Source organism: Kaistella sp. 97-N-M2, from assembly GCF_021513235.1.
Taxonomy (GTDB): domain Bacteria; phylum Bacteroidota; class Bacteroidia; order Flavobacteriales; family Weeksellaceae; genus Kaistella.
In genome coordinates this window covers 2,536,641-2,594,311 of sequence record NZ_CP090976.1, presented here as the reverse complement: position 1 = coordinate 2,594,311, position 57,671 = coordinate 2,536,641, and the positions used below count along the sequence as shown (strand labels likewise).

55 protein-coding genes and 1 pseudogene (1 of these 56 only partly in view) are annotated in these 57,671 nt (G+C 39.0%); 24 read left to right on the top strand and 32 right to left on the bottom strand.

Features of this window, described 5'->3' with window-relative positions; all coding sequences use genetic code 11:
• Positions 1-3,233 carry the 5' portion of a BREX-1 system adenine-specific DNA-methyltransferase PglX gene (locus L0B70_RS12120; protein ID WP_235142032.1) on the bottom strand. The gene continues 487 nt to the left of window position 1, outside the view, so the window shows 3,233 of its 3,720 coding nt (coding positions 1-3,233); it begins with the start codon at positions 3,231-3,233; the stop codon falls past the left edge of the window.
• 11 nt (positions 3,234-3,244) lie between these two features.
• On the bottom strand, positions 3,245-6,709 hold the full coding sequence (locus L0B70_RS12115; protein ID WP_235142031.1) for a helicase-related protein: 3,465 nt from the start codon (positions 6,707-6,709) through the stop codon (positions 3,245-3,247).
• Positions 6,710-7,630: 921 nt separating this feature from the next.
• Here L0B70_RS12115 and L0B70_RS12110 point away from each other — a divergent pair.
• Complete coding sequence (locus L0B70_RS12110; RefSeq protein WP_311195389.1) at positions 7,631-8,272, top strand: DUF6266 family protein; 642 nt, start codon at positions 7,631-7,633, stop codon at positions 8,270-8,272.
• Positions 8,273-8,349: 77 nt separating this feature from the next.
• On the opposite strand, the gene L0B70_RS12105 is transcribed toward L0B70_RS12110, so the two are convergent.
• The 8 genes from L0B70_RS12105 to L0B70_RS12070 form a co-directional block, all read right to left on the bottom strand.
• Entirely contained in the window at positions 8,350-8,601 is a 252-nt protein-coding gene (locus L0B70_RS12105; RefSeq protein WP_235142030.1) for a helix-turn-helix domain-containing protein, read from the bottom strand.
• A 530-nt stretch (positions 8,602-9,131) separates the two neighbouring features.
• Positions 9,132-11,864, bottom strand: coding sequence for a DNA ligase D (gene ligD / locus L0B70_RS12100; RefSeq protein ID WP_235142029.1), 2,733 nt, complete (start codon positions 11,862-11,864; stop codon positions 9,132-9,134).
• Positions 11,865-12,169: 305 nt separating this feature from the next.
• Positions 12,170-12,427 (bottom strand): hypothetical protein, encoded by a 258-nt coding sequence (locus L0B70_RS12095; RefSeq protein WP_235142028.1) that lies wholly within the window; start codon positions 12,425-12,427, stop codon positions 12,170-12,172.
• Positions 12,428-12,457: 30 nt separating this feature from the next.
• On the bottom strand, positions 12,458-12,925 hold the full coding sequence (locus L0B70_RS12090) for a DinB family protein (protein WP_235142027.1): 468 nt from the start codon (positions 12,923-12,925) through the stop codon (positions 12,458-12,460).
• A gap of 68 nt (positions 12,926-12,993) precedes the next feature.
• A complete protein-coding gene (locus L0B70_RS12085; protein ID WP_235142026.1) occupies positions 12,994-13,440 on the bottom strand; it encodes an SRPBCC family protein in 447 nt (148 codons plus the stop codon).
• 44 nt (positions 13,441-13,484) lie between these two features.
• Complete coding sequence (locus L0B70_RS12080; protein ID WP_235142025.1) at positions 13,485-14,012, bottom strand: DinB family protein; 528 nt, start codon at positions 14,010-14,012, stop codon at positions 13,485-13,487.
• Entirely contained in the window at positions 14,009-14,455 is a 447-nt protein-coding gene (locus L0B70_RS12075) for an SRPBCC domain-containing protein (RefSeq protein WP_235142024.1), read from the bottom strand. The genes L0B70_RS12080 and L0B70_RS12075 overlap by 4 nt, the downstream gene beginning before the upstream one ends.
• Positions 14,456-14,525: 70 nt before the next feature.
• Positions 14,526-15,104, bottom strand: a complete 579-nt coding sequence (locus L0B70_RS12070) for a Crp/Fnr family transcriptional regulator (RefSeq protein WP_235142023.1) — start codon at positions 15,102-15,104, stop codon at positions 14,526-14,528.
• A gap of 55 nt (positions 15,105-15,159) precedes the next feature.
• Between L0B70_RS12070 and L0B70_RS13425 the strand changes: the two genes are divergently transcribed.
• Positions 15,160-15,294, top strand: coding sequence for a hypothetical protein (locus L0B70_RS13425; RefSeq protein WP_260089157.1), 135 nt, complete (start codon positions 15,160-15,162; stop codon positions 15,292-15,294).
• A gap of 332 nt (positions 15,295-15,626) precedes the next feature.
• On the opposite strand, the gene L0B70_RS12065 is transcribed toward L0B70_RS13425, so the two are convergent.
• The 7 genes from L0B70_RS12065 to L0B70_RS12035 all read right to left on the bottom strand — a co-directional run bounded on the left by L0B70_RS12065 (position 15,627) and on the right by L0B70_RS12035 (position 21,515).
• On the bottom strand, positions 15,627-16,292 hold the full coding sequence (locus L0B70_RS12065; RefSeq protein WP_235142022.1) for a response regulator: 666 nt from the start codon (positions 16,290-16,292) through the stop codon (positions 15,627-15,629).
• Positions 16,293-17,975 carry a hypothetical protein gene (locus tag L0B70_RS12060; protein ID WP_235142021.1) on the bottom strand — a complete coding sequence of 561 codons (1,683 nt, stop codon included), beginning with the start codon at positions 17,973-17,975 and terminating at the stop codon, positions 16,293-16,295.
• A 414-nt stretch (positions 17,976-18,389) separates the two neighbouring features.
• Positions 18,390-18,965: a hypothetical protein gene (locus L0B70_RS12055; protein ID WP_235142020.1), complete on the bottom strand. Its 576-nt coding sequence runs from the start codon at positions 18,963-18,965 to the stop codon at positions 18,390-18,392.
• 131 nt (positions 18,966-19,096) lie between these two features.
• A complete protein-coding gene (locus L0B70_RS12050) occupies positions 19,097-19,654 on the bottom strand; it encodes a hypothetical protein (protein WP_235142019.1) in 558 nt (185 codons plus the stop codon).
• A gap of 159 nt (positions 19,655-19,813) precedes the next feature.
• Positions 19,814-20,239, bottom strand: coding sequence for a hypothetical protein (locus tag L0B70_RS12045; RefSeq protein ID WP_235142018.1), 426 nt, complete (start codon positions 20,237-20,239; stop codon positions 19,814-19,816).
• Positions 20,240-20,395: 156 nt separating this feature from the next.
• Positions 20,396-20,779, bottom strand: coding sequence for a hypothetical protein (locus L0B70_RS12040; RefSeq protein ID WP_235142017.1), 384 nt, complete (start codon positions 20,777-20,779; stop codon positions 20,396-20,398).
• A complete protein-coding gene (locus L0B70_RS12035; protein WP_235142016.1) occupies positions 20,754-21,515 on the bottom strand; it encodes a hypothetical protein in 762 nt (253 codons plus the stop codon). The genes L0B70_RS12040 and L0B70_RS12035 overlap by 26 nt, the downstream gene beginning before the upstream one ends.
• Positions 21,516-21,777: 262 nt before the next feature.
• Here L0B70_RS12035 and L0B70_RS12030 point away from each other — a divergent pair, with 262 nt between their 5' ends.
• From L0B70_RS12030 to uraH, 3 genes and pseudogenes are all read left to right on the top strand, one after another.
• Entirely contained in the window at positions 21,778-22,347 is a 570-nt protein-coding gene (locus L0B70_RS12030; RefSeq protein ID WP_235142015.1) for a Crp/Fnr family transcriptional regulator, read from the top strand.
• A 60-nt stretch (positions 22,348-22,407) separates the two neighbouring features.
• Positions 22,408-22,929 (top strand): annotated as a pseudogene (locus L0B70_RS12025) (GlcG/HbpS family heme-binding protein).
• 39 nt (positions 22,930-22,968) lie between these two features.
• Complete coding sequence (gene uraH / locus L0B70_RS12020) at positions 22,969-23,379, top strand: hydroxyisourate hydrolase (protein ID WP_235142014.1); 411 nt, start codon at positions 22,969-22,971, stop codon at positions 23,377-23,379.
• Between the two features lie 226 nt (positions 23,380-23,605).
• Here the strand turns inward: uraH and L0B70_RS12015 are convergent, their stop codons facing one another.
• The 8 genes from L0B70_RS12015 to mnmE all read right to left on the bottom strand — a co-directional run bounded on the left by L0B70_RS12015 (position 23,606) and on the right by mnmE (position 30,334).
• Positions 23,606-24,085 (bottom strand): SgcJ/EcaC family oxidoreductase, encoded by a 480-nt coding sequence (locus L0B70_RS12015; protein ID WP_235142013.1) that lies wholly within the window; start codon positions 24,083-24,085, stop codon positions 23,606-23,608.
• Positions 24,086-24,229: 144 nt separating this feature from the next.
• Positions 24,230-25,090, bottom strand: coding sequence for a phosphotransferase (locus tag L0B70_RS12010; protein ID WP_235142012.1), 861 nt, complete (start codon positions 25,088-25,090; stop codon positions 24,230-24,232).
• Positions 25,091-25,408: 318 nt separating this feature from the next.
• A complete protein-coding gene (locus L0B70_RS12005; protein ID WP_235142011.1) occupies positions 25,409-26,074 on the bottom strand; it encodes an ABC transporter substrate-binding protein in 666 nt (221 codons plus the stop codon).
• Positions 26,075-26,090: 16 nt separating this feature from the next.
• Positions 26,091-26,396, bottom strand: a complete 306-nt coding sequence (locus L0B70_RS12000) for a hypothetical protein (protein WP_235142010.1) — start codon at positions 26,394-26,396, stop codon at positions 26,091-26,093.
• A gap of 126 nt (positions 26,397-26,522) precedes the next feature.
• Positions 26,523-26,741 carry a DUF4287 domain-containing protein gene (locus L0B70_RS11995; protein ID WP_235142009.1) on the bottom strand — a complete coding sequence of 73 codons (219 nt, stop codon included), beginning with the start codon at positions 26,739-26,741 and terminating at the stop codon, positions 26,523-26,525.
• Positions 26,742-26,957: 216 nt separating this feature from the next.
• Entirely contained in the window at positions 26,958-27,368 is a 411-nt protein-coding gene (locus tag L0B70_RS11990) for a hypothetical protein (protein WP_235142008.1), read from the bottom strand.
• A gap of 104 nt (positions 27,369-27,472) precedes the next feature.
• Positions 27,473-28,372, bottom strand: coding sequence for an alpha/beta fold hydrolase (locus tag L0B70_RS11985; protein ID WP_235142007.1), 900 nt, complete (start codon positions 28,370-28,372; stop codon positions 27,473-27,475).
• Positions 28,373-28,786: 414 nt separating this feature from the next.
• A complete protein-coding gene (gene mnmE, locus L0B70_RS11980; RefSeq protein ID WP_235142006.1) occupies positions 28,787-30,334 on the bottom strand; it encodes a tRNA uridine-5-carboxymethylaminomethyl(34) synthesis GTPase MnmE in 1,548 nt (515 codons plus the stop codon).
• 274 nt (positions 30,335-30,608) lie between these two features.
• Between mnmE and L0B70_RS11975 the strand changes: the two genes are divergently transcribed.
• The 5 genes from L0B70_RS11975 to L0B70_RS11955 all read left to right on the top strand — a co-directional run bounded on the left by L0B70_RS11975 (position 30,609) and on the right by L0B70_RS11955 (position 35,160).
• Positions 30,609-31,997, top strand: coding sequence for an McrB family protein (locus tag L0B70_RS11975; protein WP_235142005.1), 1,389 nt, complete (start codon positions 30,609-30,611; stop codon positions 31,995-31,997).
• Positions 31,994-32,995 (top strand): hypothetical protein, encoded by a 1,002-nt coding sequence (locus L0B70_RS11970; RefSeq protein ID WP_235142004.1) that lies wholly within the window; start codon positions 31,994-31,996, stop codon positions 32,993-32,995. Before L0B70_RS11975 ends, L0B70_RS11970 begins: the two co-directional genes overlap by 4 nt.
• Positions 32,996-33,046: 51 nt before the next feature.
• A complete protein-coding gene (locus L0B70_RS11965; protein WP_235142003.1) occupies positions 33,047-33,367 on the top strand; it encodes a hypothetical protein in 321 nt (106 codons plus the stop codon).
• Between the two features lie 10 nt (positions 33,368-33,377).
• Positions 33,378-34,352 (top strand): NAD(P)H-quinone oxidoreductase, encoded by a 975-nt coding sequence (locus L0B70_RS11960; protein WP_235142002.1) that lies wholly within the window; start codon positions 33,378-33,380, stop codon positions 34,350-34,352.
• Positions 34,353-34,602: 250 nt separating this feature from the next.
• On the top strand, positions 34,603-35,160 hold the full coding sequence (locus tag L0B70_RS11955; RefSeq protein WP_235142001.1) for a MepB family protein: 558 nt from the start codon (positions 34,603-34,605) through the stop codon (positions 35,158-35,160).
• Between the two features lie 90 nt (positions 35,161-35,250).
• Here the strand turns inward: L0B70_RS11955 and L0B70_RS11950 are convergent, their stop codons facing one another.
• Positions 35,251-36,396, bottom strand: coding sequence for an alpha/beta hydrolase (locus L0B70_RS11950; RefSeq protein WP_235142000.1), 1,146 nt, complete (start codon positions 36,394-36,396; stop codon positions 35,251-35,253).
• Between the two features lie 132 nt (positions 36,397-36,528).
• Between L0B70_RS11950 and L0B70_RS11945 the strand changes: the two genes are divergently transcribed.
• From L0B70_RS11945 to L0B70_RS11920, 6 genes are all read left to right on the top strand, one after another.
• On the top strand, positions 36,529-37,512 hold the full coding sequence (locus tag L0B70_RS11945) for a dipeptidase (protein WP_235141999.1): 984 nt from the start codon (positions 36,529-36,531) through the stop codon (positions 37,510-37,512).
• A 481-nt stretch (positions 37,513-37,993) separates the two neighbouring features.
• Positions 37,994-38,725 carry a hypothetical protein gene (locus tag L0B70_RS11940; protein ID WP_235141998.1) on the top strand — a complete coding sequence of 244 codons (732 nt, stop codon included), beginning with the start codon at positions 37,994-37,996 and terminating at the stop codon, positions 38,723-38,725.
• Between the two features lie 34 nt (positions 38,726-38,759).
• Positions 38,760-39,794 carry a sensor histidine kinase gene (locus tag L0B70_RS11935; protein WP_235141997.1) on the top strand — a complete coding sequence of 345 codons (1,035 nt, stop codon included), beginning with the start codon at positions 38,760-38,762 and terminating at the stop codon, positions 39,792-39,794.
• On the top strand, positions 39,791-40,003 hold the full coding sequence (locus tag L0B70_RS11930) for a response regulator (protein WP_235141996.1): 213 nt from the start codon (positions 39,791-39,793) through the stop codon (positions 40,001-40,003). The genes L0B70_RS11935 and L0B70_RS11930 overlap by 4 nt, the downstream gene beginning before the upstream one ends.
• 170 nt (positions 40,004-40,173) lie before the next feature.
• Complete coding sequence (locus L0B70_RS11925) at positions 40,174-40,539, top strand: LytTR family DNA-binding domain-containing protein (protein WP_235141995.1); 366 nt, start codon at positions 40,174-40,176, stop codon at positions 40,537-40,539.
• 49 nt (positions 40,540-40,588) lie between these two features.
• A complete protein-coding gene (locus L0B70_RS11920; protein ID WP_235141994.1) occupies positions 40,589-41,083 on the top strand; it encodes a nucleoside deaminase in 495 nt (164 codons plus the stop codon).
• Between the two features lie 239 nt (positions 41,084-41,322).
• Here the strand turns inward: L0B70_RS11920 and L0B70_RS11915 are convergent, their stop codons facing one another.
• Complete coding sequence (locus tag L0B70_RS11915; protein WP_235141993.1) at positions 41,323-43,095, bottom strand: aminopeptidase P family protein; 1,773 nt, start codon at positions 43,093-43,095, stop codon at positions 41,323-41,325.
• Between the two features lie 238 nt (positions 43,096-43,333).
• Here L0B70_RS11915 and L0B70_RS11910 point away from each other — a divergent pair, with 238 nt between their 5' ends.
• Complete coding sequence (locus L0B70_RS11910) at positions 43,334-44,569, top strand: outer membrane beta-barrel protein (protein ID WP_235141992.1); 1,236 nt, start codon at positions 43,334-43,336, stop codon at positions 44,567-44,569.
• Between the two features lie 321 nt (positions 44,570-44,890).
• Here the strand turns inward: L0B70_RS11910 and L0B70_RS11905 are convergent, their stop codons facing one another.
• On the bottom strand, positions 44,891-46,201 hold the full coding sequence (locus tag L0B70_RS11905; protein WP_235141991.1) for a tetratricopeptide repeat protein: 1,311 nt from the start codon (positions 46,199-46,201) through the stop codon (positions 44,891-44,893).
• 108 nt (positions 46,202-46,309) lie between these two features.
• On the bottom strand, positions 46,310-48,973 hold the full coding sequence (gene gyrA / locus L0B70_RS11900) for a DNA gyrase subunit A (RefSeq protein WP_235141990.1): 2,664 nt from the start codon (positions 48,971-48,973) through the stop codon (positions 46,310-46,312).
• 150 nt (positions 48,974-49,123) lie between these two features.
• Here gyrA and L0B70_RS11895 point away from each other — a divergent pair, with 150 nt between their 5' ends.
• Positions 49,124-49,438 (top strand): DUF4286 family protein, encoded by a 315-nt coding sequence (locus tag L0B70_RS11895; protein ID WP_235141989.1) that lies wholly within the window; start codon positions 49,124-49,126, stop codon positions 49,436-49,438.
• Positions 49,439-49,442: 4 nt separating this feature from the next.
• On the opposite strand, the gene L0B70_RS11890 is transcribed toward L0B70_RS11895, so the two are convergent.
• Positions 49,443-50,477, bottom strand: coding sequence for an acyl-CoA reductase (locus tag L0B70_RS11890; protein ID WP_235141988.1), 1,035 nt, complete (start codon positions 50,475-50,477; stop codon positions 49,443-49,445).
• A 59-nt stretch (positions 50,478-50,536) separates the two neighbouring features.
• On the opposite strand from L0B70_RS11890, the gene L0B70_RS11885 reads away from it, so the two are divergent.
• From L0B70_RS11885 to L0B70_RS11860, 6 genes are all read left to right on the top strand, one after another.
• The gene (locus tag L0B70_RS11885) at positions 50,537-50,887 is read left to right on the top strand and encodes a 4Fe-4S dicluster domain-containing protein (protein ID WP_235141987.1); all 351 of its coding nucleotides are present in this window, start codon (positions 50,537-50,539) and stop codon (positions 50,885-50,887) included.
• Positions 50,888-50,986: 99 nt separating this feature from the next.
• Positions 50,987-52,051, top strand: a complete 1,065-nt coding sequence (gene serC, locus L0B70_RS11880) for a 3-phosphoserine/phosphohydroxythreonine transaminase (RefSeq protein ID WP_235141986.1) — start codon at positions 50,987-50,989, stop codon at positions 52,049-52,051.
• 42 nt (positions 52,052-52,093) lie between these two features.
• Positions 52,094-53,053: a D-2-hydroxyacid dehydrogenase gene (locus tag L0B70_RS11875; RefSeq protein WP_235141985.1), complete on the top strand. Its 960-nt coding sequence runs from the start codon at positions 52,094-52,096 to the stop codon at positions 53,051-53,053.
• Between the two features lie 7 nt (positions 53,054-53,060).
• Positions 53,061-54,305: a DUF1015 domain-containing protein gene (locus tag L0B70_RS11870; protein WP_235141984.1), complete on the top strand. Its 1,245-nt coding sequence runs from the start codon at positions 53,061-53,063 to the stop codon at positions 54,303-54,305.
• A 93-nt stretch (positions 54,306-54,398) separates the two neighbouring features.
• Positions 54,399-55,763 carry a M20/M25/M40 family metallo-hydrolase gene (locus L0B70_RS11865; protein ID WP_235141983.1) on the top strand — a complete coding sequence of 455 codons (1,365 nt, stop codon included), beginning with the start codon at positions 54,399-54,401 and terminating at the stop codon, positions 55,761-55,763.
• Complete coding sequence (locus L0B70_RS11860; RefSeq protein WP_235141982.1) at positions 55,763-56,116, top strand: diacylglycerol kinase family protein; 354 nt, start codon at positions 55,763-55,765, stop codon at positions 56,114-56,116. Before L0B70_RS11865 ends, L0B70_RS11860 begins: the two co-directional genes overlap by 1 nt.
• On the opposite strand, the gene L0B70_RS11855 is transcribed toward L0B70_RS11860, so the two are convergent.
• Positions 56,113-56,880: a patatin-like phospholipase family protein gene (locus L0B70_RS11855; RefSeq protein WP_235141981.1), complete on the bottom strand. Its 768-nt coding sequence runs from the start codon at positions 56,878-56,880 to the stop codon at positions 56,113-56,115. The genes L0B70_RS11860 and L0B70_RS11855 overlap by 4 nt on opposite strands.
• 4 nt (positions 56,881-56,884) lie before the next feature.
• Complete coding sequence (locus L0B70_RS11850; RefSeq protein ID WP_235141980.1) at positions 56,885-57,586, bottom strand: VIT family protein; 702 nt, start codon at positions 57,584-57,586, stop codon at positions 56,885-56,887.
• Positions 57,587-57,671 lie beyond the last annotated feature (85 nt).

Genomic DNA, 57,671 nt, shown 5'->3' with positions numbered 1-57,671 from the left:
TTTAAAAAATATAAGTCTTTATTTCTATGATAATGTTCATCAACTGCTTTTTTAGACCAATCAATATAATATTCTATTGGCACAAAATAGTTAGGTAACCAACCACCACCACTATCAGAACTTCCTCCTTTATTAAATGGAATAACAAAATCATTTCCATCAACACCCTCTAACTGTTCTTTTAAATTCAAACTATTTATTGCCGAATTACTTCGTATTTTATTTTTATCTACAATTTCATAAGTAGTTCTAATTACTGGAACATTTGCACTCGCTCTATAAACATAATTTATTTTACTGTCCATTCCTTTACCAACTTTTTCAACAAAACCCAACTTCACCACTTCCGCTTTTTTACCATTTAATTCTATAATTCTGGCGCGCACTTTTTCTTGTCCTATTTGCTTTTCTATGGATTTTGGCACATTGCTTTTGTCATTGCCATCGTTCATTAACCTAAAAAGTTTTGGGGTAGCCACAAAAAAAGGCAAATTGCTGTTGGTTTTTATTAAACTTTGAGGATAAAAATAAATACCAAATTCTGTTGTGCTAATATTTTGGTTCAAGGCAAAATCTGTCCCGCGTGTCTGCGCCAAAATTTCCATAAAATGGTCGTAATTGTCGTGTATAGAAATATTGGTGAGATCTGCCATTAAGCAAACGTGGTCGGTAATTGCAGATTTCAAAGGCAATTTTTCCACCAAAATAATGGCGGTGTTTACCGTTGCCCTAAAAGTATCGGGATGCACTCGCAACATTTTGTGCACTTTGTGGCTCATCAGATGTTTTCGCAGGTTATAATGACTTTTAATAGTCATAAAAGTATCGCTAATAATGTAAGCCAAAACGCCGCCCTCTTTCAAAGGTGTTTGGTGGTGGTCGCCAGAATTTATAAATCTTGCAACAAAAGCACCGTAAGGATCTTTACTCACAATATTTAGGTTTTGTCGCACTTCTTCTTCTATTTTAAAACCACCGTAAGGCGGATTTCCCATCACACAATCAAAACCGCCGTGATCTACAATTTCTGGAAAGAAAAAATCAAGATTAAAGAACGGCGCGGCAATTGTCCCATGTTCAAGCCAATCTTTAAGCAAGGCTTTATTTCGGACAGATGCTTCTTTACCAGTAACTTTAGTAGCAAAATCTGGGAAAGCAGAATCTAAAATATCTACAATCTCATTACCTATTCTTTCTTTTTCTTCTTTGGTATTTGCAGGTTGGTAATAATTGTTTCTTGCCAATTTTAAATCTTTAATGGCTTGTGCGCTAAAAAGGTCTGGCTTAACATTTTTTAGGGAATCCGCACAAATTATTTTGGTTTCTATGTTTGGCATTGGTGTAATTTCTGCGCCATCTGTTTGGTCTATTAACAATGAAATAAAAAACCGCAATTTGGTAATTTGCACCGCCATCGGTTGGATGTCGATACCATAAATACTATCGCGAATAATGCCTAATTTTCTGCCATAATCATCTAAATGTTGGGTAAGGATTTTTTCAAATTCTTGCTTTTGTGGCGCATCTACTTTTTTTAATTTCAATTTCACCCAAACTTTATTATCGGGATCTACCAATTTTAAAATATCCGTCATTCTATGCAAAGCCACCAAAGGAAAAGCACCAGAACCGCACGCAGGATCGAGAAATTTGTACTGATCTAAAGCATCTACAATGGCATTATTAAAATCTTTTTCCCTGCTCACATTTCCGTAATACACCAAGTCTGAAACTTGATCTTTAATGTTTGATAGAGATTTAGCGTTTTGGTCTAAATAATTACACAAATAAATATTCAGACTATCATTCACCATTTCGTGAATGATCTTTCTTGGCGTGTAGTAACTTCCCGTGAGATTTCTAATACTTTTTTTGGTACTTTCTTCTAAATTGGGATCTAATTCTGCCAAGAGATTTTCAAAAACTAAACCGAGCATTTCGGGATCTAAAGCGATGTCTTCTTCAAAAGGTGTGTTTTCAGCTAGTGTAAATTTATATTCAGATAGAATTTCATTTAGACCTTTGTGATGGACATTTTGCAGAGTTTCCTGTGCATTTTTTCCTTTTCCTTTAGACTGCTGTTGCAATTCGTCTTTACCGTAAAAAAGATAATTGGGAATTTTTATAACGCTGTCTTCAATCGTATCTTTGGCATTATCCTCTGGCAATTGATCGAAAATTCCACCATTGAGATAAGGAATATTCATCAGCGCAGAAAAATCAAAATCTATTGGAAGGTATTTTTTGTATTTAAATTTGCTTTTGTCTTTATCTTTCACATTTAATGCAAAAAAGAAAATATTTTGCAGAATACCTCGGTAATAGGAATTGCTGATAAGAAAATTGGGCGATTCACTATCAAAAGTAATTGGGAAATAATTGCCTTTCCAATCCTTCAGTTCTAATAATTCTTTGCTGATCAAGCCTTTTTCTTTGATGAACCAGCAGAAGATAGTTCGTGAAAGTAATCTTACCAAAAAGTTTTTTACATTTTCCTTTTCATCAACAAAATCAGGTTTGTAAGGAAGAACAATATGACTGGCGGCATAATAGAACCAACTTTGCAAATCTCTATAAAACTGATCGTTCAAAGATTGAACGGTAAATTGCTTTTGCCAGTATTTATAAAGTTCACCGAAGGTTTCTACATTACTGCTAATTTTCAGTCCCGCACTATTTTTATCACCAAAGATAATTTTCAGATGTGCTGCTTTTGTGTTTTCAATAGAAATATCTTTCAGCATCGTAACTTTTCCTGCCTTTTCGCCGTCTTTAGATTTTAGTTTAAATTGCAGCCTTTCCGCATTTGCCAAAGCAATGTAATCTCCATATTGAAAGAGAACGGTAACAGGTGTAGAATCAAAAGAACGGTTCAGCGCTCTTGTAATTTCCGCCAATTGCGATCTAGATGGAAGAAGCGCATTGATTCTATCATTAAGTTTTACCCCAATTATTAATAATCCCGGATAATCTGACGGAATTTTGGCGATTTGTTCTAAAGATAATTTTTCTTCAGTTATATTTTCAAAGGCTTCATCATCCACCAATCCCAAAATATAAATTTCATCTATCAATAAATGCGCTGGATTTACGGTGCTATAAATTGCACCCAGAACATCAGTGGGTTTATAAATTTGATCTTCTGCACCTTTTAAAGGGATTTTTAATTCTGAAAATAATTGTACGCCAGATTGATAAAAATCTTCTTTATCAAAAAATTGAAGTGAACTCATAATTTTAGTTTTTAGTTTACAGTTAACCAAGCAATTAAATCCCAATTTTCATGCTTGTATTTCTCACTGATTTTTTCATTACTTCTCATCGCAGACATTGCCTCTTTTTTACCTTTTTTCAATTTTTCTAGAAAGGAAATACTTTCTTTACCTGCAGTTTTAGATTGTGTTCCATCTGCATTTATTTCTGTTTCTGTAGTTTGGTTTTCAAACCATTTTGCCAAGGCATCGCTGTATTTTCTGACTTCGGCTTTATCGCCGATATCTAATTTTTTACAGCCATATCTTTCCTCATCCTTCACCGCATTAAGATATTGGAGAATCTCCTTATCATTTAATAACAGTTCGGCACCATCTTCATCGATATGAATCAATCGTAAACTTTTGTAGGGCAACTTGTCTTTTGGATTTTTTGGGGGCGAACCTAAAAGAGAAATGAGTCCTCTTCCATCTTTCAAAATGTCTAAAGATTGATGCTTTACACCTGAAAATATAGCATTCGGTAAATTTTCATAATGTTCGCGTCTTTCATTTAATTCTGAAGCGAGATCCTGGCGAAAGGTTTCCAAAGAAAGATCATCAAAGCCAAATGATTTTTCTCCATCCAGATCATCTACACTGTTTTGCATCTGTTCCAGCATTCTGTCTGTGTGACGGGTTTCCAATTCTTCGTCAATGCTCATGTCAGCATAATGATCTGTAAAATCTTTGATATCTTCTGAACCCATTAGTTTCATGGCCATCATCCGTTTTTCGATACGGCTTTGAAGATTGAGATACTCATTTAAATTTTCTGCAGGCCAGAAGTTTACGGTAAAAATCTCTTTGTTTGGCGAACCCAATCTATCAATTCTACCAACTCTTTGAATGGTTCTCACAGGATTCCAATGGATGTCATAATTGATGACCATATCACAATCCTGCAAATTTTGTCCTTCGCTTAAGGTGTCTGTAGCAATTAAAATGTCAATAGGATTTTTCAACTGATCTGCTACCTGATCATCTATTCCAGAAACCCATTTTTTCCATTCTTTAAATTGCTTGTCTAAAGATTTGCTTTCCGGTTGAAAATGATCCCATTTTCTCTCCATAAACAACTTTGTAAATGGCGCAAAACGTTCGAGTACAGGTTCGAATCTTTTAATAATTTCATCCTCTCCATTAATTTTTGCTCCTGCGCCAGAAACCATTGCAACATTTTTAAAACCGCGGTGATTGAGATGTTTGTATAAATAATTTGCTGTATCCGTATATGAAGTAAAGATTAAAACTTTTGGATTGCCGCCATTATTTTTGGAATCTCTTTTAGTTTCAATTACAGAAATTAAATTTTCTAATTTGGTGTCGGCACTATTTTTTTTATTTTCCGTTCCCAGTTCATCTTCAATCGATTCAGAGAAAACTTTCATTCCCTCAGCCATTTTATTCATGGCTTTAATGTCCCGTTTTAAATCTCTTTCGAACATTTCTAAATTCCCGGATTTAAAGATTTCTGTAATACTAATTTCTCTTTTTCCTAAAGTTAAATCTTCAAAATCCTCTTCATCAAAATCATTCAACTTAAATCCTTCCGCTAATTTTTCATCTTTATTAATTTTAAATAATTCCACTTTATTTAAAGCGTTTTGATGGTGATTTAAAATTTTACTAACGGTAGACTCAAATGAAAACCACGAAGATTCTAATCTTTTCAGCAAAAGAATGTACATCATTTTTACCAAAAACATGTCACGCTGCACCTCGTCCTCTAAAATATCAACCTCTCTATTGCCTTTATTAATTTTTTTAGTCCGAATTTCTTTTTCTTTTGCAGTCATCGTATATCGGATGGGTTGGTAACCACAAAGCATAGGTGGGAAAAGTTTAAGTAAATCTTCAAGATTGTCAACATCTTCCATCACCTTTGGCGTCACGTATCTATTGTCAGGTCTATGTTTTTGTGGAAAAAACAGATCGTTTTGTTGACCGACGATCATTTTCCTGGTTCTTGCGACGAGCAAAGCATCTGTTAACCGGAAAAAAGAATCGTCCATTTTGGAAACTAGTTCTTTCACAGGACTTTTATCTTTTTTCTGCCAGTCATTAAAATGTCGTGAAGCGGTACTGAATAAACCGTGTAGATTTTTCACATCCAAAGATTCGTCAAAAGCATCGTTAACATCTTTTGAAATTAGTTTTACCTGGTTCCGCACATCTTTGAAGGAATTATTGATAGGCGTTGCAGAAAGCAGCAGCACTTTAATATCTTCATTTTTTTTGATCATTTCTTCTAGTAAATAAATAAACCGATTAGATTTATCATTCCGAAGATTATGGCTTTCGTCGATTACAAATAATTTTGGTTTTTTATTATCAAAGTTTGTGTTACGTCTTTCTTTTAGGTATTCATCCTTACCCATTAAAGTTTCTACTAAATCTGTATGATAGCGGATATAATATTCTAATTCATCTCTTTCAAATCGGGAATCTTGATCTTTCTTATATTTTCGCCAGTTATTTTCTAATTTTTTTGGACAAAACAAAACAATTTCTCGCCCGGCATTTTGATAGTATTTCATTACAGCTAAAGCAGACCATGTTTTACCTAAACCTACTGCGTCCGCTAAAATAGCCCCATCATACTTATCTAATTTTTTAATTAAACTGATAGCACCTTTTTTCTGGAATTCATAGAGTGATTGATAAATTTCTGTGTTTTCTAATCTTCCAATTTTCTTCGCGAATTCAGGATTATCAATATCTATCAAAATATCCTGTGAAAAAAGTTCGAAAAGGATTTTATAGTAGATATCCTTTGGTACGTAATCTTGAAATAATTTTGAAATCTCTTCAATTAAATATTGCTTAAAAGGAATTTTACTTTCCTTTCCGCCGACATTGATAATAATTTTTTCATCAAACGCTTTTTTGTTACTCCACAAATCTTTAAACCAAATTTCTAAATCTTTAAACTGTCTGTCAAAACCTGAATTCGCAACATTAAGTTCTATATTATGAGAATCTTTTAAACCAATTCCAGCTTCCGTAAGATTTGAACTTCCTGTAACATAAAAATCTTTTTGCGGATCTTCATCGTCACCCTTAAACAAATAGAGTTTAGCATGACAAAAATTTGGTTCTAAAGTTTTAACTGAAACGTTGTCTAATTTTAAAAAATCTACCGCTTCCATTGCCAACTTCTTTAATGATAAAGCCTTCTCAATACTCAAATCTGCATTTAATAAATCCAAAGATTTAACAAGATTTGAATCGCGTTGTGTGATATCTCCTAAAATAAATTTGTAATCTTTTATCTTCTGTCTGGAAAATTTTGAGAAATAGACCAATGCGCCTATTGTAAAATAACCAGTAACTATTGAAAAATCTCCTTCAGAAGTGTACTTTTCTATCCAGTGATGAACTTTTTTATCGGTTGAATGGTTGTCTATGAGCATGTTAAAGTTTTGTGGGTATTGTTTAGAAATACTTAATTGCAAAAGTTTTGATCACAATTTAGAAGAGCAAACTTTTCGGTCAGTTGCATTCTTTAAACTATCTCGTAAACAATTGTTATTGAATCAAAAATAATCAAAAAAATGCAATTTTTTGTAATGAAGATATATTATTTTGTTCTCCGTGAAGTGGCGAATTTTTCTTAGTCCAAATCATTTTAATAATATTAAAAAGACTACGAATGCTACTAATTTAAAGGGATTTTTAGGAAGGAGAAAAATAAAAGTTCTATTGGAGATTTCTATAGTAATTACTTCCAGGAATTAAGGATCTTTCTTGAAATTCCGAAAGAAATGTGATTTATTTATGTAATTATTATTTTGTACTGGTCGGATTCAAATAGGAACTCAAAATTGTTATTATCCGCCTGTTTTACGAGCACTTTGAGAAAAAAAGATATAGTAATATATTGTCGAAATAATTTACGTGCTAATAACAATATGGTACAAAATGCTTAGACTTGTTAGGATAATTCTCAAGCAATCTTTTAAGATCACATACTCCTTCCTCCCACCCTCCTTCCCGCCTCCTTCCCAAAAACGCCCTCTTTCCGAAACATTCCGCAACCATACGGCAACAACGCCGAAACAAATCCCTTTTTCCCAAAAGACTTCGGCTGACATAAAGTGCTATTCGAAGACATTTTAACCTTTTGAATGAAAGGAAAAGATCACCGGGGACAAAGAAGGACTTTTCTTGAAATAAGGCGACAGACCAAGCAAAAAGAAGCAAAACCACGACAAGCCGTGAAGCTTCGTGTCTTTAACAGAAAGCGGAAGAAATCCAGGGAAAATAAAAGAGAATAAGGGTAAGTTGAGGTAAGTTTAAGTCATTGTATTTCAAATACTTGCATCTGATAATTTCTCAGATTATATTTGTTTCAATAATTTCAAATAGTTAAAATTATGGGTACAATTAAAAAAGGAATCCTCGGAGGATTCAGCGGAACCGTAGGTACGGTAGTAGGCGCCAACTGGCGCGGAATGGACGTTATCAGAAGCCGTCCGAAATCATCAGGTGGCAGTCCCACGGAGTTGCAACTCGTGCAGCGCGCGAAGTTTGCCCTGGCGATCAAGTTTCAGAACTCACTGCGCTCCATGCAGAGCCGCCTCTACGGTGAAAATGCGGGCGTGAAGTCGAGAGTCAATCTCGCAGCGAGTTATCTGCTGCGCGAGGTGGTGGACTACGTGAATGACGAGGCCATCCTGCGGATGGACAAAGTGATTGTAACGAAAGGGGTGGTGACGGGCTTTCAGAATCTCGCCGTCACAGGCGCTGTGGCCCAAACCCTGAACTTCACCTGGACGGATAACAGCAGCCAGATTCTGGCAAAAGCTACGGACATTTTCTGTACGGCAGTTTATGAGGAGGAATCGGCGGAGTTTGCGATCACGGAAGGTCCCGAAACACGAATTGAGGGAACCGCTGCTGTAGTTTTGCCGGAAACCTGGGCGGGTAAGACGGTACACGTATATGCGTTTTTCCAGACAGCGGAACAGAACGAAGCGTGCAACTCAGTTTACCTGGGAACGGTGGTGGTGCAGTAAGAAGCGGAAAACCACCCGGACACAAAAGACCGCAGAAATTACAGATTCTGCGGTTTTTTGTTTTTAAAGACCTTGCTCTAGTCCTCATTTTCACCTTCCATCAAGTCGTCTACTTTGTGCGCAAGATAGTAGATTTTGCCACCCAGTTTTTTAAAGGGAACGCGTTTCTCATCGCGCCAGCGCTGCAGGGTTCGGGAAGTCACTTTAAACAGCCGCATCATATCGGCATTGTCGTAATACTTTTCTTCCAGCTCTTGTCGTCGCGCTGCCCCTTTAAACGGATGTGTTCTAAAGGAAGGCCGGTTTTCTTTTCTTTTTCTTTCGTCCATATTCGAAATACTCTAATTCAAAATAACTGCAAACTGCGATAACATTGGAAATGTAATTATCTTCGGAAGCACATTATTTTCAGTAAATTAAACCCGAATTCAACACCTAAAAAATGTCCTTGTGCAGCACAATTAAATGTAAAAATAGGGAGAAAGATTGGGAACATCAGGGTCAACATACTAAAAGACAGTATCTTAAGCCTAAAAGTTTTCCACAAAGACACACAACGCGCGATAACAGTGACTTTCAGAGAAAAAAGGAAGGATTAAGGCAAAATGTCCCGAAATACGTTAAACAATTTTATTTATTACATTGATTTCCAGTTATATATACTTAAACACAGGAAACCAACGTGACAGGAAGAATACAAAAAAAGGTCGCCAATCTTGTGGAGGGCACCGTATATTTTCAGGCAGAAAAACGAAATTGGTCGGTTCGCTTCGACTCTAACATAGGACTCCCAAAGTAAAAACCGCACGTCCTAGACCCGCGCGGCATTATAGCATTTTTGTAGAAAGAATACGGTTTTTTAAATATCCTCCCCGGAAAACTTTTTAATCACCTTCTTTAAATCAATGCCTTTCCCGAGGACGGGTTTGAAAATATCGCCCTCGCTTTCAAGGCGTTCCAGAGCGTTGTGAATAGTGAAATCGCTCATCTTCAGGCCTTTCTTTACTTCGTCCCAGTGAAGCGGCATGGATACCGTGGCTCCGGGTTTCGGGCGCAGCGAATACGCCGCGGCGACGGTGGCATGCGGACGGTTTTGAAGAAAATCCAGGTAGATTTTTCCGCCGCGGTTTTTAATAATACGCTCGATGCTCGTGGTTTTGGGCAATTCTCTTTGGACGAGTGTCACAATCACGCGCGCAAACTCCTTCGACTGTTCGTAGGTGTATTTGTTCCCCAACGGAATGTAAATGTGCAGACCTGTAGATCCGCTGGTTTTGCAGAAGGAAGGCACGCCCATGCTGTCCAGCACGTTTTTCGTAACGAGCGCGGCTTCGATGACATCATCAAATGGATTTTGGTCGGGATCGAGATCGATAATACAGAACGTCGGATGATTAGGCTTCTTCACGGTGCTGCTCCAGGGGTTCATTTCGATGCAGCCGAGATTGGCCATATACAACAACGTGGCTTCATCCTTCCCAACGAGATATTTGCGGTTTCGCTTGTCGCTGTCGCTTTTGTAGAGATAGGTTTTCACCCAGTCGGGGGCTTTTCCGGTGACATCCTTGTAGTAAAATCCTTCGCCTTCGATGCCGTCGGGAAAGCGGTTCATGCTTTGCGGCCGGTCTTTTAAGTAAGGCAAAATATAAGGTGCCACCTGATAATAATAATTGATTAGATCGCGCTTTGTGAGCTGCTCCGCGGGCCAGAAGATCTTGTTGAGGTTCGTAAACTTAAGTTCGTGTTTCGTGACTTTCCGAACCTGCGTTTTATCTTTTGGATTCAGTAAAGTTTTCCGCCCAGCTTTTGCGCGCGATTTTACGAGGGGTTTATCATCGGACAGCACTTCTTCCACAGGAAGTTCTTTTTCCAGAACAACTTTCTTGGCGCTCTTATCGGTCCGCATACCCTGAAAGGAAGGGTGACGCATAATTCCGTCGGAGGTGAGTTCCGTAAAACTGACTTCACACAGCAGTTTCGGCTTGAGCCAGGTTACGGTGGCGTGCGGCGGATCCGGACGGAACCGCGACGGTTTGTTGACGTCGGGCTCCGCAGAAAAAGGCGGTTTATCGGTTACGAGCGGTTCAAACATTTTCATCATCTCCTTCTGGTCTTTCGCATTAAAACCGGTGCCGACTTTTCCTGTATAAATTAGGTCCTTGCCCTCATAAACACCGAGCAGAAGGCTGCTGAACCGTTTGCTGGTGCCTTCATTTTTGGTGTAACCGCCAATAACAACTTCCTGGCGTTTGGTGGCTTTAATTTTGAGCCACTCTTTTGTACGGTTTTTAACGTGATAGGTGCTGTCTTTCCGTTTGGCCATAATGCCTTCAAGGTCCATTTTTTTGGCGGCTTTCAAAAATTCAATTCCGGACGTATCAAAGACCTGGCTGAGCATGATGGAATTGCTTTCGGGAAGAATATGTTCCAGTACGGCTTTTCTTTCCAGCAGCGTTAATGCTTTCAGGTCGTAACCCTCATACCAAAGCACATCGAAAACGTAATACACGAGATCACCGTCTGCTTCGCTGCGCCAGTTCTGGAGGCCGCCGAAATCGGCTTTTCCGCTTGTGCCCACCACGACCACTTCCCCATCGAGAATGGCGTTGAGCTTCATTTTTGTTAAGGTATTATAAACGGAATAAAATTTCTCATTAAAGCTTTTGTTGTTGCGCGATTTCATGGAGACTGCGCCCTCATTCATAAAAGCCACGGCGCGGTAACCGTCCCATTTCACTTCGTAAATCCAGTCCGGATCGTCGAAAGGTTCATTCACCAGGGTTGCGAGCATCGGTTCGACGCTGTCGTAAAATTTCTGGCGCGGACATTTTTTTAAAAGTTTCCGGATATCTGTTTTTGATGTGGTGCTTTCTGCTTTGGCGGTTTTGTTTTTAATTTCTTTGCTTACTTTTTCCGAAGATTTCGCCGCCGATTTTTTCGGTGTTTTTTCTGAACCTTTATCCGTGTTTTTTTTAGCGGCTTTTTTATCTTTTTTCTGACCGTAGACTTCATCGGGTGCTGCCTCCATCTCGGCGATGGTTTTGTGGGAAATCACCGATTCGTCCTGAGAAGTTACATCTTTCGTCGTCGCAAATTCGTCGTCGAGTTTCATGAGAAGCCAGCCGTTTTCGCCGCGCCCGTGAACTTTAACCAGGGCAAATTCGCCTTTCAGTTTTTCGCCGTTCATGCGGAATTTCAGTTTGCCGGCATGAAGCTGATGCAACAGATCCTTTTCCTTCTTTTTCCTGTCCTTGGAAACCGGTTCTGCGGGTTCATAAGTTCCTTCGTCCCATACGATGACGGTGCCGCCGCCGTACTGCCCTTTCGGAATGATGCCTTCAAAGGTGCGGTAATCATAGGGGTGATCTTCCACCATCATGGCGAGGCGCTTTACATCGGGATCGAGAGAAGGACCTTTCGGAACGGCCCAGCTTTTCAGCACGCCGTCCATTTCGAGACGAAAATCATAATGCAAGTGAGACGCATCGTGTTTTTGAACGACAAAGCGCAAGTCTTTTCCGGAGGGTTTGCCACCAAAAGGTTCTGGTGTTTTGTCCGTGGATCGTTTTTCGCGGTATTTTTCTAAAGCCATAATGCAGTTTTTTTTTAGTGTTATGGATGAAGTAAAGGAAACAATAAATTTCCTGAAAAATCGTAAGAAATGTACTGCGGAATTTACAAAAATCACGCCGTTTGAGTGTGATTTTGATCTGAGGGGAATTTAAGAAAGATTTAGAAAAGAGCGTGAACAGCGCCCCTAGAAAAATGACTGTACCCCTGTAATCAAAAAGACATCCGTACTTCGGACATCTTGAACTGGTATTAAAATTTAGGAGGAAATAAATCTGGGAAAAGCCTTTTTTAAGGTGCCTGTTATTTGGTGAGAAAGGAGAACATTTAGGTGTTAAAAGAATCCTGCAAATCGGCGAACAGTGGCACATCTTCCAGTTCCGCTATATCAAAACCGAGGTTGTTTACAAGATTTTTGACCGTTTCCTTATCTACAGTTCCCTGCGGATTTTCTACGCGCAAGATTTTGTCGCAATCGCTCAGGTCCAGGCTGATCATGTACTCGGGAAATTCAGTGCGCAGCGTTTCCAGCACCGACTTTGCATGCTTTTTTTTGGTGATATTGGTGCTGTAGACTTCGATCATTTCTGTTGTGTTAAGGTCGTTTTGCGGTGGCTAAGGTGTCGGTTCAACGAATTTTGAAAGCAAAACGATCTGACCCAAATGGTAAGCGTCGTGCTGAAGAAGGCCTTGAATATGTTCGTAATACGTCATGCCATTGGGCGGATAAATGCTCTGAAAATTATCCTCATCAAAGGTTTGCAGGAAACGGAGCCAGTCCGTCTGCGTCTGCTGAAAAGCTTCCACCGTTTGGAGCCAGGCCTCCGGAGAAGAATCCGCAAGAGGTTCGATGTAATTATTTGCCGGCGTGGTGATTATTTTGCCCTGAAGTCTTTGAAGCACATTTTCGCGCCACCTGATCATGTGGATTACTATTTCCCAGATGGAATTACAAGCGGGAAGCGCTTTCGCAGCGGCCTGTTCCGCGGAGAGTTTACACAGCGTGCCCACGACCGTCACATCAATCCAGGGCGCACCGTCATAAAGATCTTCAAAAAGATGCGCTATTCTTTTGTTTTCCATTTCGGCTAATTTTGAGGGCAGTTTTTTTTTATTTAAAAGCTACTGTCGACGATTGTCGGAGTATAACTTTAGGCATCAGGTATTTCCGGCTCCACAAGTTTCTTCAGTTTCTCCAGCGATTCCTGCCAGCCCAGATAACACATTTCTACGGGAATCGCCGCGGGAATGCCTTCCTGCACAACGTAGAGGTCGGTTCCGCAGGAGACTTTTGTCAGCCGGATGGTGGTTATCATCTCGCCGGGCATATTCGGGTCGTCGAAGCGGTCGCTGTTTTTAATCAGTGCGTTGGGTTCGATTTCCAGAAATTCGCCGCCAAAAGCCTGTTCGTTGCCTGTGGAAAAATTCGTAAAAGACATTTTGTAGGTGCCACCGACGCGAAAGTCCAGGTCGTGCACTTTGCAGACAAAGCCATAGGGCGGCAGCCAGGAGCAGTACGCATCAGCCTCCGAGAAGGCGCGGAACACTTTCTCGGGCGACGCGGTGAAAACGCGGTGTAAGGTTACGGAGTTGTTCATGGTAATTTATATTTAAGTTGTTTTTAAAGATTAAAAAGCGCTGTTCAATATTTTAAACTTTCGTTGATATCGTAGCTCATCCCTTTCAAACCCAACAGTCTTCGCATGAGACCGATCTGTCCGAGCAGATAATCTTCCCGGCCGATGCACATTCCGATCATATTCAAAACGTTTTCCGGCACAAAGGAAATGTTCATGCCGAAGGAATATTCTTCGTCCAGATTGTCATCGGTAACCGACAATAATTTTTCGTACGCTTTCGGCGATATTTCGGCAAAATTTTTCTTTAAGTCGGCCAGGGTTGGATAATCCAGGCTTTCGTCCAGGGCCCTGCCTTCTTTAAAAAGGTCTTCGTTGGGATCTTTCTCCGGAATACCCACCAGGTTCGCGATCCAGTAGCGGCAGCTCACCAAATTTCCCGCCATCCAGACGACGTGATTGGTATTGTTGTCGAGGCGCTCCAAGGCTGCTTCTTCCGAAATGCCCTCGAGTGCATTATTGAAAAGCTGAGAATGCATGCGCCAGGCCGGAATGACGATGTCCAGCTTTGTTGATACGGGTGTTTCCATCATTTTAGTTTAAAAGTTATTTCTGAAAGTTGCTTTATAAGGGCCAGCGCCTGCGGAAATGTGGTCTGGAAATAATCTTCCATATCGGGCGTAATGTCGATAATGATCTGCAGTTCGGTACCGGCACCGGCTTCTTTCAAATAATAGATTTCGCGCGCTCCCTGCCAGGAAGACTCGACAACCTCGCCGTTTTTGACTTCGTTCTGATGCAGAAATACCATCTGCTCGTTTTCGACACTCTTTTCGACGAGCGCGCTCATGCCATCGGTTTCGTTCCCCAGAAACCGGATGGTCTGGCCCTCTTTCAAGTCGCCTGTGTAATGGCTGCCTTCCATAAATACACTGGTCCATTTCCGGTACGTGTTGGGATCCCACAGAACGTCCCAGATTTTTTCCCGCGGTGTCCCGATGTGCGTGGTGAAAGAAATTGTTTTTAGATTTTTCATTTTGCGGCTATTTGTCTGATCAAAATTAGAAACAAAAAACAGAAAGAGGCTTTACCTAAGTCAAGAAATGTCAGGAAGTTACGAGCTGTTTTCGGATGCGGCTCAAAGAAGTATCGGCAATGCCGAGATACGAAGCGATTTGCTTTAAAGGTGCCTGCTGAACGATCTGCGGCCGCTCTTTTAGCAACTGCAAATAGCGCGAGGAAGCGGAGAGCGTAATCATTTCGATGGAACGAAGCTGGCTTTGGAAAAGTTGCGCGGCCATCCATTCGCGTCCCCATTCCCGTACCGATTCGAGTGTATGGTAAAGCTGCTGAAAATTTGCAAAATCGATTTCCCACAGCACGGCGTCCGTCACGGCCTGGATATTCTGCGCGGAAGGAATGCGCTGGAACAAGGACGAAACTTCATTCACGATTTCATTCTCGCAGATAAACTGTGTGGTAATTTCATTTCCATTAAAGTCGTGGACATAAAAGCGCATCAGGCCTTTTTCCACGAGGTAATAGCCCGTGGCCGTCTGCCGTTCTTTCAGCAGGCAGTCGCCTTTCGCAACCTCTATTTTTTTATGAAGCGAAACAATTTTCTGCAGATCGTCGGCGGTAAACAGCGCATGACTGTAAATGGTTTGAAAAAGAGTCGGTGCCATGGGGTTGATTTTAAATGCATTTATAAAATTAATACATTTAAAGAAATTAAGGCCTATGATAATCAAGAGATTATCACCGGCGGGCCGAGAAATGAATGTGATTTTTCTGTGTGGTGGAGTTCGACGGAAATATTCTGGAGGTGTTTTAGGCTTTAAAAAAGATGGTGTAAAATATCTTCTTCAGCGCTAATCGGAGTTACGTTACCGGTCCCGAAACGGAGGAAAAAGGCTTATTAAATGACCGATACTTTGATCATTCAGAAGAGACTTAACGATTTTGTGAATTCAATAAATTAAAAGCATTCACTCATGTTCTCATCACGAGGACCTCTCCGACTCCAGAAAAAAACGATATTAATTTGTGTTTTTTCGGGTGTTTTATGCTGGAGTTTCTGGTGTTGAAGTTTTTCGGTTTTCAAATATAGAGGCCACAGCGAGACGTCCGTACGGGAATACGAAGTTTATTGTTAAATGTAATTTTACGGAGAGAGAAAAGTAGAAATAAAGCTGCAGACAAGATATTTACAAAACGCCCAGATCTTTGCAGATCGCAACAAGGTGTTCAGTGCTTCTGGCCGCGAAAGTTTCCTTTAGATTGTTTAAAGTTTTTTCCACCGAACTTAAGCTGTTGGGTTTTATGGATTTCTCCTTCAGAATTTCGGTCATGTCTTTTTGAAAAATGCCTTCGGAAAGCAACTTTATGATTGAAAACTCCACCAGAGAAAGCTCAATGTTATCTGTTTTCCGCAACTGGTGAAGGTTTTCTGAGGAAATATACTTTTTGTTTTCAAAGATGGTTGTGATCGCTGTTTTCAGGTTTTTAACGTCCATCCGACCTTTGCTCACAAAACCGTCGATTTCTAAATCTTCGAAGAGTTCTTTGATCACCAGCGGACGTTTTTCCCCCGAAAATACCAGGATCTTCAGTGTCGGCAACAGCTTTCTTGCTTCAATAATAAGTTCCTTTCCTGATTTTAAATTTTGTTTTGCGAAATCTTCTTCAAAGGAAAGATCGGTGATCAGCAGATCAAACGGTTTATTTTGGTCCAGGCTTTTTCGGAGGAGCGCCAGCGCCTCGTCACAATAATAAACGAAACCGGCGTCCGCGATGTTTAAATCGGTTAATGATTTTTGAACAGATATACTTGCACTTTCGTAATCTTCGGCTACCAGAACTTTTTGAAACATTTATCCGTTTTTTAAAGGGAAAGAAATATGAATATCACAGCCTTTTCCTGATGTGGTGCCAAAATTAAGATTTCCCTTTTGAGAAAAAATACGGGTTTCCACATTTTGGAGTCCATTGTTTTTAGTTACGGTGTGGCCCAAGCCAATACCATCGTCGGAATAGGCCATAATCAGGGACTTTTGACTGATTTCAAATTTTAATAAAATTTTATGTGCCTGGCTGTGTTTTTTAGAATTCACCAGAAGTTCCTGCAAAATAAGCGCAATTTCTGTTTTTAAAACCGGCGGCACTTGGGACCACAGAACTTCGTCATTGCCGATAATAATGGTTTTCACACGGTCGGAGGAAAATGATTTTGTGAGCGCGGCGATTTGACGCTTAAAATCCACGTCCGCATTTCCGGTGAGATTTTCGTAAGAAATGTCGCGCGATTTTTCGTAGACGAGCTCCAGTTTATCCAGCACGCGCTCTTTATCGATCCCGGCAGTGTTTTCAATTTCGGACATCACCTGATAGATGCCGTTTGAAACAACATCATGTACTTTTTTGGAGTACCGCAAGGCCGTGTTTTTCACCTCGAGATCTTTTTCCTTTTTTAAGCGGTCGCGCCTTTTCCGCACCCAGAAAGCGGCGATGACCAGAGCAAAAAAAACGGCTCCCAAAGCAATGTTCCGTTGCAGGATCTGATACCGGTTTTCTATATTTTTAGCTTCCGCTTTCAAAAAATTGACTCTGTTTTTTTCAGCATCGAAGCGGATGAGGGCAAACTGGTTTTTGGCTTTGCTTCGCGCGTTTTTTAAACTGTCGTCCAGATGCACATAAACTTTATAATACTTTTTCGACAGGACAGGACTTTCTAAATCCACTAATTTTCGCAGGGCTTCCAGCTGATCATCCGGACTTTTTATTTTTTTGGCGATGCCGTACATCTGATGGGCGTGGTAGAGTGATCTGGCCATTTCTTTGGAGGCGAAATAGTCGGACAAATGCGAGTGACTCGCGTTTTGTCCCCACCAGTCTTTTTCATTAATCTTTATTTTTAAGGCACGAAATAAGTCAGATTCTGCATTGTAGGCCGGATTTTGCAGGAATTTAATATAAGCGAGATTATCTACTGCGCGGGCGTATCCTTTCGGATCTTTTACGGGATCGATATTTTTCAAATTAAGTTCGAAGATCTTGATCGCTGCCGCGTACTGCTTTAAAAATCGGTAAGAGTTGGCTTTATTATTCAGGCTTGTATTGATTTCTGCGGTAGAAGTTGCAAAGAGAATTGCCTGATCAAAAAAAGAAATTGCCTTATGATAATCCCGCAGGTTTTTAGATACAATTCCTAAATTATTGTAATTGGAGTACAAAACCGGCTGTAACTTCTGTTCTTTTTTATTTAAATATTTGATTGCGCTTAAAGAAACTTCCTGACTTCCATAATAATCGCCATTTTCAGCCTGGATAATGGCCATGTTTACCAAACTGTTTCCAATTCGGGCCGAATCATTTTGCTGCACAAAAATATTTTTGGCCAAATTAAAATAAAAGAAAGCACTGTCTTTTTCACCGGCTGATAAAAAATCGTAGGCTTTATCGTAAAACTCAGTGTCGGTTTTGGGGGGTTCAGTAATTTCCTTTTTACAGGAAACGGCCAGAAGAAGGGAGCAGAAGAGAAAGAGTTTTAAGTTCAAGTTCGCAAGTTTAGGTCAAATTTAGACAAAAAAATAACGAAAGATTGATTTTCGCTACTTGCATGAGCAAGTTATACTTTCGAAGCCGGAAGCCAGATGAAAACAGTGCTGCACATGGTTTGGCGCACGGCCATCAAATACGATTCTGAACTGAAGGAATATTATACCCGAAAAAAAGCAGAAGGAAAGCACACGATGTTGGTTTTAAACAATATGAACTGCAAAATTGTGCTAGGGATATTTGCGGCGACCGGGGTCAAAATCCAGGTTTGTCAATCTGCACAATTTTGAGACACTTGCCACGAACTTTTTGTGGCTTTGCGACTGTTGCGGAAATTGCGCTCGGCTGGACTGGAAGAAGACAGGAAATTATAAAATTATTGAACAGGTCAAAACCGCCGTTAGCAAACGTTATTAATTCTTTTGATAGTTTTTAATTCGTTCCCAATGTTTTGGGTCAACTGTTTTCCAATAAATTTCGTAAAAATCACTTTTATTTGAATTATTTGATTTAATTAATTCAGAAAAGTATTCAATAAGTTTAGATTTGAATTTGGAATTTTCCGACAATAAATCAATATTATTTTTATCAAAAACCAGAATAGAAGCATAAATCGTTTCTTCACTTTCTAATCCAGTAGCTGCTACCATAAATTCAGTAGTGTCATTGGGAAAAAGCTTAACATTGTTCCACAATAATATTGGGTGGTGTTGTCCTTTTGGGTATATTTCTTTGTCCCATTTCCCAAACCTGTCATACATTCCCTTTTGGGTATACATTGCGGAATAAACACATTCATATTTCACTTCATTCAGAAAAACAGTGTCATTATTCACAACTGATTCAAATTTATCTTCTACTATATTTTTATAATCATTTTTGAGTATTGATTTGCATCGCTTTTCAGTCACTTTACCTGTTGAAGAGCAAGAAACTAAAATAAATGTTATGATAATTGTATATATGCTATTTCTCATAATGTTTGCCAACGTACCCAGCTTTTTGAGATTGTGAAATTCGTTACTTAACTTTCTGCTACTATAAAATTTCTTGCGAGACGAAAAAGTGATTTTACCAAGAAATTCGCAATCTTACAAAACCGCTGTTAAACGACGTTTAATTATTTTTCCTGAAGGAACTTTTCTACTTCAGAATAATAATCAGATCCATAGTATTTCAAAAATTCTCCATTCGGTTTTAATATAAAGAATGCTCTACAATTTTCTTGCAATGTGAAAATATTATCAGCGAAAAAACCTGAATCTAAAATGAAGTTTTTTCTATTTTCAACTCTTTCTTTATTCAATACATTTTCGGAATAAACAAAAAAATCACTTGCATTATTATCGTTTGACATCTTTGAAGAAATCCGAATACTATTTTCAATCACAGTCATTGCATCCTTCTTAGTAAAACCATACTCCAAACAGTTTAAACCAAATTGATAAAAGTTTATTAAAATAGACTTGCTGCGTGGAATTTCTGTTTTTAATTCATTGATAAGCGCTTCACGAATTTTCTTATATTCATCAGGATTCAGTTTTCCTTCGAATGCTTTTCTACTTGCAATATATTCCTTATTAATTTTAAAGTTTATTTTTATTATTTTATTTTTCTGAGCAGAACAAGAAAAAAAAATTAGAGAAAAAATTAGAGGATATAATTTACTGATTTTCATTTATGGATGCTTTTTTTTTAAGGTCGTACAACGTTTGGGTATTTCTGCAGGCGGGATAAAAACACGAAAACTTTATACTTATTAAAAACTTAATTAACCGCTAAAATCTTCGATGAAAACTTCATACCCGCTTGTAGAAATATCTTGTTATCTGCCGTTCTATATTTTTTTCTTTATTTCTATTGGTAGAGAAACTATATCAATTACATTTTCTCCTTGTTTATTTTTTCCTGGTTCCCATTTTTTCCCTTGTGTAATTTTTTGAATTGTGCTCTTCAATGCGTTATTGAAATTTTCATTACTTCCATAGGTGGAAATATTTAGAACTTCTCCGTCCGATCCAATTTTCAAAATTATTTTAGATTTATAAGTTTCATTTGGTTTTAAAATAGACATATCTATCTTAGTTTTTATTTCTTCAATGAATTTCTTATTACCTGTGGAATATTGCGCAGGATAAGTAATGTTTGGTGGGGGCGGAACATTAAAATCTTGCGGCTGTTTAGAGTCAAATGTTTCCTTAACGGTCTGTGATATTCCAAATTGAAATATTATTATTAAAATAAACAATGTGATTTTTTTCATAATCTTAGTTTTTATATAATTTTTTAAATGGCAGATAACGTTTTGCGTATTGGCGATGGTGCGGCTTAAACGCGGAAACTTTCTTATTATAAATTAATCTTCAGAACATCTAAAATCTTTAAACTTGCGAAAATCCCGCACTATTGAAAAACGCTGTTAGCTGTCGTTCTTTACCTTTTCAGCTTCGCTTCTGTCATCTTCTATAACTTCTTGTGCATGTACTCTAATTCTTGCACTTTGGCTAGTAATTCCTTTCTCTCGATAAAACTTCTCTAGTTGATCAATAGAAATCCAGTTAGAGCCAATTAGATTTTCAATAAATAGTTCCTCAAAAACTCTATGTCCGATATTTTTTCCTATTACGTTTTTATTAGATATTTTATTGTCATTTTCTCTGATTTTGTTAACCATACAGATTGGCAGATGAATGCCAGAAGAAACGAGATTTGCATCTGGTTTAGTTAAAAAATTTGTTGGTCGTAAAAATGCAGCGCAATATGGAAGTCTATAATTTTCAGAATGTTTTTTTTCCAGATTCATTGTTGCAATAACCAGATTTACAAATATGTTTATCAAGTTTTTCAATTTGGTCTACCATATTGCCTCCAGAAAAATATAAAACCTTGTTATTCCAAGTTTTATACTGCAAATGAATAAATCTTACTTTATTTGTCCGTAAATTAAATTGTTCGTAAACTAAATCCGAACCAATTATTCTCTCTGCTTTATCAGGATGTAATAATCTCAGTCTCAATACACGATTATCACTTAATTCATAATCCTTCACTTTTGCATTTGAATAAAGCTGTTTCTCAAAAAAAGGATGTTTTGTAGTCAATGAAAAATCATGATTAAGTATGAAGTTTTCTGAGATATCTTCTGGCTGAAAATATTCCAGAGCGGCTTCAAGTTCAAATATTCTTTTTTGAATCAAATTTGTGTTTTCTCCCAGTTTCAATAATTTATTTTCATCTTCTAAATCTTTAATTATTAGATCTTCGCCAAATATTATTTTTCCTTCCTCTGAAGATATTAAGTCGGCTTTCTGTTTATAATATTTAACTAAATCGCTTTCATTTGCTTTAGTTAATAAATTTGATAACTCTTTATGTAATTCCGGAGATATGTCATATGCTAATTCTAGAGCTTTTCGATAGGGAATTGTTTGCTTTGTTCTTTTTGCAATACTTACAGCTTCCCGAATTCCACACAATAATTGAAAGGCTTCGTTCCTCCTTTCATCTTCCTCGATACTTTCTTCTGAAAAATAGCTCATATTTTATTTATTTTGTATCGAGTTTTGTAGAGTGACAGCTAACTTGTTTATATATTCTCACGCCGTCAAACAAATACAACATGTATGGTGTCGATATGTCTTACGTTGTAAAACGCGTTTCTAATCACTAAGATATATATTTTATCTTTACCAATTGTCAAACGGACTTTTGTAACGCTCATCGCCGCTCAGTAATATTGGTTTTTACCCATTGCGCTCCAGATGCAGGCCGTATTAAACGTCTTATAAATAAGAAAAACCGATGTACAGCACTCTTCGAAGTTTTATCAAAAGCAAAGCCGATGTGGATGAAGTGACACTGGAATTGATCTGCTCTTCTTTTAGTTTGGTAGCAACAAAACGCAACGAAATCTTAGTTGATTTCTACGAGGTCTGTAAATACTATTACTTTATCAATAAAGGATGTATCCGGCTTTACACGACCTCCAAAGATGGAAATGAAAATTCACGATACTTCGCATTTGAGGGAGATTTCGCCACCGCGCTGCCAAGTTTTATCGATCAAAAACCTGCGCAAGAATTTCTTCAGACAATTCAAAAATCAGAACTGCTGGTGATTTCGCGAACCGATTTTTACGAACTCGTAAAAACGACTCCTGCCTTTGCGAAAATTTACACGGAAATTCTGGAACTGGGATTTATCAGCGCACAGAAAAGAATCTACGGCTTTCAAGGCTTTGACGCACTTGAAAAAGTAAAATGGATAAGGGAGCACCAGCCAAAAATCCTTTTGAAGCTGTCCAATAAAATGGAGGCATCCTATTTAGGGATAACGCCGTCCACTTTAAGCCGGATAAAATTGAAATTGTAAAACGTTGTCCTGAAACAATCTTTTTTAAAGGAGCGGCGTGTACCTTTGCAAAAAGAATTAATGAAAATTATTTTAGCATTATTTGCATTTCTTCCTATCCTGAGTATTTGCCAAAGTAAAAACGCACCAGGCACAGTGAACACGAAGCATGTGACCACTGTTCAAACCCTAAGCGTTCAGGGGGCATTTGATCTTGCTGATGAAGCGAAAAAAAGTGCCGCTTTGTTGGGTAAAACAGTTTCCATCGTCGTTTTGGATGCCTCCGGAACTATAATTTTAAAAGTTCGCGGAGAGAATGTGGGTCCACACAATACTGAAGCTTCCCATAAAAAGGCTTACACGGCGCTTTCGACGAAGACGTCAAGTTTCGACTTAATGAAAATCGCCGCTGCGGACTCAACCGCACGAAACCTGAATACGGTTTCGGACCTGCTGCTGTAGGGCGGTGGCGTTCCCGTTTGGTATAAAAATGAGGTGATAGGAAGTCTGGGAGTTTCCGGAGGGGGCGGCGGCAAAAATGATCATCAGATCGCAAAAAGCGCCATAGAAGAACTTGGTTTTCTGACGGCCAGAACCTATTAATTTGAAGAACAAAACTGAGTAGTTAACAAAAAAAATATTATGAAAAAAATAATCACTTTATCGCTAATAATGCTGTTTTTCAGCACCATGCTTTATTCACAGGAGAAGTATCAATTGTCCAGTCATATTCTGGATGTTACCAAAGGACAACCTGCACCGAACGTGAAAATTACGCTGTCCAAAGCGGATCCTCAGGGAAACTGGATCTTTGTTGACGAAAAACTCACGGACAAAAACGGCAGGATTACGGATTTTTTAAAAGAAACACCTTCAGCGAATAACAAAGGAATCTACAAATTAACGTATTACACCGCGCCGTATTTTCAAAATCTGAACCAGGAAAGTTTTTATCCTTTTATTGAAGTTGTATTTGAATTGAAAGACGAAAATCACTATCACGTTCCGATTACCCTCTCGCCTTACGGATATTCCACATACAGAGGAAATTAGATTTGTTTTAGAACGCAGAGGCAATTTTTCAATCTTCTACCATTTACTTTGATGCATATATTTATTTCTGGATTGCAAAGATGATTAACGTATGTATGCACCAAAGTTTAAGTGTTAAATATTGTGGCAGCGAACTTAGTTGCCCTTTTTATGCTTATGCGGTCTTAACGCGGGATCATTTTTTGAAACTTCCGGAACACCTTTCAGCGGTTTGTTCCGCTGCGTTCTAGTTGTTTACCATTTGGTGGACCTGCGTTACCTGCATCGAAACAATTTTCCAGGATTCTGCTGCTTTTTGAAAAACTGCCGTCACCATTTTTTTATCAACACTCCCCTTTCTTACCGTTGCACCGGGTACCTGATAGTCTTCCTGTGCTGTTAAAGTTTCACGGATGTAGGCGATTGCCGTTTTGTCATCAATAAATTTTACATTGCTCACGTTGAATTTTACAGCGGTAGGCTTGATGCAACAGTCATTTATTTTTGAAAACTGATCGACAATCATTTTTTTTCCTGTCCAAACCTGCCCAAGAAAATTAATTAAGACGCCATCATCGGAGAAAGCCTCAGAAAACGATTTCATATCGTTTCTGTTCCAGTCGGTTTCCTGTTGACTAATTATTTTTTTTAGTTCGTCACTTATATTTTGTGCCGGTACATTGCTGAGGGCAAACACCATCAAAAAGAGGAAAAACAGTGATTTCATAATATTAAATTTAAAGGATTAGTTGTGTTGTCATTGATTTCAGACAATAAGCATAAACCGCTGATGGTGGTGAATTTATCTCTACATCATAACTTGCATACCTTTTGGACGGTTCATCGATTGTTTCATAAGCGAATCCTGTGTTTAATCATTTGGAAAATTCGCTAACTTACGGTTCGCAGCATGTAATTCTTTTAGTTCGTAGTAATCGATCCAGTTTTTAATTCTTGCGCCAAGCATCTTAATATAGTTTTCCGTTAAAAATATATTTGACCAATCAAATCTTTGCGCCTGAACGCCAAGATAGAATATAAAAACCGACGCTCCAGCTTCCGGAATTAATTTCAACTCCGCTTCGGATAAACTTCTCTCACTTATATAGCCGTTTAGAAAACTTTCAACTTTCATTTCATATACCTCCTTGTCCGTTTCGATAAAAAACAGCTGCTTGCAAAAATAACCCACATCTAAGATCAGAGGTCCGTTTCCACAATTGTCAAAGTCGAAAAGTATAATCTCATTTTCCTTATTAACGCTTAAGTTATCGTACCAAATATCGAGATGAAGGACTCCTTTTTGGTTTTCTGATAAATTACTTTGCGCAAAACGCTTTGATATTTTAGCGCTGAGTTGTTTTATGTAGCCTATTTCACTTAATTCATCAGAAAAAAATAAGTTTAAATGGTGATAGGCATCATGCAAAAGAACATCGAAATTATAACTTACCCTGTCTATCTTTTTACCGGCAGTTATGTTGTGAATTTTACCCATAACCGACCCGATTGCATAACAGATTTCTTTTGTCATAAAACGCATTTTTTCACCTACTGCAAAGGTAAAAAGAACCGCATATCTTAAACCTTCCGGCGCGTTAATTTCTTGAATCAGGTTTCCCTCTTTGTCCGGTAGTGGAAATGAAATAGAGAGATTATTGTTTTTAAGAAGGTCTAAAAATTTCAATTCTTCCTGGATTTCAACTTTTGTTCTCCAATTATAACAATACACTCTTACAACATATTTTGCAGTAGTGCCGGACAAAAAATACGTATGATTTACGCCAGTTCGGAAGAGTTTACAAGCAAAGTCTTCCTCTAAATGATACCTTTCAGTAATAAATTTACCTAATTCAATTGGCGATAAGATGGAAGCTGCAGTTGGAAAAAAGAATTCATTTTGTGTAAAGTTTCTAATATTAAAAAAAGGCTCTGCGTATTGGCGAAAACAAGGCTTTTTAGCATTAAATTTATTTGAAGCTCAAAAGTAGAATATTGTACAGTTTTTCCGTCGCTCCGCCCTTAAAAATAATCGTTTTAACATCGTTTTTTATAAATGAGTTTCTTTAAACCATTTTATTCGATTTTGATTTAAAAATCCATTCTCTTCCAGTTTATCAATGACGTTATCAATTTTATTTTTTAAATCAACATTTTCTTTATTAATGATAATTGCGTACTGAGACGGTGTTTCCGGAATCAATTCAGCGATCATAATTTCAGAATTTTGTGTGGTAAACCCGAACGCAATTGGGGAGTCGTCGATCACAGCATCAATTTCGTTTTTTGCTAAACTATTATATTGCGCTTCGTTGGTTTCGAACAAGGTTAGGTTGTTTTTTGGATAATTTGCTTTTAAATAGTCTTCTGCCTCAGTTCTTATCCTTACGCCTACTTTTTTATTTGCCAATTCCTTTAACGGGAAAATAAAGTTTTTATGACAAACAAGACAAAGATGAAAGTTTAAATAAGGTTTACTAAAAGCCAATGTCTTTTTTCTTTCCGCGGTTATGGTTGTCGCCGAACAAATGACCTCTATTTTTCCGTGGGTTATGTCGTTGATAATGTTTTTCCAATATGACACGGAATATTTTAAGGTCAATTTCAACTCTTTGGCTATTTCATTCATCAAGTCTACTTCAAACCCTTCAAATTTTTCACTAGAAACGTCTGTATGTAAAGGAACCGGTGCGGCAAAATCTAAACCAACTTTCAATATGTTTTTCGTTTCTTTATGAGGCGACATATGTTTCGTAATGGTTTACATTTTCTTCAAACTCCAGAAGATATTTTTTATCTTCTTCATAATATTTTGCTTTTTCAAAATCCTCACCTGCGAATTGGATAATGCTTTCCATATTTTCCCACTCCGTTATGGTGAGGAAATGGCAGATTTCACCTTCTATTTGTCGTAAAATTTTTGCCGAAATATTTCCTTTAGTCGAAAAATACTCTGCAAGCCCTGTGTTTTGAACGTAGATTAAATATTGATCAGCATCCTCTGCTTTCGTACGTCCGTGCCAAATTCTTGTTATCATATTTGGGTGGTAAATTTTTGCTAAGGTTTTGCCATGGAAATAGACCTTCTTTGTCCATGTTCGCCTTGCGGTGGCTGAAATCGCCGCGATTATGGTTACAGGTTTTAGCGGTTGGGTGTTTTGCCGTTATTCGGTTTTTCCTTTGAATGTTGCATAAATGGCCATCGCATGTCCGTGTCCTAACTCAAATTCTTCTTTGAGCCAATTCGTAATTTCTGTTGCCTTAATTTTAGGGTTAAGGTTTCCGTCGATAATAAACTCTTTTTTCTCCGCCAACTTTTTAAAATCCGCCGGTGTTTTGCCTGTCTTCGCTTTGATGTTGTCGATGTATGTTTGAAATGACATAATAATTAAGTTTTAGTACGGTTGAATTTGTGATAATAAATGTATGATTTTCAAGCAATTCAGCGTTCGTTTGACGCCACTAAATTATAAAAAATTAGAGAAGCTGCATCGTATTTAATGTAGATTCATATTTGAAAAATATCCGCTTGGGCAAGAATACGACCGGTATATGATGTTGTTGATTATCTTGCGCACCATAAAAACAATAACCAATTTTTAGAGCAGCCCTTTTTCTTTCATCAGTTTACCCTGATCTTCATCGCTTACAACCAATAAAATTTTTAGGTCAGTTTTAAAGCGCTCAAGCGTGTAATGTATATCAAATTTTATTATTTCGTTCCCGGTTTTTTCATAAATGGCACCCCAATTCACACTTGCGATAATTAAGTTCTGACTAATTTCAGTCGAAGTAACTTTTTGAACATTCATGGTCTTTAGCCCGGTTTGGACATTAAAATCATGGACGTGTTTGAGCCATCGTAAAAATCTGGCGTCATTTTTAAAAATCTCAGATCCGTCGGGCCCAGCCATTACAAAATGTTTTCCATAAAATGCTGACAACTGCGCAGGAGTACCGCTCATAGAAACTTCTGCATATTTTTTAAAAAAGTTTTGAATAACGTTCATAACAAAAAAGTTAAAATGAAATTAATGAATTTATATTTTCGCTCAGCCTTTTATATCCTATTTTCCAGGATTTTTAAAACCATTATTTTTTCAGTCTAGTTGATCTACGATCTTTCAGGTGGTAATGGAGACATGAAATTTTTTAAATGTACGATCACTTCAGTAAAATTCGTTTCCAAAAGCATGTGCCCACCTTCTATTATAAAAATTTGAGCCTCGGGCAAATCTCTCTTGTAGCAAAAAGCTTCTGCAACGTCAAAAAAAACGTCATACTTCCCCCATAAAACAAGAGCAGGCGGTTGATAAGCACGAAAATATTCCTGAAATAGCGGAAACATTTCAATATTCGTTTGATAAGTAACGTTTAAGGTAAATTGCATTTCTATATTTCCTGGCCTTTTCATCCGTTCCCAGTCAACAATCCAATATTCGGGGCTTACCCTTTCCACGAATTCAGGTGTAAGACCTGCATAATATTGTTTTTTAATTCCTTCTTTACTTAAAAATGCAGCAACTTTTTTCTTTTTACTAGGTACGGGATTTTCCCAGTAATCTATTGTATCGTCCCATTGTGGTCCAAGCCCTTCATTACAACTGTTACCATTTTGGACTATTATTTTTTCAATCCTTTCAGGGTGTTTCATGCAAATTCGAAGTCCTACAGAACAACCATAATCATGTAAATAGATGCTGAATGAGTTCAGCTTTATTTGCTCTGTAAATTCGGTAATATAAGAAGCGATATTTTCGAAAGAGTAGTCAAATATTTTTCTTGAAGGAAAGCTGCTAAATCCAAAGCCAGGGTAATCGGGTGCGATAAAATGATAAGTACCGGAAAGGGCTGTCATTAAATTTTTAAACATTAAAGAAGAGGTAGGAAAACCATGCAAAAGCAAAATACTTGGATTTTCTTTATTCCCTGCTTCTCTGTAAAAAATTTCGACACCATTTACCAAGACTTTTTTATGCTGAATTTGATAGTCTTCCGGATCACTTGTTACCATTTTTACGTCTTAATAAAATTGGAGCTGTTTTTTGCAACGGAAAAATAAATATTTTAGCGATACCTATTTTAAATATGGCAAATATTAATAGTCTTCCCTCGTTACGGCTGAACACAAAATTATATTAAGAAAAAGAAAAACTATTTGACATATGACAAGAAATAAAAATAAATCTAATCCCGTGGGCTTCACTAGACTCTTTTAAAGGTTTTAACATACAGGTGATTTCTTCAGCTACACCAAAATTCTCGCAAGATTAAACCAGCTGGCGAAAAGACGTAAAATTTACTATATGGAGCCATTTGTCTTTGTCACCGGACTTTATTTTGATAGTGAGTTACAAGAAGAAAATGATATTCGGTGCAAATTCTTTATCAAAATCTTGCCACTTTTAATTGCTTTTTTTAGTCGTATTTACTTCCCAATACAAAACTTAGAAAAAATATTCCCCAAAACCTCATCATTCGTAAACTCCCCGGAAATTTCCCCCAATTGCTCCAGCGCATTTCTCAACTCATACGCCAACAATTCCGTGTGAATCCCGGAACTCACCGCTTCCTCCACCTGAAGAACAGATTGCAGCGATTTCTGCAACGCATTAAAATGCCTTTGATTCGTAATAATCACATTGCTTTCCTGATCTTTCAAATTCTCCACGTAATCGATCAAAACCGTTTTCACGGCTTCAATTCCTGTTTGATCCTTCGCGGAAATCCTCAACAACTCATCACAATAATCCGGAAACAATTCCAAAGTTAAAGTGGCGTCAAATTCGTTTAGAGTTTCGTCGTTGGTCAAATCCACTTTATTATGAACCAGCACAATTTTCAAATCCTCGCGGTGGAATTCCTTCACAAAAGCAATCACTTCTTCCGTTGTCGAATCCTGTTCATCGTAGAGGTACAACAGCACTTTGGCAGAGGCAATTTTCTCCTTCGCTTTCGTCACGCCAATTTTCTCGATAACATCAGTCGTTTCCCGAAGTCCGGCCGTATCCACAAAGCGGAAAGCCGTTCCTTTCAGGTGAATCACTTCCTCGATCGTATCACGCGTTGTTCCCGCGATTTCAGAAACGATCGCTCTTTCCTCTTTCAGCAAAGCGTTCAACAAGGTCGATTTTCCCGCGTTCGGTTTCCCGATAATGGCGACTTCTACCCCATTTTTCAGCGCATTTCCGTACTGGAAACTCTCGATCAAGGCGCTCAGTTTCTGCCGAAGATTCAGCAGCAGTTTGTTCATGGCGGTACGGTCCGCAAATTCCACATCCTCTTCCCCGAAATCCAGTTCCAGTTCAATGAGGGATGTGAAATTCAGCAGGTCATTTCTCAACACAGAAATTTCGTTGGTGATCCCGCCTTTCAACTGATTCAAAGCCACTTTCCGAGACGCCTCATTTTCCGAAGCGATCAGATCAGCGATCGATTCCGCCTGCGCCAGATCAATTCTGCCGTTCATAAAAGCACGCATCGTAAATTCCCCGGCTTTCGCCAGTCGCGCCCCATTTTTTACCAACACTTCCAGAATTTTCTTCGCAATATGCGGCGATCCGTGAAAAGAAATCTCCACCACATCTTCCGTCGTAAAAGTTTTCGGCGCCAGAAAAACAGAAACCATAACTTCGTCGATCAGCTCTTCCTGGCTGACAGTTGAGGGTTGAGGGTTAACAGTTTCTGAATTCTGAATTTCAGATTTTAAATTTTGAATTTTAAATTCCTTAAACTCTTCCGTCTCCTGTCTGTTATCTATTGTCTCTGCACTTTCCTCTTGGCTCTTTTCCCTTTTTCCTTGGCGCTTATCGTAAATATACCCGTAATGCACCGTATGAGATTTCACGGTTGCTAAATCGGTTCCTTTAAAAGTTTTTTGCGCAATCTTCACGGCATCGTTCCCAGAAAGGCGAATAATTCCCAAAGCGCCCACTCCATTAGCGGTCGCAATCGCACAGATCGTATCTTGATTCATGACCCAAAATTACGGAATTATTCCTGTTTTTAGGAGCACCAAGATTTCGCATTTTTCGAAGACCCCTCCCGCTGTCAACTCTATCTTTTTCGGCGCTCGCTTCGCTCGCGCCAAAAAAGGATGCCGTTTCCATCGGGGCTAGAATGATAGGTGGTTTTTCTTTTCCAAAGATAAAATCACGATTAATTTTAATACAGAAATATTTTTATAATCTACTAAAGTGTTTTGTATATTTGAGTTTTAAGGTTTTAAAAATATTATTAGAAGACAAAATATGAGCATAGAAAATACCAGACAATTTATTAGAGATGAAGCGGAAAGATTCGGCGCGAAAACACAAAACGAATTTAGTAAACCTTATGTTGAAAGAAACAATACAGGGCAGGAGGCTTTAAAAGATAATGGAGCCTATTTTGGTTTTATACATCAAGAAGAAGAAACATCAGGACCATTCCATGACTTCTCTTTAACAATCTTCCCAAACGACCAAGGCAAACCTTGGCTAGTTTGTTTAGGTATTGGCTCAAATGGTTTCAAAAACGACTACGAATTGGCAAATTATCCGGGACTACGGCGACTATTCTCTAAACTTATTAATGACAAAGGATTTTGCAAATCTGATTTTTCAAACATAGAAACAAGTTTACCAAAGGATATATCCGGTAGCGTAGATTTGCAGCATATAAAAAATACAATAAAAAATTACACTAAGGTTTTACCAGCTTGTCAAATTGTTGATGATCCAGAAAGCGAAGAAGGCAAGAAAATAATTACGGCGTTTGTTGCGGGTTATGCTAAACTTAGAGACTGGGCAACTAATAATACTCATCGAAAAGCAATCTCAGAAGCTTTAGCACCTTTTCTTAAAACGCAGGTAATCGATGAAGCACAAGAAATAAAAAATCTTTTGAATGAAAGAAAATATATTGTACTTCAAGGTCCTCCAGGAACTGGAAAAACAAGAACAGCTAAAGAAATTGCAGAAAAGATAAAAGCCAAAACTTTTTTCACACAGTTTCACGCTGAGACAAGTTTTTCTGATTTTATTTTTGGTATCCGACCCGAACTAAATAGTAAGGAATTAAGTTACGTTGAAAAACCAGGACCATTTACGGAAGCTTTACAATATGCTGTGAAATTCCCTGCTGAAGAGGTTCTCTTGATAATTGATGAAATTAACAGAGCTAATCTTTCCAATGTTTTAGGACCAATTTTCTATTTATTTGAACACAAAATGGACACGGCAAATGTTGAAATAGAAATTTCTCCGGATTTTAAGATTAAAAAACTGCCAGATAATTTTTCGGTAATCGCAACTATGAATACAGCTGACCGAAGCTTAGCTGTAGTAGACTTTGCATTGCGTAGACGATTTGCGTGGTATAGTTTAAAACCAAAAGAAATAATTTCAAAACAATTTTTTAAAGATGAATTTTCCAAAATTCAGGAAATATTTGATTGGTACGCTTCGAGTACTGAATTATCACTGCAACCAGGACAAGGCTATTTTCTCGCAGATAGCGAAGAGGAAATGACAAACCGTATCAAATACGAAATATTTCCATTGATAAAAGAATATTTGCAAGAAGGATTAATTAGAAATGCCACCGAAGAGTTCAACAGTTATTTCACTATGCGAATAAATCAATCTCTTTTTGAATGAATAAGCTATTAGATGTTTTTTGTGAAATACCTTGCTTAACTGAACAGTCCAGACAGTTAAGTGGAATTTTTTTACAAAGGAAATGGTTCAAATCGGCCGACAAAAGAATTATTGGTCAGTACCTTCAAAAGTTTATAGACTATAATTCGTCTCAATTCAAATTCATAGGCGTTCAGCCATTTATCACTGGCTCTGACCAAAACACCTCATTGACATTTCGCTCTTCTAGTTTCATTGGTGTTATTCCATTAAGAGCTTCTGACACCGGCAAGCAAATTGGTGATTTTGTGGTGATGCCCAGGTTTACTGGTTGTGATAGGTTTGAAGATTATATCGAAATTCTAAATTTACTTGGGACTGAAATAAGTCCTGAAGTTATAGATAGTTTGTCCCTTGCTTCAGGTAAAAACTTCAGACCACCATTATATTTGGAAGCAGTAAAATTTATTTCTATTCTTGAAGCTTTAATCGCTAAAACTTGGAGAAAGTTTGATAATCTTGAAAAAATATCCAGTCAACCTTCTGGACAAATCAACTGGAATAAATATATCACTAACGAATTTAAAGTAGAAAATCGATTAAAGTTTCCATCTCGAAAAAATCTTTTAAGCGAATATCACAATGAATATTCAGAAGTACGTTATGTATTTGACATTTGTAAGAGCGAATTACTTTCTTCAAATATCCCTCCAAGAATAAAAAACACAATACGTGGAAAACTGAGTTTCATTGAAGAAAAATTATATCATCATAAACCCAGAGCCACGAATAATATTGCTATCAAATCATCCGACAGCCCAACCGTAAAAAAGTGCAAGGAACAAGGGAACAAGATTTTAAACTTTAATTTAGTTGAAAGTACTGCTTGGAGAGTTGATTTTGCTGATGTTTTTGAAAAATTTATTCAACATATTTTTAAGGAAGTAGCAAAAGAAAATGGTGGGAAATTATTGACTAATTTCAAATTCCAGTCGAGAACTTCAAAGCATTATTCTTGAGAATTAAAATACGTTGAACCAGATGCTATTTATCAAAAAGAAAATTTTTTGGTGTTTATTGACGCTAAATATAAATCTAATCTTTACAATAAATTTGATAAAAGTGAATTTTTAAAAGAAGATCACCGACACGATTTACATCAAATTATGGCGTATTCGTCTTTTAGTAAAACAGATTTAAAATTTGGATTCCTATGTTATCCATCTAATCAATTAGAAATAAAAAGGATAAAATACATCAATGGAATCAACCAGGTAACAAATACAGTTGTTGTGATGGGAATTCCATTAAGAAAGGAAATTATGAAAGAAGCAAAACGCTTGCTGACAGATGAACTTGTTTCAATAGAAAAAAATTTAATCATATTATAAAATGAACAAGATGAAAGCAATCCACGTCACAAAATCCGGCGGACCGGAAGTTCTGAAACTTCAGGAAACCCCAAAACCAACACCTGAAAAAAATCAGGTGCTTATCAAAATAAAAGCAGCCGGCGTCAATCGCAGCGATGTGATCACGCGACAAAATACCGCCACTTACGGCAAAGAATCGCCCCAAACTTTAATTCCCGGCTTAGAAGTTTCCGGCGTTATTGAAGAGATCGGCGCCGAAGTCACAGACAAAAAAGTCGGCGATCAAGTCTGCGCCCTCATTTCAGACGGCGGTTATGCCGAATATGTGGCGGTTGAAAGTTCGCACTGTCTTCCAATTCCGGAAGGAATCAGCCTGGAAGATGCAGCCGCCCTTCCGGAAACGGTTTTCACGGTGTGGTTTGATGTTTTTATGCTGGGGAAATTACAACCCGGCGAAAAATTACTCATTCACGGCGGAACCAGCGGCATCGGAACGATGGGCTTGCAAAAAGCAAAAGCCTGGGGTTGCGAAACCTACGCTACGGCGGGAACAGAGGAAAAGGTAGCGTTTCTCAAAAATCTTGGCGTTGATCACGTCCTCAATTATAAAAATGAAAATTTCGAAGAAGTCTGGAAAGACGAAAAGATCGATGTCATTCTCGATATGGTCGGCGGCGATTACACCCAAAAGAATCTCGACCTCCTAAATAAAAAAGGCCGCCTCGTTTACATCAACGGCATGAAAAGCATGGACGTCAATATTAACTTGCGCACCATTATGTCTAAAAACCTGACCTTAACCGGAAGTTTTCTCAAACCTCAAACGGACGAAGTGAAAACTGAGATCGCGCAGGACGTCGAAAAAAATATCTGGCCCATGTTTCATTCCAAAGAAATTCATCCGATCATTTATAAAAAATTCCCTTTAGCCGAAGCCGCCGAAGCGCACCGATTGATGGAAAGCAGCGAACATATTGGGAAAATCTTGTTGACGATGGATTAATGCTAATTTGAGAAGGTGCTAATGTGGAAATTTGAGAATGTGAAAATCTGAAAATGTGCTAAATTGAAAAACTGAGCTGGCTACGACCTGGAAAACCATGATTTTAAATGAGTTAGATGATGAGATTCTTCACTCCATTTCGCTTCGCTCCATTTCGTACAGAATGACAAAATCCGTTCATAAAAAATAAACCTGTATTTGAGCGACGTTGGAAATTGAGCGGTTAAAGAATTAAATAATCAGAAACAATATGACTTTTCAAAAAGCATCCTTTCCTGAACTTGAATTAATTTATGAATTAATTTTCAAACCTTTTGATTTACGTTTAACGAACATTCAACCGGAAGCAGAAAGTCAGAAATATACGGCTCATCGTTTTCAACTCAGCGGTAAACTTATCATCTTTCGTGTGTCCAAAATAACTCCTACAAAAACAGGACAGTTTGTAAGCCTTTGGAAAAGAAATGCACAGGGAAGTACCGCACCTTTTCATCTAAATGATGAATTTGATTATTTGATAATCGCCACAAAAACTTCTACGCATTTCGGAGCTTTTATTTTTCCAAAAAAAGTTTTGCTCGAACACCGGATTTTATCACATGAAACCACAGACGGAAAACGCGGAATCAGGGTTTATCCGAGCTGGGATGAAACAACGAATCAACAGGCGCAAAAAACTCAGCTTTGGCAAACACGGTACTTTCTAAACCTTTCTGATGAAAATCAAATAAACCTGGATCAGGCGAAGGATTTGTTAACTACATCAAATGACCGCGGAGACGGAGCCTTTAAGAAAATTGAACGTTAAGATTCTTCATTACACTTTGCTTCGTTCAGAATGACAAAACGATTGATATTGTTCATTCTGGTTTGCTTGCTTAAGATAAAGAAAACGTAACTACTCCAATTGCGTCACCGATTTAAAAAACCGCTCCACAGAATACATTGCCAACTGCCCGCCCGGACCGTTTAAATTATACTCAAAACCATGCGTTCCCCAGGGAATGGTCAACAGATAATTTTTTACGCCATGCTTTGCCAGTTCATTGCGCATGGCCACACTTTGGATGTGCCAAACATGAGCATCGTTGCTGCCATGAGCGAGAAGTGTGGGTGGCGAATCTGCACTCACCTGCAGCAAAGGCGATTCTGCATTATATTTTTCCGGAACTTCTTCCGGCGTACCACCCAAAAAATCACGCTGAACCTGTCTCGAATCCATAATCCAGGGATTATCCGGGTTTTTATAACTCCACGGCATGGCTACCGCGCCATAAAAAGCCGCGATTCCTTTAATGCCGGATTCCTTTCCGGTGTAGCCCATGGTTAAAATAATAGAGGCGCCGGCAGATCTTCCCATCAACACAAAATTGGTGGTATCGATTTTCAGGTCGGCAGAATGTTGCCGCAGCCATTTAAAAGCGGAATGGAGATCTTCCTGTTGTGCCGGACTGGGAAATTTCGGCGCCAACCGGTAGTTGATGGTCGCTACCTGATAACCCGCATTCGCAAAATAATTATTTGCGGCGGCGATTTCGGTATTGTCACCCTGTTTCCAGGAACCGCCATGAACGACGATAAGACAGGGACGCACGCCCGGAACTGCGGAAGGAGTGAAATTTAAGGTCAGATCTACACCCCCATTTTTGGAATAGTGATAGGTATTAAACGGAATATCTTTCGCTCCATTCCCCGTGAACATCTGCAAAAAATTAAAGGGTTTTTCCTGATGAAATCCCGTCATATCTGAATCTTTTACACCAAATGATTTTTCGAGATCTTCCGGCAAATGACTTCCGACAGTATAGGCACGGATAATGGGTGAGGCTAAAATAACAAAGGTGATTCCACCAATTATTAAAGACAGCGTACGCAGTTTTTCAGAATACCACGTCCAGATCAATAAGGCCAGAGAAATCAGCATAAAGATCCAGGGAAATTCCGGAACGGCAATGCCGACATACCAAACATAATGACTTGGAACCGGAAAAAAATTAACGATGGAAAAAAGGAACAGCAGGAGAAGGAGAATAAATCGTATCAATGTTTTTTATTTTAAGGAAGATACGACTAAAGTGCCGAATCAGATTGAAACACGATTTTCTTTAACATTGTTAAAATTGTATTTTTACCCTGAATTTAAAGCTCAAATTTCCACTCACTTAAAAATTAAAAAATGTCCGAACCCGTTATCGATCTTCACTGCGATCTTCTTTCTTACCTCACGCGGCCCGACGCAAGCATTTATAATACAGAAGATATCGGCTGCGCTATTTCCTATTTGGAAGCGGGCAATGTTAAACTTCAGGTTATGGCGATCTTCGCGCCTGTTGAGGAAAAAAGCCACGACTTCGGCCTGCAGCAAAGTGAAATTTTTAAAAATTTAAATGAGGAAGAAAATGAACTTTTCAGTTTTGAAAAACACCATTTAAAAACCTTCACCACCAATGAAAACATTGGCATGATGGCTTCTGTGGAAAGCGGATCGGCTTTTTGTGATGAGACCATTTCACTGCAAGAAGGTTTTAAAAACCTTGAAAGAATTATCGAAAATGTTGGAAAGGTTCTCTACATCAGCTTTACGCATCACGCAGAAAACCGTTTTGGCGGCGGCAATTTCTCCACCGCGGGCTTGAAAAACGATGGTAAAGCGCTGATCGATTATCTGGATAGAAGAAATATTGCGCTCGATTTTTCGCATACGAGTGATGCGTTGGCGTATGATATTTTAAACTACATTTCTAAAGAGAACATCAAGGTTCCGATTATGGCGAGTCACTCGAATTACCGTCCGGTTTTTGATCATCCGCGGAATTTGCAGGACGAGGTGGCGAAAGAAATCATACAACAAAAAGGATTGATCGGACTTAACTTTGTTCGGGCTTTCGTAAATCCGGAAAACGTAAAGGCTTTGGAGGAACACGTTACTCACGGTTTAAAATTGGGCGGAGAAAACGCAATCTGTTATGGCGCTGATTATTTTTACACGAAAGATCATCCCGATAAATCGAGAATTCCGTTTTATTTTGCAGCACATGAGAATGCGGGTTGTTATCCGGAAATTAACACGGTGCTGGAAACTCAATTTGGCGCGGAAAAAATGAATAAAATCAGCAGTCAGAATGCTTTGGATTTTATTGCACGGATTTGGAAAGCATAAAATTTTTGATACGATCTCACCTTTAAGTCTACATATTTTTTTTATTGGTTTTTAAAAATTCTTTTCTGTGCGCAATTTTGACTCACATTATTTTTTTCGTATCTCAAAATTACTTTAATAAAGTGTATCGTTTTATTGTATATCCATTTCGCGATTTTGACACAGAGTAAATTATCGAAAAGTAACCGATATTCTTGGTATTTTCATTTTTAAATTGAATATCTGTAAAAATTATTACCTGGATCCCTCTTGTTGATTTTCGAGTGGTTGACAATGCTGCTCCTGATATTTTGATTGCTGAACCGATTCATTTTTGAAAGAAACTGCGAGCCGCTCTGAGTAGGTTACTTCTACAGAAATAACTTCATCTCCAGTTTCCCGGGATTCAAATTTAATTTTCCCCAATTCATTGAAAGCTGCTTTCAAAAGTATTGGGGTCAATATACATTTGATTCATTATTAAAACCTAAAATTTTACATTATGAAAACTACCCTAAAAATCCCGGTAAGCATTGTTCTTTTTAGCATCGTTCTCTTACTTTTCACTTTGTTGAACTCTTTTCGTCTGGAACGTAAAATAGAAAACTTTGATGAAATTAATGTAAAACGCATCAACATCATTGAAAAAGACGGCACTCTACGAATGGTTATTTCCAACAAAGAACTTCAACATTCCGGAAGAATGGACGGTCAGGATTTTGAAAAGCGTGAAAGACAGGCAGGCTTAATGTTTTTCAATGATCTGGGCGATGAATCTGGTGGAATAATTTACGCCGCCAAGAAAAAAGAAGACGGCTCCATTACGAGCGGAATGTCCATTACCATGGATCGATACCGTGACGATCAGGTTTTACAAATCTTAAACAGCGAAAGTATTAAAAACAATAAAATATTTTCCGAACGTGGGCTTATCATCAATGATTATCCGGATCTGGAAGGTTTGACTGCAAGAAATAAAGCCTATGCAGAAGCAGAAAAGATCACCAATGAAAAACTCCGTACTGAAAAGTTACGCGAGATCACAAAACTTCACGGCGGTAAAAGCTTACTTTTTGTCGGCAAAACAAGAGGAAATTCCCAGGGTTTATTTATCTCCGACAAAAACGGCCAGCCAAAACTAATGATTTATGTAGATGAAAAAGGACAGCCAAAAATTCAAACGATGAATGATACAGGGGAAACACGCGATTTTCTTGTTACTGAAACGAAATAAAAATTAGATCATGCGCCTCTTTATGTGAAAAAAAATGCTCATTTTTATATTTGGGTTTATGAAAGACAAGAAAGTTATTTTGCGCGTGGTGTTAATTCTGCTGTTTATTGTGGCAGTTAATACGATACAAACGTATGTTTTACACATCACGCGCGAATTTGGGGATATTGATTTTTATAAAATCCCAACGCATATTTTTGGAATTATTTCCTGCGCACTTTCGCTTCTGAGTACCATTATTGCGTGGAAATTGGTTGGCAAACTGACTTTAGGAAAGATTTCGAAAATGGTGCTTGCGTTTGGAGCGTCGATTCTGATTTACGCAATAGTTCAAAGTTTATTTTTCGCAGCAGAACGTTTTTTAGTCTATCAATTACCGACTGATCTGGATCTGCTTGTGGGAAATTTCGTTTTTACTTTCATTATTTTTCATCTTTATATCAGCGGACTTTCCCTGGCTTATTTTTCTTTTCAGGAAAACGCAAAAAATGCTGTTCAATTAGAACGTGTTGAAAAAGAAAAGGAAATGTTGCAATTCAAAATGCTACAGAAAAATCTGGAACCTCATTTTCTTTTTAATAACCTGAGTGTTTTATCGGGCTTGATACGAAAAGATCCGGCGGAAGTTGATGGTTTTATTCAGGATTTTTCCGACGTATATCGCTATTATCTGAAACACAATAATCACGAGCTTGTTCCTTTACATGAGGAGGTTGTTTTTCTAAAGAAATATGTTTCTCTGATGGAAAAGCGCTTTAAGAATGCCTATCGTTTCAGCATGCACATTGAGAATGAAGAAGGCTTTATTTTACCCTGTTCCCTTCAACTTGCCGTAGAAAATGCCATCAAACACAATCGCGGCGCAGAAGACAAGCCTTTAATTATAGAAATCCGAAGAGAAAATGAGATGATGATTGTTTCTAATGATTTGCGCCCCGTCGATTATAAGCAGGGAGCGAAAATGGGCAATCTTTTCCTTCAAAAGAGTTATGAAGTTCATTTCGGAAAAAAAGTTAATTTTAATACCACAGACACTCATTACACTGTCGAAATACCATTGATCGTATGAACGTATTAATCATAGAAGACGAATCATTAAACGCTGAAATTATCGTAGATTTTCTGCAGCGTTACGATCCAACGATTCTTATTTCAGGGCTACTTCAGAGCAAGGAACAGACGCAAATTTGGGTAGAAGAAAACGGACCGGCAGATGTGGTTTTTTGTGACATCGAGTTGTTGGACGGTAATGTTTTTTCACTTCTAAAAAAAATATAATTACGTCGCCTATCATTTTTACGACCGCCTACAATACCTTCTATCAGGAAGCTTTTGACGTTAACGGAATCGGGTATTTGCTGAAACCGGTGAGTTATGAGCGTTTTTGTGAGGCGATGAAAAAATTTGAAAGTTTAAATTCGAGCTCAAAAAATATTGACTGGAACAAAATGTCGCAACTTATTCATCAAAATTCGAAGACCTACAAAGAGCGGCTGATCATTAAAAATGCAGGAGAACTATATATTCTAAATACTGAAAAAACGGCAGCTATTTTATCAAATGCCGGAAAACTGTCTGCAATTGATGACCACGGTAAATCACATGAATTCCGGTACAAAATGGCTGATCTAGCGGAAGAATTAGATCCAAAAATATTTTTCCAGATCAACAGAGGTGAGTTCATTAATATTCATTACATCGAAAAAATAGAACCTTACTTTGGTGACCGGCTGTGTATAACCCTGCGAAAACATAAAACTAAATTGATTACAAGTGCCGCGACTACCGCGAACTTCAGGAAATGGCTTGAGTAGAATCAGGTCAATAATAAATCATATCTTCATCTTTAATAATCAAAGGAACATGGCTCAACAATTAAAAGACAGCGACGAGAAATATTTAAGACGATGTCTGGAACTCGCAAAAGAAGCGGAAGAAGCTGGAGATGAAGCATTTGGTTCTGTATTGGTCAATGTAAACGGAAAAATTATTGCAGAAGCCCGAAACAGAGTCCATGAAAAAACAATCCTGGCTCATCCTGAACTTGATCTGGCGTATTGGGCTGCTGAAAATTTATCGGCGGAGGAAAGAGCCACGACAACGATGTATACTACCGGCGAACATTGTCCGATGTGTTCAGCAGCACACGGTTGGGTTGGGATCGGAACTTTGGTTTATTTAAGTTCTGCGCAACAGTTGGGCGAATGGCAAAAGGAATTTAATCTTCCTTCTGCTCCTATTCACTTTTTACCCGTAGAAGATATTATTAAAAATGTAGTGGTACGTGGACCGGCAGAAGGAAATTTACTCGTTGAGATCAAAAATCTACATCAACAGGCGTGGACAAAAAAGCAGTAGACTTGTTTGAATTTTAAAAATTTTACGCTCAAGAATTTAGGCGCCTAAATTAGACCTTAACTTTTTAACATGGCCCGGTTTTGGGTGAGGGATCGCAGTGAAAATCCCGCAGAAGAGGCGCGAGCGAAGCGAGCGCCGATTCGAGGAATTGCAACGGAGAGCCCGGCCCGCGCCTGGACCAAAGCCGGGGCAAGGGACACGCCCAAAAAAAAAGTGTAGAAAAATCTACACTTTATTATTTATAAGGGTTTTACCTGCTCCAGAAACCAGTCTTTCACTTCGCCTTCCAGCTCATTTTCGAGTTTTTCTTTAGACCAGGCGTGGTATTTATTTAACCATTCTTTTTCCGGATCGGTTAGCAATTCCGCAGCGATAACCTGGCGGTCGAAAGGACAAATGGTTAGGGTTTCGAAATCATAGAAAGTTCCGAAGTCCGTAGTTTCTACTTCGCGAACAGCAATCAGGTTTTCGTGGCGGATTCCGTAGTGATAGTCGTAATAGAAGCCCGGTTCGTTGGATAAAACCATTCCCGGCAGGAGCTCCTGCGGATTCATGTCCTTTCGGATGTTTTGCGGACCTTCATGCACATTCATAAAACTTCCCACACCGTGGCCGGTGCCGTGGTTGAAGTCTTTTCCCTCTTTCCAAAGCGCCATCCTCGCAAACGCATCAAGCTGAACGCCGCGTGTTCCTTTCGGAAACTTTACCATCGAGAGCTGAATTAACCCCTTCAAAGCTAAGGTGCAGTTGTGTTTAAATTCTTCGGAGGCTGTTCCTAAAGCAAAAGTTCGCGTAATATCGGTTGTCCCTTCCAAATACTGACCGCCGGAATCTACGAGGATGGTATCTTCGTTGGTGACGTTCTTGCTTCCCTCACTTTTCGCAGAATAATGCATAATTGCACCGTTTTCTTTATAACCTACGATGCTGCCGAAACTTTCGCCCACAAAGTTTTTACCTTCTGCACGGAATCCGCGTAATTTTTCGCCGATAGAAAATTCGGTCATGGCTTCTTTTCCAGCTTGATGGGTTAGCCAGAAGAGGAATTTTACCATTGCTACTCCATCACGCTGCATTACCGTGCGAAAACCTTCGAGTTCGGTTCTGTTTTTAACGGCTTTCATTAAATTACCCGGGACAGGTGCCTTGATGAAGGTGTTTTTATCTTTTAGAGCTTCAAAAATCAACTGATTGCTGTTTGGCGAAATCAATACTTTTTCGCTGCGTATGTTTTTTAGATCGCTGTAGAAGTTTTCGTAGGGCAGCATTTTCACCCACGATTCATCCATTTGTTTGCGAGAGTCGGTATCTAACTTTTCCAGATCAACATAGAGTTTTGCCTCATTTTTAGTGAGCAACACGTAGGCTAAAAAGACAGGATTGGACTGAACATCGCTTCCACGTAAATTTAAAGTCCAGGCGACATCATCTAAACTGGAAATGATATGAACGGAGGCGTCTAAATTTTCCATTTTGTTGCGGATATCGACGAGTTTTTCGCTCACTGATTTTCCGGCTCTTACGATAGGATGAACAAAAACAGGATTTTTCTGCGCGTTCGTGTTACGCTCTGTCCAGATTTCTTTCAATAACGGAAGGTCAACCAATTTTCTGCCTGCAGCTGTAAGTCTTTCCTGCAGAATCTCCCAGTTGGCATGTGACGTGGCAATGGCGTTAACGGCAACGGTACCTTTCTCTGGAATTTCGGAAATGATCCAATCCACATAGTTTGGCGTTCTGTCCATTCCGTCTTTAAAAAGATCGATGCCGGAATCTTTCAGTTCAATGGGAGCCTGCACGAAATATCGGCCATCCGTCCATAAACCCGCTTTATCTTTTGTTATTACCACGAATCCCGCGGAACCTGTGAAGCCTGAAAGCCAGGATCTTTCCTGCCATTCTGCGGGCAGATATTCGCTCATATGCGGATCTGCGGAATAGATGATGAAAGCATCGATATTATTTTCGGACATTTTTTGGCGCAGCGCACCTATTTTTTCTGATGAAGTCATAACTTAAATAATTTGATGTGAATTTACGAAGAATGTCAGACTCTAAAAAAGTCTTAATGCTAAAGTTTTACTAAAGGTTTGCTTTATTTAGATTTGATTTTATTAAAGAATTATGTGACTGAGGAAAAATAAACATTTTAATAAGGATCGTAATGATATTATTTTTCCATTATCGCGATTAAACAAGTCGTGGTTTCAATAATTTAATTATATTTGAAAATTAACAAATAATTAAAATATGAATAAAACATTACTATTTTTTGCGATTTTAACCTCAATGATTGTATTTTCTCAAAACAACTTTGAAAAAGGATATTTTATTAATAATTCAGATGTAAAAACCGAATGTTTCATTAGAAATATGGGTTGGAAGAGTAATCCTACTTCGTTTGAATATAAATTAGATCTTAATTCAGAAAGTGAGACAGGACTCATTAAGAATGTAAAATTATTTGAAATCCCCTCAGAAGTGAAATTTGTTCGGGCCGATGTACAAATTGACCGATCTTCCCGAAATATTAATCAGCTTAGTACCTACAGTACGCTTTCCTCTAACGAAGAAACTTTGTTTTTACAGGAAATTGTAAGTGGCGAAGCAGTTTTATATCGATATACTGAGGGAACTCTGACTAGATTTTTTTATCAGATAAAAGATGAACCTATTAAGCAATTAGAATACAAAGTTTTTTTAAAGCACCGTGAAGAGCTGGAGCCAGAGAGAATTTCATATAATACCAATTACAAGACACAACTTAAAAATAGTTTACATTGCTCAACTATCACAAGTTCAGATATCGACAACGCCGATTACGTGACACGGGATTTGGAGAAACTTTTCCTCAAATATAATCAGTGCATTAATCCTAACAACACCCAAGTAATTACTAAAATAAAAAAGGGAGATTTCAACTTAAATATTCGCCCTCGGGTCAATTTTGCTTCTGTAAAACTGGACATTACAAATCTTCCGAAACCCCTTGAATCAGAGACAAACACGAAATTCTCGGTAGGATTAGAATTTGAATATATATTTGCTTTTTATAATCATAAATTGGCACTTATTATTGAACCTAATTATCAAGAGTACAAATTTGAGGAGGAAGCAGATGTTGACTTTTTATCTGGAAAAAAAATCAGAGGCATCGTTGATTACAAAACTATTGAAATTCCTGTCGGATTAAGATATTATATGTTTCTTAACGAGCAGTCTAAACTGTTTATTAATGCTTCTGCAGTTTTTGATGGTGTAATGAATTCCAAAGTTGAATTTGTCCGTGCAGATGGCTCGATATTTAAGTCAGATAAAATTAGGATGACAAAACCTAATATAGCACTTGGTGTAGGTTACAACTATAATAAAAAATATGCGATTGAAGCAAGATATTTTTCCCCGAGAGATCTTTCAGTTGAAACTTTTGGTTCAAAAAATACGTATCAAAACTTCTCTCTGATTTTAAGCTACAATTTATTTTAATATAACTTAGACATCTTATAATTAATATAACTTAAACATCTTATAAAAGGAAAATACATCAACCCATTTTGATGTATTTTTTTTGTACTATTATCTAAAGGTTGTCTAAAATTTTTTTTTAAAGCTTAGTTTCTAAGTGTTTGATTTTATAAAAAGTCTGAACGTAAAGAAGTGAAAACCCCATATATCATTTAAAATTTACTGTAACAATTTTTAGTAGGGTCTCAAACTGGCCTTAAATTATTAGGCCGATCATGATTTAATTTTAAAAAAAATACACAGAAAAGAATTCCTGTGTATTTTTATCATCAAATGGACTATTTACTTCTGAGCAGCACTCATCGCTGCTTCCTTGGCTTTAAATTCCTGAAACTTAGCGTCGTTTTTGGTTGATAAATATAAACCTTTAAGCAAACTTACCGCTTCTATATCGTTGGAATCGTTCTGATACCATTTCTCTGCGTATGGCAAGGCGGCAGCTAATCTTTCGCGACGTGCATTGATGATTTTGTTGGCAAGGTCGGTTTTACCTGCTTTTTTCGCCGCATTATAGTCATCAATTGCTTTGGCATCATCACCCATTGTTACGTAGGTTAAATTTTGCCAGGCCTGAGACATGTCGGGTTTTAACTCTACGGCTTTTTTGTAGGAAGCGATGGCATCTGCCTGCGTGGCCGGATCCTTACTTTGCAAAACGCCTAAATTATACCAGTTGTTCGGATCGTTTGGATTTTTTGTGGTCTGAACTTTTAAGTTTCCAATAAAATCGTCCATTTTGCCGGCCTTGAAATAGGCAGTTCCCTGTAATTCCGAAAGTTTCGCATTGGCAGGATATTTTTTAAGACCTTTCTCGATGAGGGCTAAAGCTTCGTCATTTTTATCTGCCTCTATAAGCAACGCCGCGTTGGTTTCGTAAAGTTCTGCTTCAATTTTTTTGGACGTTTCTACTTTGAAATCGGTATATTCTGCAGACGCTCCCATTTTTTTATAAAGGTCCCAGGACGTTTTATCCAGAGATTCTACGGCACCGGATTTTTTGTTTTTTGCGGTGTAAGTTACTTCCGCGCCGGTGTAGCCGGAGTTGATAAGATCATTATAAACATTGATGGCATCCTCTTTCTGACCTGCTAAAGCATAGTTGAGCCCAGAATAATAAAGATATTGTTTGTTGTCCTGACCTCCTGCTTTTAAGAGATCGTAAACTTCTTTAAATTTTGGCGCTGCAGCGGAATAGTTTTTCGCGTTGTAAGCGTCCATTGCACTTTTGTTGGCCGCTTCAATTAAAGGATTTACAGCATTTCCAATCTTTCCGTTTAGGGTAGGAGTATATGTTTCTTCCTTCAAGCCCTGAATTCCGGATTTGTCGGCTTCCTCTTTTCCTACGTAGTAGACTTTGTTCTTAGAACTGTCTTTACCCGTATAAATTTTTGCTTTTCCAAGGTCACTCATTTTTGCAAGGTAGGATGCGCCTTCCGCATTTTTACCCGCTTTCAGAAGTGATAATCCTTTTGCATAATAATACTGTTCTAAAACGGCAGGCTCCAACAGGTAGGTTTTTCCGCCCATTGCTGCTTCTGCAGCAGCGATTTGTGCATTGGTTGTCGCAGTATCTCCTGCATCAATTGCCTTCACGGCTGCAGCAATCTCTTTTTTTGAGCACCTGCAAAAGCTATGGAAAGCAATGCAAGGCTGAGAAATATCTTTTTCATAATATTTATTTTAAAAAAATTGGTTTATTTGTTATTCTACATCATCAGAAGGATCTTCTTCTTCACTTTGTAGTTTATTGTTTTCTTTTTCTTCGTCCTCTTCTATTTTACGGAGGACTTTTTCGTCGCCCATATTACTCACCGCGTTGTCGCCGGTTTGCGGAACATCTTTAAATTCAACAAGATCGCTGTGAACTTCGCCCGGAAGCGCTTCGGATTCTTCATCGATGATCTCTTCTACATCTTTGTCCATCTCCACTTTAGCGATGGCCGCAATTTCATCGTTCTTTTTAAGATTAATCACCTTTACACCCTGTGTATTTCGGCCCATCACGCGCATCTCATCCATTCCCATTCTAATTGCAACGCCGGACTTGTTGATAATCATCAAACCATCGTCGTCTGTTACAGACTGAATGGCAATAAGATTTCCGGTTTTTTCGGTAATATTTAAGGTAATAACGCCTTTACCGCCACGGTTGGTTTCGCGGTAATCCAGGACTGCAGTTCGCTTGCCATAACCCCTTTCGGAAACTACTAAAACGGTGTCATTTTCGATATCGTTGACAACAATCATACCAATAACTTCGTCGTCTTTATCGAGGGAAATTCCGCGTACACCAATGGATCCACGGCCTACCGCACGTGCTTTTTCTTCGGGGAAACGAATGCATTTTCCATTTTTCGTGGCGATCATAATCTGCGAATTTCCGTTCGTTAATCTCGCACCTAAAAGCTGATCGTTATCTCTAATTTCAATGGCATTAACTCCGTTTGTTCGTGGTCTTGAATAGGCTTCAAGCGAAGTCTTTTTGATGGTTCCGTTCTTTGTAATCATTACCACATTCATTTGATTAATGTAGTCGACATCTTTCAGGTCGTTGGTACGGATATAAGCTTTGATTTTATCGTCTGGCTCAATATTGATTAAATTCTGAACGGCTCTGCCTTTGGATGTTTTCGAGCCTTCCGGAATTTCGAAAACCCTCAACCAGAAACATTTTCCTTTCTCCGTAAAGAAAAGCATGTACTGGTGATTGGTTGCAGCTACAATATATTCGAGGAAATCCTCATCTCTGGTGGTCGCGGCGCGGTTGCCTACTCCACCTCTACTCTGTATTTTATACTCGGAAAGTGATGTTCTTTTAATATACCCTGCGTGAGAAATGGTTAAAACAACTTTTTCATCCGGAATTAAATCTTCGATGGACATTTCACCGCCGGAATAATCGATTTCTGAGCGTCTTTCGTCGCCATATTTTTCTTTAACTTCAAGAAGTTCGGCTTTGATGATCTCGTAGCGTCTTGGCTCATTGCTAAGAATATCTTCCAAATCCTTGATCATGGCCATTATCTCTTCATACTCCGCACGAATTTTGTCGAGTTCCATTCCCGTCAGTCGCGCCAGTCTTAGATCTAAGATGGCTTGCGCCTGAATATCGGAAAGGTCGAATTCCTTAATAATCCCTTCTTTTGCTTCTGCAGGATTGGCACTGTGGCGAATGATTGCAATGGCTTTATCCAAATCATCCTGTGTACCGATAACCTTCATAAACCCTTCGAGGATGTGCGCTCTTTCTTTGGCTTTTTTCAGTTCGTACTCTGTTCTGCGGACGATTACGACATGGCGGTGATCCACAAAATGGTGAATAATGTCCTTCACATTCAACTGAATTGGTCTTCCGTTTACCAACGCAATATTATTTACGCTGAAAGAAGTTTGAATGGAGGTATACTTATAAAGCATGTTGAGAACCACATTCGGGATCGCATCATTTTTCAGTTCATAAACGATTCGTAAACCCTGGCGGTCAGATTCGTCACGAATTTCATAGATTCCGGGAATTTTTTCGTCTTTTACAAGTTCGGCCGTACGCGCAATCATTTCCGCTTTGTTCACCTGATACGGAATTTCCGTAACGATGATGGCATTTCGGTTTCCAACTTCCTCGAAATTCACTTTCGCCCGAAGCACAATTCGCCCTCTTCCCGTATGGAAAGCATCTCGAACACCGTCGTAACCGTAAATGATTCCGCCTGTCGGGAAATCCGGTGCGATGATGTGTTTCATCAGTTCGTCGATGGTAATTTCGTTATTGTCGATATAGGCAACAATTGCATCTACACTTTCGGTCAGGTTATGTGGCGCCATATTTGTCGCCATTCCCACGGCGATACCCGACGTACCATTAACTAAGAGATTCGGGATTCTGGTAGGCATTACCGTCGGCTCCGTCATGGAATCATCAAAGTTATTTTGAAAGTCCACGGTATCTTTATCAAGATCAGATAAAATATCGTCCGCGATTTTTTTCAATCTCGCTTCCGTGTAACGCATAGCAGCAGGCGGATCACCGTCCATCGATCCAAAGTTACCCTGACCGTCAACCTGCGGATAACGCAAACTCCAGGGCTGCGCCATTCGCACCATCGCGTCGTAAACAGAAGTATCACCGTGTGGGTGATATTTACCGAGCACGTCTCCAACAATCCTGGCTGATTTTAAATGTTTTCGGTTTGAAAAAACGTTGAGGCCATACATTCCGTACAGTACTCTTCTGTGGACCGGCTTTAAGCCATCTCTTACATCGGGTAATGCTCTGGAAACAATTACCGACATCGAATAGTCAATGTAAGAGGATTTCATTTCATCAACAATGTTGATAGGAATTAACCTTTCTCCTTCTGTATGCATATATCTTTTTTAATAAAATGAAAATCAAGCACTTATACCAGGGCTTGAGATTTCTTAATTTTCTGATTTTAATAACGTGCTAATTTACGAAAAATTTACCGATTTTTGCTCCTCAATTTATACCCAAATTCATAAAAAAAGTTAAATAGCATGAGTGTTTTAAGCCTTACTTTTCATACGACTGAAACCATTCGCACGGATTGGGAGAGATACCTCGCAAAGGATCTTTTCGAAATGGTAGAGAACCTGATCGACGTCCAAAAATATATTCTTTCCGAGGTGGAAAGCGATATGATCGACGAAGGATCGAACACCAATCTCCTTTTAATTTTCGACGACACCGAAAAACGCCAGGATTTTGTGGAAATTGAACTCCTAAATATCACAGACCGCATCGAAAAAAAATTCGGGCAACATGCGATGATTTTTACGACGTATTTAAACCCGAAAAAGGTAAGGTTTTAATCCGTTAAATCACCTCTAAAAACCGCATCGTGTCCACATGATCGGCATAGGTTGCGAGATCCGGATTTTGCGCTTCGCCGAGTCCGATAGAATCGAGTCCCAGTTCCGGTTTGGCGACGATCGCCTGAATATTTTCTTTATTTTCCGCTATAAAACTGGATACCTCTTCGAGATTGGAATATCGCGTGAAATTAATGACGGACAAGGGCGAAAATAAACTTTCATCTTCTTTGAGCATCACAAAATTATTATCCCAAAATTTATCTTGATTCAAAAGGTAAATGGCGCGGTTATACTCGTAATTATTGGCGTATTTATGATGATTAATCATATCCTGAAAATTTAAAAAATTCTCGAACAAACCATCAATTTTAAAGGTTTCGGGGATAAAAAGTCGCGTTACATTACGACAGCCTAAACCATAATACCGAAAAATATCTTCTGCCAGAAGCTGAAGCTCTTTTTCTGTTTCGTCGCCCTTCAAGACCGCGATGGAAGTTCTGTTTTTGCGAATTATGCTTAAATGATCTTTAAAATAATAATCCAGATATCGCGCCGTATTATTGCTTCCAGTGGCAATTACGGCCTCGAAATTCTGTAGTCTTTCTACAAATTCGTATTGAATTATTCCGTCCGAAAACTCATTCCATTTTCGCAGTAAAAAAGGCAAAAGTGTTTTGTCTTTGGAGGATAATTTAATCAGCGGAATATGATGGCTCAAAATAACGGAAATAACATCATGAAAGCCCACCATCGGAATGTTTCCCGCCAAAATTAAACCAACTTTTTTCGGCGTTTTTGCGGGTTGATAACTGGAAAGCCAATTCTTTAAATTTTCCTCCGTTAAAAGTTGCGCCCACTGATTTAAGGCGAATCTTTGACTTTCCTGGGTGAACCAGGAATTTTCGTTTTCCGATTTTCTTAAAACGGCAGAAAATTCTTCGTCAATTTCATCATAATTATGAGGTTCTGTTGTCAAAAATTTCTTGATGTACGAACTTAATTTATAAAGGCTTGAAATATGCTTTTCTGTATTCATTCTATGGGAAATTGGTGGAATTTTAGTAATTTTGTGCAAATTTAAAAAATAAAGTAGCAATGGCTATCAGAATAACAGACGAATGTATAAATTGTGGTGCCTGTGAACCGGAATGTCCGAATAACGCGATTTATGAAGGCGCGGTCGATTGGAAAGCCTCCGATGGTACTGCGCTGAAAGGAAAAGTCGTAATGAAATCGGGATTAACGGTTGATGCAGATGCTCCACAGGAACCGGTTAGCGACGATGTATATTTTATTGTAACCGATAAATGTACGGAATGTATGGGTTTTCATGAAGAACCACAGTGTGCTGCAGTTTGCCCGGTGGATTGCTGTATACCGGATGAAGATCATGTAGAATCTGAGGAAAGTTTACTGGAGAAAAAAGCCTTTTTACACGGTGAATAACAATACCGCTCACTTACTGTGAGCGGTTTTTTTTATAAAAATTTATTAAATCAATCCTTTTGAAATCGCCCAGGGCGAAATTCTTTTAAAAATAAAAAAATGAGCAAAAAACACAATTTCAGCGCAGGACCGTGTATTTTACCGCAGGAAGTTTTTCAAAAATCCGCCGAAGCCATTTTAGACTTTAACGGAATTGGACTTTCACTCCTCGAAATTTCGCACCGAAGCAAAGACTTTGTCGCGGTGATGGACGAAGCCAGAGCGATCGTAAAACGCCTGATGAATTTAAATGACGATTATGAAGTCCTTTATTTAGGTGGTGGCGCCAGCCTGCAGTTCGCAATGGTGCCTTTTAATCTGATGAAATCTGAGAACGGAAAAGCCGCATACCTGGATACCGGCACCTGGGCAGCAGGGGCGATTAAAGAAGCCAAAAAATTAGGAACCGTGGATGTGGTGGGCTCTTCAAAAGAAAATAACTATTCATTTATCCCGAAAGATTATACCGTAGGAAGTGGTTATGATTACTTTCACTGTACTTCCAACAACACCATTTACGGCACGCAGATGAAATCTTTTCCGGAAGTTGATACCTTATTGGTTTGCGATATGAGTTCCGATATTTTTTCCCGACAGATCGATTTTTCAAAATTCGATCTTATGTATGCGGGAGCGCAGAAAAATATGGGTCCGGCCGGCGTAACGCTGGTGGTTGTAAAAAAAGAAATCCTCGGCAAAACAGGTCGCGATATTCCTTCTTACCTGGATTATTCCTTACAGATCGCAAAGGAATCCATGCTCAATACACCGCCGGTTTTCCCGGTGTACGCCACCCTTTTAACCCTGCAACATTTAGAAAATAATGGCGGCATTGCGGCGGCCGAAGCCAGAAACGAAGCCCAGGCAAAATTACTGTACGGCGAAATCGATCGAAATCCTTTGTTCGAAACCTTTTGTGAAAAAGAAGACCGTTCGGTAATGAATGTGTCTTTCAAACTATTAGACGAGTCTAAAAAAGAAGCTTTCGACACTGCCTGGAAAGAAGCCGGAATCAATGGTTTGAACGGGCACCGCAGTTTAGGCGGTTACCGCGCCAGTATGTACAACGCAATGCCCATTGAGAGCGTACAGGTTTTGGTAGACGTAATGAAAAATATGAACTAAAATTTTCAAATAGAATAATTTGAAAATATTAAATTGTAGAATATGAAAGTTTTAGCGAACGACGGAATTTCAGACTCGGGAAAAAACGCTTTACTAGAAGCTGGTATAGAATTTATAGAAGCCAAAGTTTCACAGGAACATTTAATTAATTTTATCAACGAAAATCAGGTCGACGTTCTTTTGGTGCGAAGTGCCACCAAAGTACGCGAAGATTTAATCGATGCTTGCGCCAGCCTGAAAATCATAGGGCGAGGCGGCGTTGGGATGGACAATATCGATGTGGAATATGCCATTGAAAAAGGCCTCTACGTCATCAACACGCCAAATGCTTCCTCACGCTCTGTCGCCGAAATGGTTTTTGCCCATTTTCTGTCCTTGGCAAGATTCCTCCACGAATCTAACCGATTGATGCCACTGGAAGGTGATACGCATTTTTCAGCCATGAAAAAATCCTTTTCAAAAGCCGTTGAGCTCGAAGGAAAAACTTTGGGCGTGATCGGTTTTGGCGGCATCGGAAAAGAAGTGGTGAAAATTGGAATCTCTTTAGGCATGAAAGTTAAAGTTTTAACAAGAAAACCCCGCACCGAAAAAATAGCCCTGCGCTTTTTTGACGGTCAGGAGGTTTATTTTGAAATCTCCACTACTAATGACTGGGATCAATTTTTGGACGGCGTCGATTTCCTCAGCATTAATACCCCTAAAACGAAAGATTATGTACTCGATACACCGCAGTTCGAAAAAATGAAAGACGGAATTTTTATCGTAAACACCGCAAGGGGCGGCGTTTTAAATGAGGTAAACCTTCTTCAGTTCATCGAGTCCGGTAAAATTGCGGGCGCCGCTTTGGATGTTTTCGAAAATGAACCGTCACCGGAACTGCCATTGCTGATGAACCCAAATCTCTCGCTATCGCCCCATTTAGGCGGCAATACCCTCGATGCACAGGAGAAAATCGGAACGGAACTTGCAGTGCAGATTATTGACATTAAAAAGAAACTATAGATATACAATGCCTATTTTCAAACCTTTTCGGGGAATTCGGCCTAGTGGAGATTTTGTCGACGTTTTCCCAACGCATCCCTTAGATAATTTTTCTCAGGAAGAAATCAACAAAAAAGCCCAGCTGGAATCATCGTACATTCAGATGATAAAGCCGTACGTGGTCAGCAAATCCAAGGATATTGACCGTAACCTGCGAAAAATAAGAACCAATTTTGAAGAGTTGCTGGACGATAAAATTCTCGTTCAGGATGCATCATCTTATTATCTTTACGAACAGTTTCTTCCTAACAAGTCGGTATTTCGGGGTCTTTTGGGCCTGGTAAGTGTTGATGATTTCCGCAACGGAAAAATAAAAAAACACGAATCCACCATCACGCAAAGAAAAGAGAAACTGGCGTATTATTTAGAAAAGGTGAGCATTCAGGCAGAACCGGTGCTTCTTACGTACACCGCAAATCCCAAGGTGGAATTGCTGATGAACCACGAAGAAAAAAACGTTCCTATTCTTAATTATCTGGATGATAAAGGCACGCGACACAAGGTTTGGCAAATCGACAACCGCCTGAAAATGAAAGAATTTAAAGATGTTTTGGAGCAGATCGATTCTTTTTACATTGCCGATGGTCATCATCGAATTGGCTCCACGGCTTTGAATGCAAAAAATCTTCAGGAGAAAAACAAAAAACATAACGGTACCGAATATTACAATTACGTTTTCAGCTTTATCGTCTCCAACCAATCCATCAAAATACACGATTACAACAGACTTCTGCAGGATCTGAACGGTCTTTCTGAGGAAGAATTTCTGGCGCGCATCGAAGAAAACTTCCTTGTACACGATAAAGGCGACGATCCGTATTATCCGTCTCAGAAGTTTCATATCTCCATGTATCTCGGCGGTAAATTTTATTCGCTACATGTAAAGCATGAATTACGAGCGAAACAAAGTACTATGAATGATCTCGATCATTTTTTGCTGGAAGAATTCGTGATCAAAGATATTCTGGGGATCGAAAATCCGAAGACCACCGACAAAATAACCTACCTTAAAGGCGATTCTTCTGTGGAAGGAATTAAATGCATTAAAGAAAAAGTAGATTCCGGCGCGTACAAAGTAGGTTTCGGCATTTATCCGGTCAGCTTTAATGATCTTTTAAAAGTATCAGATCAAAATATAAAAATGCCGCCAAAATGCACCTACATCGAACCAAAATTAGTGACCGCGTTGGTGATGTACGACATGAAACAGTAGCATCCGCCGTTTATGCCTGCGTATAATTTGAGGATGATCCCTTATTTTTCAGATTAATTTGTTTAAATTTGGGTCTATCATTTAACTCAACCCATGAAATATCCTTTACTAAAAATACTTCCGCTCTTTCTGGGCGGAATTTTATTTTCTCAAAATCAAAAAGATTCAGTCCAATTTAAAAATATCTCCGACGAAATTTTGGTCAACGGTACCGCTTATGAAAATCTGAGCGATCTTACCCAGAATATAGGCCATCGCTTAAGTGGTTCTGCCGCTTACGAAAAAGCTACCGATTGGGCAGTTTTGAAATTAAAGGAAGCCGGCGCGGATAAGGTTTGGAAAGAAGATGTAATGGTGCCGGTGTGGGAACGCGGTAAGGAATCTCTTCAAATAAAAGAACCAAACGGCAAGTGGAAATCTTTGCGCATGCTTTCTTTGGGGAATTCCGAGGGCACAAAAGGTAAAGATGTAGAAGCGGAAATCGTCTTCGTGAAAAATAAAGAAGATTTTGATCAACTGCCCGATGCAGCCGTAAAAGGAAAAATTATTTTCTTCAATTACGCTTTTAATCAAAAGTTTATCAGCACGGGACAGGCCTACGGCGATGCGGGGAAATACCGCCGAAGTGCTGCTTCCTGGGCCGGAAAAAGAGGCGCAAAAGCCGTAATCATCCGCTCGCTTTCTTCCGCTTTGGATGACGTTCCGCACACGGGAATGATGCGTTATGACGCCGACGATACGGCAAAAATTCCGGCAGTCGCCATTGGACCGAAAAGCGCTGACGAACTGCAAAAAACTTTAAAATCCAAAAAAGTTTTTGCGAAACTGAATTCGAACTGCACCATGAAAGGCGAAAAACTTTCGCACACCGTGATCGGGGAAATTACAGGCAAAAAAGACCAAAACGTTATCGTGGTCAGCGGCCATCTGGATTCCTGGGACGTGGGCGAAGGCGCGCAGGACGACGGCGCCGGGATTGTACAAAGCATCGAGGTGCTGCGAACTTTTAAAAGCTTGGGGCTGAAAAATAACCACACGCTTCGAGTGGTATGTTTTGCCAACGAAGAAAATGGTGTAAAAGGCGGAAATACGTACGCAGAGAATATCAAAAAAAATAACGAAAAACACCTGTTCGCCATCGAAAGCGACGGTGGCGGTTTTACGCCGCGCGGAATTGCTTTGGTGATGAGCCCCGAAAAAAGAACCCAGATTCAGTCCTGGAAAAATCTTTTTCTCCCCTACGGAGTGCATAATTTGGAAATGCAGTATGCCGGAACGGATATCGAACCGATGAAGGAATTCGGCGTTCCTTTGGCGGAATTGGTGCCCGACTCCCAGCGGTATTTCGACATTCATCACTCCGACGAAGATACTTTCGACAAAGTAAACCGCCGCGAACTGCTGTTAGGTTCGGTGGTGATGAGCCAGTTGATTTATATGATCGATAAAAACTGGTAATGAGGAAACCTTCGTTTTACAAAAGTTTTTTAAATTCCCTTCACGGTGTTGTGTGGATGTTGAAATCTGAACGTAATTTTCAGCTCGAAATTTTCGGGCTTCTTCTTAATGCTTTCCTGATTGTTTTTTTGAAGTTAAATGCTACCGATACCGCTTTAATTTTAATCGTAAGTTTCGCCGTCTTAAGTCTGGAAATCTTAAATACTGCCGTCGAAAAAATCTGCGATGTAGTACAACCCGACTTTGACGGGCGCATAAAAATCATTAAAGATATTTCCGCCGGAGCGGTTCTCCTGATGTCTTTTGCGGCAGTTTGCGTGGGAATTTTGGTGTACTGGAAATATTTATTTTAAAGCGAAAAATTTTCATACGATTCTTTTGCCGCCTGATATCCAATTTCGAAAATCTCTTCCAGGCGGCTGGCCTTTCTTTCGAAAGTGCCGTAATTCGCCAGTTTTTTAGAGGTGATAATCCAGTCGCAGTACGCAAACTTGTGGATTTCTGTGCGGTGCGACATAAGTTCGTATGCGCGGGTGGTAATTGCTTTAATGCTGTGCAGATCGCCAATTACCACATCCTGCGGTGGCGACACATACACGCCGATGAGTTTTTTACATTCCTGATGAATTACATCCGCCGGAAAATTATTGAGCACACCGCCATCGCTGAACATTTCGTTACCTACAATGTAGGGCACCGTAATCCCCGGGATGGAACACGATGCAATAATGGCGTCCACGATTTTGCTTTCGGCCTGAAAAATCTTTTGTTCGCCGGAAACCAGCTCTGTGGCGATAATTTTCAAATCAACATTCAACTCGCCCAAGGTCATATCTTTAAATATGGGATTCAGATAATTGGAAAAAATAACCGAAGACACCAAACCCGGCTTATTGAAAGTGAAATGCCGCCAGTTAAAAAAGTAAACCGATTTAAAAAAATCCAGGATTTCTTCCCCAGATTTTCCCACGCCATGCAAGGCGCCGACAATAGAGCCGGCACTGCAACACGCTAAAATATCGGGTTCGATGTTTTTTTCGTCTAAAAATTTTAAAACTCCGGCGTGCGCTACGCCTTTCGTGCCGCCACCGGAAAGCACTAATCCTAAATCTTTCATGGCTTTAATTAATGTTCACTCCAAACAAATAGCCCGTAAATGCCGCGGCAATCATGGCTAAAGTTCCCCAAACCGTCACGCGGACAACCGAACTTAGGATGTGCGAGCCGCCGCCGCGGGCCGACAGATATCCTAAAATCACCAGAAAAATAATGGTGAAACCGTACTGAAAATAAAGCATGTTGTCCAGAGGCAAGAAAATGCTCACCAAAAGCGGCAGAATTCCACCCGCTATAAAAGACGCGCCGCTTGCAAAAGCAGCCTGGAACGGTTGGGCTTTCATAATTTCGTTGATGCCGAGCTCGTCCCGGGCATGCGCTTCGAGGGCGTTATGATCGTGCAGCTGCTGCGCGACCTGCAGCGACAGTTCCTCTGTAAGTCCGCGCCGTTGGTAAATTTTTGCGAGTTCGCGCATTTCGTGCTCGGGCATTTCTTCGAGTTCCTTTGCCTCGCGCTTCAGGTCCGCGGCTTCGATATCGGCCTGTGAACTGACGGACACATATTCGCCGGCGGCCATCGCAAAAACGCCGGCTACCAGACCTGCGAGCGAGGCTAAAACCAAAACTTCCTTTGAACTTCCCGCCGCGGCAACGCCGATCGCGATACTTGCAACGGACAAAATACCGTCGTTGGCACCCAAAACCGAGGCACGAATCCAGTTGCTTCGGTTAATAAAATGATCTTCGAACTGAATTTCTTTTTCCATGCAGTAAAAATAAAGAAAACTTCAGTTAAGAACCGAAGTTTTGTGGGAGTAAGTACTGTTTTGCATAAATAACTTTAAAGTAAAT

What these genes read in the sequence shown, in the direction of transcription:
- L0B70_RS12110 (WP_311195389.1), top strand. Translation starts at nt 7,631, where the DNA reads ATGGGTACAATTAAAAAAGGAATCCTCGGAGGATTCAGCGGAACCGTA.
- L0B70_RS12105 (WP_235142030.1), bottom strand. Translation starts at nt 8,601, where the DNA reads ATGGACGAAAGAAAAAGAAAAGAAAACCGGCCTTCCTTTAGAACACAT.
- ligD (WP_235142029.1), bottom strand. Translation starts at nt 11,864, where the DNA reads ATGGCTTTAGAAAAATACCGCGAAAAACGATCCACGGACAAAACACCA.
- L0B70_RS12095 (WP_235142028.1), bottom strand. Translation starts at nt 12,427, where the DNA reads ATGATCGAAGTCTACAGCACCAATATCACCAAAAAAAAGCATGCAAAG.
- L0B70_RS12090 (WP_235142027.1), bottom strand. Translation starts at nt 12,925, where the DNA reads ATGGAAAACAAAAGAATAGCGCATCTTTTTGAAGATCTTTATGACGGT.
- L0B70_RS12085 (WP_235142026.1), bottom strand. Translation starts at nt 13,440, where the DNA reads ATGAACAACTCCGTAACCTTACACCGCGTTTTCACCGCGTCGCCCGAG.
- L0B70_RS12080 (WP_235142025.1), bottom strand. Translation starts at nt 14,012, where the DNA reads ATGATGGAAACACCCGTATCAACAAAGCTGGACATCGTCATTCCGGCC.
- L0B70_RS12075 (WP_235142024.1), bottom strand. Translation starts at nt 14,455, where the DNA reads ATGAAAAATCTAAAAACAATTTCTTTCACCACGCACATCGGGACACCG.
- L0B70_RS12070 (WP_235142023.1), bottom strand. Translation starts at nt 15,104, where the DNA reads ATGGCACCGACTCTTTTTCAAACCATTTACAGTCATGCGCTGTTTACC.
- L0B70_RS13425 (WP_260089157.1), top strand. Translation starts at nt 15,160, where the DNA reads ATGATAATCAAGAGATTATCACCGGCGGGCCGAGAAATGAATGTGATT.
- L0B70_RS12065 (WP_235142022.1), bottom strand. Translation starts at nt 16,292, where the DNA reads ATGTTTCAAAAAGTTCTGGTAGCCGAAGATTACGAAAGTGCAAGTATA.
- L0B70_RS12050 (WP_235142019.1), bottom strand. Translation starts at nt 19,654, where the DNA reads ATGAAAATCAGTAAATTATATCCTCTAATTTTTTCTCTAATTTTTTTT.
- L0B70_RS12045 (WP_235142018.1), bottom strand. Translation starts at nt 20,239, where the DNA reads ATGAAAAAAATCACATTGTTTATTTTAATAATAATATTTCAATTTGGA.
- L0B70_RS12040 (WP_235142017.1), bottom strand. Translation starts at nt 20,779, where the DNA reads ATGAATCTGGAAAAAAAACATTCTGAAAATTATAGACTTCCATATTGC.
- L0B70_RS12035 (WP_235142016.1), bottom strand. Translation starts at nt 21,515, where the DNA reads ATGAGCTATTTTTCAGAAGAAAGTATCGAGGAAGATGAAAGGAGGAAC.
- L0B70_RS12030 (WP_235142015.1), top strand. Translation starts at nt 21,778, where the DNA reads ATGTACAGCACTCTTCGAAGTTTTATCAAAAGCAAAGCCGATGTGGAT.
- uraH (WP_235142014.1), top strand. Translation starts at nt 22,969, where the DNA reads ATGAAAAAAATAATCACTTTATCGCTAATAATGCTGTTTTTCAGCACC.
- L0B70_RS12015 (WP_235142013.1), bottom strand. Translation starts at nt 24,085, where the DNA reads ATGAAATCACTGTTTTTCCTCTTTTTGATGGTGTTTGCCCTCAGCAAT.
- L0B70_RS12000 (WP_235142010.1), bottom strand. Translation starts at nt 26,396, where the DNA reads ATGATAACAAGAATTTGGCACGGACGTACGAAAGCAGAGGATGCTGAT.
- L0B70_RS11995 (WP_235142009.1), bottom strand. Translation starts at nt 26,741, where the DNA reads ATGTCATTTCAAACATACATCGACAACATCAAAGCGAAGACAGGCAAA.
- L0B70_RS11990 (WP_235142008.1), bottom strand. Translation starts at nt 27,368, where the DNA reads ATGAACGTTATTCAAAACTTTTTTAAAAAATATGCAGAAGTTTCTATG.
- L0B70_RS11985 (WP_235142007.1), bottom strand. Translation starts at nt 28,372, where the DNA reads ATGGTAACAAGTGATCCGGAAGACTATCAAATTCAGCATAAAAAAGTC.
- mnmE (WP_235142006.1), bottom strand. Translation starts at nt 30,334, where the DNA reads ATGAATCAAGATACGATCTGTGCGATTGCGACCGCTAATGGAGTGGGC.
- L0B70_RS11975 (WP_235142005.1), top strand. Translation starts at nt 30,609, where the DNA reads ATGAGCATAGAAAATACCAGACAATTTATTAGAGATGAAGCGGAAAGA.
- L0B70_RS11970 (WP_235142004.1), top strand. Translation starts at nt 31,994, where the DNA reads ATGAATAAGCTATTAGATGTTTTTTGTGAAATACCTTGCTTAACTGAA.
- L0B70_RS11960 (WP_235142002.1), top strand. Translation starts at nt 33,378, where the DNA reads ATGAAAGCAATCCACGTCACAAAATCCGGCGGACCGGAAGTTCTGAAA.
- L0B70_RS11955 (WP_235142001.1), top strand. Translation starts at nt 34,603, where the DNA reads ATGACTTTTCAAAAAGCATCCTTTCCTGAACTTGAATTAATTTATGAA.
- L0B70_RS11945 (WP_235141999.1), top strand. Translation starts at nt 36,529, where the DNA reads ATGTCCGAACCCGTTATCGATCTTCACTGCGATCTTCTTTCTTACCTC.
- L0B70_RS11940 (WP_235141998.1), top strand. Translation starts at nt 37,994, where the DNA reads ATGAAAACTACCCTAAAAATCCCGGTAAGCATTGTTCTTTTTAGCATC.
- L0B70_RS11935 (WP_235141997.1), top strand. Translation starts at nt 38,760, where the DNA reads ATGCTCATTTTTATATTTGGGTTTATGAAAGACAAGAAAGTTATTTTG.
- L0B70_RS11930 (WP_235141996.1), top strand. Translation starts at nt 39,791, where the DNA reads ATGAACGTATTAATCATAGAAGACGAATCATTAAACGCTGAAATTATC.
- L0B70_RS11925 (WP_235141995.1), top strand. Translation starts at nt 40,174, where the DNA reads ATGTCGCAACTTATTCATCAAAATTCGAAGACCTACAAAGAGCGGCTG.
- L0B70_RS11920 (WP_235141994.1), top strand. Translation starts at nt 40,589, where the DNA reads ATGGCTCAACAATTAAAAGACAGCGACGAGAAATATTTAAGACGATGT.
- L0B70_RS11915 (WP_235141993.1), bottom strand. Translation starts at nt 43,095, where the DNA reads ATGACTTCATCAGAAAAAATAGGTGCGCTGCGCCAAAAAATGTCCGAA.
- L0B70_RS11910 (WP_235141992.1), top strand. Translation starts at nt 43,334, where the DNA reads ATGAATAAAACATTACTATTTTTTGCGATTTTAACCTCAATGATTGTA.
- gyrA (WP_235141990.1), bottom strand. Translation starts at nt 48,973, where the DNA reads ATGCATACAGAAGGAGAAAGGTTAATTCCTATCAACATTGTTGATGAA.
- L0B70_RS11895 (WP_235141989.1), top strand. Translation starts at nt 49,124, where the DNA reads ATGAGTGTTTTAAGCCTTACTTTTCATACGACTGAAACCATTCGCACG.
- L0B70_RS11890 (WP_235141988.1), bottom strand. Translation starts at nt 50,477, where the DNA reads ATGAATACAGAAAAGCATATTTCAAGCCTTTATAAATTAAGTTCGTAC.
- L0B70_RS11885 (WP_235141987.1), top strand. Translation starts at nt 50,537, where the DNA reads ATGGCTATCAGAATAACAGACGAATGTATAAATTGTGGTGCCTGTGAA.
- serC (WP_235141986.1), top strand. Translation starts at nt 50,987, where the DNA reads ATGAGCAAAAAACACAATTTCAGCGCAGGACCGTGTATTTTACCGCAG.
- L0B70_RS11875 (WP_235141985.1), top strand. Translation starts at nt 52,094, where the DNA reads ATGAAAGTTTTAGCGAACGACGGAATTTCAGACTCGGGAAAAAACGCT.
- L0B70_RS11870 (WP_235141984.1), top strand. Translation starts at nt 53,061, where the DNA reads ATGCCTATTTTCAAACCTTTTCGGGGAATTCGGCCTAGTGGAGATTTT.
- L0B70_RS11865 (WP_235141983.1), top strand. Translation starts at nt 54,399, where the DNA reads ATGAAATATCCTTTACTAAAAATACTTCCGCTCTTTCTGGGCGGAATT.
- L0B70_RS11860 (WP_235141982.1), top strand. Translation starts at nt 55,763, where the DNA reads ATGAGGAAACCTTCGTTTTACAAAAGTTTTTTAAATTCCCTTCACGGT.
- L0B70_RS11855 (WP_235141981.1), bottom strand. Translation starts at nt 56,880, where the DNA reads ATGAAAGATTTAGGATTAGTGCTTTCCGGTGGCGGCACGAAAGGCGTA.
- L0B70_RS11850 (WP_235141980.1), bottom strand. Translation starts at nt 57,586, where the DNA reads ATGGAAAAAGAAATTCAGTTCGAAGATCATTTTATTAACCGAAGCAAC.